Annotated in this window: 61 protein-coding genes (1 of these 61 cut by a window edge); 36 read left to right on the top strand and 25 right to left on the bottom strand. The window is 70.9% G+C overall.

Annotation, left to right across the window (positions count from 1 at the left end; translation table 11 throughout):
• Nucleotides 1-124 precede the first annotated feature (124 nt).
• Genes ACGF3A_RS02675 through ACGF3A_RS02665 form a run of 3 tightly spaced genes read left to right on the top strand, consistent with a single transcriptional unit; the run spans nt 125 to nt 2,186 of the window.
• Nucleotides 125-1,132 (top strand): ATP-binding cassette domain-containing protein, encoded by a 1,008-nt coding sequence (locus ACGF3A_RS02675; RefSeq protein ID WP_393725019.1) that lies wholly within the window; start codon nt 125-127, stop codon nt 1,130-1,132.
• Entirely contained in the window at nt 1,129-1,329 is a 201-nt protein-coding gene (locus ACGF3A_RS02670) for a hypothetical protein (RefSeq protein WP_393725017.1), read from the top strand. The genes ACGF3A_RS02675 and ACGF3A_RS02670 overlap by 4 nt, the downstream gene beginning before the upstream one ends.
• Nucleotides 1,326-2,186, top strand: coding sequence for an ABC transporter permease (locus ACGF3A_RS02665; RefSeq protein ID WP_393725015.1), 861 nt, complete (start codon nt 1,326-1,328; stop codon nt 2,184-2,186). Before ACGF3A_RS02670 ends, ACGF3A_RS02665 begins: the two co-directional genes overlap by 4 nt.
• A 60-nt stretch (nt 2,187-2,246) precedes the next feature.
• On the opposite strand, the gene ACGF3A_RS02660 is transcribed toward ACGF3A_RS02665, so the two are convergent.
• Together ACGF3A_RS02660 and ACGF3A_RS02655 are read right to left on the bottom strand one after the other, a co-directional pair.
• Nucleotides 2,247-2,471, bottom strand: a complete 225-nt coding sequence (locus ACGF3A_RS02660; RefSeq protein ID WP_393725013.1) for a DUF397 domain-containing protein — start codon at nt 2,469-2,471, stop codon at nt 2,247-2,249.
• Complete coding sequence (locus ACGF3A_RS02655; RefSeq protein ID WP_393725011.1) at nt 2,461-3,279, bottom strand: Scr1 family TA system antitoxin-like transcriptional regulator; 819 nt, start codon at nt 3,277-3,279, stop codon at nt 2,461-2,463. Before ACGF3A_RS02655 ends, ACGF3A_RS02660 begins: the two co-directional genes overlap by 11 nt.
• 322 nt (nt 3,280-3,601) lie before the next feature.
• Between ACGF3A_RS02655 and ACGF3A_RS02650 the strand changes: the two genes are divergently transcribed.
• From ACGF3A_RS02650 to ACGF3A_RS02625, 6 genes are all read left to right on the top strand, one after another.
• A complete protein-coding gene (locus tag ACGF3A_RS02650; protein ID WP_393725009.1) occupies nt 3,602-3,901 on the top strand; it encodes a hypothetical protein in 300 nt (99 codons plus the stop codon).
• A 315-nt stretch (nt 3,902-4,216) separates the two neighbouring features.
• Nucleotides 4,217-4,804, top strand: a complete 588-nt coding sequence (locus ACGF3A_RS02645; RefSeq protein ID WP_393725007.1) for a hypothetical protein — start codon at nt 4,217-4,219, stop codon at nt 4,802-4,804.
• 270 nt (nt 4,805-5,074) lie between these two features.
• The gene (locus ACGF3A_RS02640) at nt 5,075-5,479 is read left to right on the top strand and encodes a hypothetical protein (RefSeq protein WP_393725005.1); all 405 of its coding nucleotides are present in this window, start codon (nt 5,075-5,077) and stop codon (nt 5,477-5,479) included.
• 576 nt (nt 5,480-6,055) lie between these two features.
• Nucleotides 6,056-6,421 carry an SH3 domain-containing protein gene (locus ACGF3A_RS02635; protein ID WP_393725003.1) on the top strand — a complete coding sequence of 122 codons (366 nt, stop codon included), beginning with the start codon at nt 6,056-6,058 and terminating at the stop codon, nt 6,419-6,421.
• Between the two features lie 66 nt (nt 6,422-6,487).
• Entirely contained in the window at nt 6,488-6,913 is a 426-nt protein-coding gene (locus tag ACGF3A_RS02630) for an SH3 domain-containing protein (protein ID WP_393725001.1), read from the top strand.
• A 556-nt stretch (nt 6,914-7,469) separates the two neighbouring features.
• On the top strand, nt 7,470-7,652 hold the full coding sequence (locus tag ACGF3A_RS02625; RefSeq protein WP_393724999.1) for a hypothetical protein: 183 nt from the start codon (nt 7,470-7,472) through the stop codon (nt 7,650-7,652).
• Between the two features lie 73 nt (nt 7,653-7,725).
• On the opposite strand, the gene ACGF3A_RS02620 is transcribed toward ACGF3A_RS02625, so the two are convergent.
• The gene (locus tag ACGF3A_RS02620) at nt 7,726-7,980 is read right to left on the bottom strand and encodes a hypothetical protein (protein ID WP_393724997.1); all 255 of its coding nucleotides are present in this window, start codon (nt 7,978-7,980) and stop codon (nt 7,726-7,728) included.
• A 665-nt stretch (nt 7,981-8,645) separates the two neighbouring features.
• Nucleotides 8,646-9,434: a GntR family transcriptional regulator gene (locus ACGF3A_RS02615; RefSeq protein ID WP_393724995.1), complete on the bottom strand. Its 789-nt coding sequence runs from the start codon at nt 9,432-9,434 to the stop codon at nt 8,646-8,648.
• Between the two features lie 203 nt (nt 9,435-9,637).
• Here ACGF3A_RS02615 and ACGF3A_RS02610 point away from each other — a divergent pair, with 203 nt between their 5' ends.
• The 7 genes from ACGF3A_RS02610 to ACGF3A_RS02580 all read left to right on the top strand — a co-directional run bounded on the left by ACGF3A_RS02610 (nt 9,638) and on the right by ACGF3A_RS02580 (nt 16,640).
• Complete coding sequence (locus ACGF3A_RS02610) at nt 9,638-10,021, top strand: hypothetical protein (RefSeq protein ID WP_393724993.1); 384 nt, start codon at nt 9,638-9,640, stop codon at nt 10,019-10,021.
• Nucleotides 10,021-10,524: a hypothetical protein gene (locus tag ACGF3A_RS02605; RefSeq protein WP_393724991.1), complete on the top strand. Its 504-nt coding sequence runs from the start codon at nt 10,021-10,023 to the stop codon at nt 10,522-10,524. The genes ACGF3A_RS02610 and ACGF3A_RS02605 overlap by 1 nt, the downstream gene beginning before the upstream one ends.
• Nucleotides 10,524-11,864 carry an FtsK/SpoIIIE domain-containing protein gene (locus ACGF3A_RS02600; protein ID WP_393724989.1) on the top strand — a complete coding sequence of 447 codons (1,341 nt, stop codon included), beginning with the start codon at nt 10,524-10,526 and terminating at the stop codon, nt 11,862-11,864. Before ACGF3A_RS02605 ends, ACGF3A_RS02600 begins: the two co-directional genes overlap by 1 nt.
• The gene (locus ACGF3A_RS02595; RefSeq protein WP_393724987.1) at nt 11,861-12,052 is read left to right on the top strand and encodes a hypothetical protein; all 192 of its coding nucleotides are present in this window, start codon (nt 11,861-11,863) and stop codon (nt 12,050-12,052) included. Before ACGF3A_RS02600 ends, ACGF3A_RS02595 begins: the two co-directional genes overlap by 4 nt.
• 166 nt (nt 12,053-12,218) lie before the next feature.
• Nucleotides 12,219-13,655: a replication initiator gene (locus tag ACGF3A_RS02590; RefSeq protein ID WP_393724985.1), complete on the top strand. Its 1,437-nt coding sequence runs from the start codon at nt 12,219-12,221 to the stop codon at nt 13,653-13,655.
• Nucleotides 13,656-13,920: 265 nt separating this feature from the next.
• Nucleotides 13,921-15,939: a recombinase family protein gene (locus ACGF3A_RS02585; RefSeq protein WP_393724983.1), complete on the top strand. Its 2,019-nt coding sequence runs from the start codon at nt 13,921-13,923 to the stop codon at nt 15,937-15,939.
• Nucleotides 15,936-16,640 (top strand): ABC transporter permease, encoded by a 705-nt coding sequence (locus tag ACGF3A_RS02580; RefSeq protein WP_393724981.1) that lies wholly within the window; start codon nt 15,936-15,938, stop codon nt 16,638-16,640. The genes ACGF3A_RS02585 and ACGF3A_RS02580 overlap by 4 nt, the downstream gene beginning before the upstream one ends.
• A 58-nt stretch (nt 16,641-16,698) precedes the next feature.
• Here the strand turns inward: ACGF3A_RS02580 and ACGF3A_RS02575 are convergent, their stop codons facing one another.
• From ACGF3A_RS02575 to ACGF3A_RS02555, 5 genes are all read right to left on the bottom strand, one after another.
• On the bottom strand, nt 16,699-18,084 hold the full coding sequence (locus ACGF3A_RS02575; RefSeq protein ID WP_393724979.1) for an alkaline phosphatase: 1,386 nt from the start codon (nt 18,082-18,084) through the stop codon (nt 16,699-16,701).
• 181 nt (nt 18,085-18,265) lie between these two features.
• Nucleotides 18,266-18,763: a transcription elongation factor GreA gene (greA, locus tag ACGF3A_RS02570; protein WP_393724977.1), complete on the bottom strand. Its 498-nt coding sequence runs from the start codon at nt 18,761-18,763 to the stop codon at nt 18,266-18,268.
• Between the two features lie 166 nt (nt 18,764-18,929).
• On the bottom strand, nt 18,930-19,862 hold the full coding sequence (locus ACGF3A_RS02565) for a D-isomer specific 2-hydroxyacid dehydrogenase family protein (RefSeq protein WP_393724975.1): 933 nt from the start codon (nt 19,860-19,862) through the stop codon (nt 18,930-18,932).
• Nucleotides 19,863-19,935: 73 nt separating this feature from the next.
• Nucleotides 19,936-20,583, bottom strand: a complete 648-nt coding sequence (locus ACGF3A_RS02560; RefSeq protein WP_393724974.1) for a bifunctional 4-hydroxy-2-oxoglutarate aldolase/2-dehydro-3-deoxy-phosphogluconate aldolase — start codon at nt 20,581-20,583, stop codon at nt 19,936-19,938.
• Nucleotides 20,584-20,760: 177 nt separating this feature from the next.
• Entirely contained in the window at nt 20,761-21,192 is a 432-nt protein-coding gene (locus ACGF3A_RS02555) for a DUF4307 domain-containing protein (protein ID WP_393724972.1), read from the bottom strand.
• 147 nt (nt 21,193-21,339) lie between these two features.
• Between ACGF3A_RS02555 and mca the strand changes: the two genes are divergently transcribed.
• Genes mca through ACGF3A_RS02535 form a run of 4 tightly spaced genes read left to right on the top strand, consistent with a single transcriptional unit; the run spans nt 21,340 to nt 23,550 of the window.
• Entirely contained in the window at nt 21,340-22,218 is an 879-nt protein-coding gene (gene mca / locus ACGF3A_RS02550) for a mycothiol conjugate amidase Mca (RefSeq protein ID WP_393724970.1), read from the top strand.
• 4 nt (nt 22,219-22,222) lie between these two features.
• The gene (locus tag ACGF3A_RS02545) at nt 22,223-22,468 is read left to right on the top strand and encodes a hypothetical protein (RefSeq protein WP_393724968.1); all 246 of its coding nucleotides are present in this window, start codon (nt 22,223-22,225) and stop codon (nt 22,466-22,468) included.
• A 57-nt stretch (nt 22,469-22,525) separates the two neighbouring features.
• Nucleotides 22,526-23,191 carry a peptide-methionine (S)-S-oxide reductase MsrA gene (gene msrA / locus ACGF3A_RS02540; RefSeq protein WP_393724966.1) on the top strand — a complete coding sequence of 222 codons (666 nt, stop codon included), beginning with the start codon at nt 22,526-22,528 and terminating at the stop codon, nt 23,189-23,191.
• Nucleotides 23,192-23,202: 11 nt separating this feature from the next.
• On the top strand, nt 23,203-23,550 hold the full coding sequence (locus ACGF3A_RS02535) for a hypothetical protein (protein ID WP_393724964.1): 348 nt from the start codon (nt 23,203-23,205) through the stop codon (nt 23,548-23,550).
• 8 nt (nt 23,551-23,558) lie between these two features.
• On the opposite strand, the gene ACGF3A_RS02530 is transcribed toward ACGF3A_RS02535, so the two are convergent.
• Both ACGF3A_RS02530 and ACGF3A_RS02525 read right to left on the bottom strand, forming a co-directional pair.
• Complete coding sequence (locus ACGF3A_RS02530) at nt 23,559-24,032, bottom strand: hypothetical protein (protein WP_393724963.1); 474 nt, start codon at nt 24,030-24,032, stop codon at nt 23,559-23,561.
• Nucleotides 24,033-24,228: 196 nt separating this feature from the next.
• Entirely contained in the window at nt 24,229-25,536 is a 1,308-nt protein-coding gene (locus tag ACGF3A_RS02525; RefSeq protein ID WP_393724961.1) for an SGNH/GDSL hydrolase family protein, read from the bottom strand.
• A gap of 151 nt (nt 25,537-25,687) precedes the next feature.
• Here ACGF3A_RS02525 and ACGF3A_RS02520 point away from each other — a divergent pair, with 151 nt between their 5' ends.
• Entirely contained in the window at nt 25,688-26,635 is a 948-nt protein-coding gene (locus ACGF3A_RS02520) for a DUF5829 family protein (RefSeq protein WP_393724959.1), read from the top strand.
• A gap of 30 nt (nt 26,636-26,665) precedes the next feature.
• Nucleotides 26,666-27,301: a hypothetical protein gene (locus tag ACGF3A_RS02515; protein WP_393724957.1), complete on the top strand. Its 636-nt coding sequence runs from the start codon at nt 26,666-26,668 to the stop codon at nt 27,299-27,301.
• Here the strand turns inward: ACGF3A_RS02515 and ACGF3A_RS02510 are convergent.
• Together ACGF3A_RS02510 and ACGF3A_RS02505 are read right to left on the bottom strand one after the other, a co-directional pair.
• On the bottom strand, nt 27,274-28,065 hold the full coding sequence (locus ACGF3A_RS02510; RefSeq protein WP_393724956.1) for a VOC family protein: 792 nt from the start codon (nt 28,063-28,065) through the stop codon (nt 27,274-27,276). The two genes, ACGF3A_RS02515 and ACGF3A_RS02510, sit on opposite strands and share 28 nt — an antisense overlap.
• Nucleotides 28,066-28,101: 36 nt before the next feature.
• Nucleotides 28,102-29,298 carry a trans-sulfuration enzyme family protein gene (locus tag ACGF3A_RS02505; protein ID WP_393724954.1) on the bottom strand — a complete coding sequence of 399 codons (1,197 nt, stop codon included), beginning with the start codon at nt 29,296-29,298 and terminating at the stop codon, nt 28,102-28,104.
• 63 nt (nt 29,299-29,361) lie between these two features.
• On the opposite strand from ACGF3A_RS02505, the gene ACGF3A_RS02500 reads away from it, so the two are divergent.
• From ACGF3A_RS02500 to ACGF3A_RS02485, 4 genes are read left to right on the top strand one after another with little or no spacing between them, the layout of a single operon-like run.
• Nucleotides 29,362-30,879, top strand: a complete 1,518-nt coding sequence (locus tag ACGF3A_RS02500; RefSeq protein WP_393724952.1) for a PLP-dependent aminotransferase family protein — start codon at nt 29,362-29,364, stop codon at nt 30,877-30,879.
• On the top strand, nt 30,827-31,744 hold the full coding sequence (locus ACGF3A_RS02495; RefSeq protein WP_393724950.1) for a phosphorothioated DNA-binding restriction endonuclease: 918 nt from the start codon (nt 30,827-30,829) through the stop codon (nt 31,742-31,744). The genes ACGF3A_RS02500 and ACGF3A_RS02495 overlap by 53 nt, the downstream gene beginning before the upstream one ends.
• Nucleotides 31,745-31,767: 23 nt before the next feature.
• The gene (locus ACGF3A_RS02490; protein ID WP_393724948.1) at nt 31,768-32,289 is read left to right on the top strand and encodes a VOC family protein; all 522 of its coding nucleotides are present in this window, start codon (nt 31,768-31,770) and stop codon (nt 32,287-32,289) included.
• A gap of 10 nt (nt 32,290-32,299) precedes the next feature.
• Entirely contained in the window at nt 32,300-33,136 is an 837-nt protein-coding gene (locus tag ACGF3A_RS02485) for a MerR family transcriptional regulator (protein WP_393724946.1), read from the top strand.
• A 165-nt stretch (nt 33,137-33,301) separates the two neighbouring features.
• Here the strand turns inward: ACGF3A_RS02485 and ACGF3A_RS02480 are convergent, their stop codons facing one another.
• Nucleotides 33,302-34,378, bottom strand: coding sequence for a hypothetical protein (locus ACGF3A_RS02480; protein WP_393724944.1), 1,077 nt, complete (start codon nt 34,376-34,378; stop codon nt 33,302-33,304).
• Nucleotides 34,379-34,380: 2 nt separating this feature from the next.
• On the bottom strand, nt 34,381-34,815 hold the full coding sequence (locus tag ACGF3A_RS02475; RefSeq protein ID WP_393724942.1) for a hypothetical protein: 435 nt from the start codon (nt 34,813-34,815) through the stop codon (nt 34,381-34,383).
• A gap of 191 nt (nt 34,816-35,006) precedes the next feature.
• Here ACGF3A_RS02475 and ACGF3A_RS02470 point away from each other — a divergent pair, with 191 nt between their 5' ends.
• Both ACGF3A_RS02470 and ACGF3A_RS02465 read left to right on the top strand, forming a co-directional pair.
• Nucleotides 35,007-35,501, top strand: a complete 495-nt coding sequence (locus ACGF3A_RS02470; RefSeq protein ID WP_393724940.1) for an FBP domain-containing protein — start codon at nt 35,007-35,009, stop codon at nt 35,499-35,501.
• 11 nt (nt 35,502-35,512) lie between these two features.
• Nucleotides 35,513-35,962, top strand: coding sequence for an acyl-CoA thioesterase (locus ACGF3A_RS02465; protein WP_393724938.1), 450 nt, complete (start codon nt 35,513-35,515; stop codon nt 35,960-35,962).
• An 80-nt stretch (nt 35,963-36,042) separates the two neighbouring features.
• On the opposite strand, the gene ACGF3A_RS02460 is transcribed toward ACGF3A_RS02465, so the two are convergent.
• Nucleotides 36,043-37,284: an Ig-like domain-containing protein gene (locus tag ACGF3A_RS02460; RefSeq protein WP_393724936.1), complete on the bottom strand. Its 1,242-nt coding sequence runs from the start codon at nt 37,282-37,284 to the stop codon at nt 36,043-36,045.
• 294 nt (nt 37,285-37,578) lie between these two features.
• Here ACGF3A_RS02460 and ACGF3A_RS02455 point away from each other — a divergent pair, with 294 nt between their 5' ends.
• Nucleotides 37,579-37,752, top strand: coding sequence for a hypothetical protein (locus tag ACGF3A_RS02455; RefSeq protein WP_393724934.1), 174 nt, complete (start codon nt 37,579-37,581; stop codon nt 37,750-37,752).
• Nucleotides 37,753-37,770: 18 nt separating this feature from the next.
• Here the strand turns inward: ACGF3A_RS02455 and hutH are convergent, their stop codons facing one another.
• The gene (hutH, locus tag ACGF3A_RS02450) at nt 37,771-39,342 is read right to left on the bottom strand and encodes a histidine ammonia-lyase (RefSeq protein WP_393724932.1); all 1,572 of its coding nucleotides are present in this window, start codon (nt 39,340-39,342) and stop codon (nt 37,771-37,773) included.
• A gap of 114 nt (nt 39,343-39,456) precedes the next feature.
• Between hutH and ACGF3A_RS02445 the strand changes: the two genes are divergently transcribed.
• Nucleotides 39,457-40,029: a TetR/AcrR family transcriptional regulator gene (locus tag ACGF3A_RS02445; protein WP_393724930.1), complete on the top strand. Its 573-nt coding sequence runs from the start codon at nt 39,457-39,459 to the stop codon at nt 40,027-40,029.
• 157 nt (nt 40,030-40,186) lie between these two features.
• On the opposite strand, the gene ACGF3A_RS02440 is transcribed toward ACGF3A_RS02445, so the two are convergent.
• The 5 genes from ACGF3A_RS02440 to ACGF3A_RS02420 form a co-directional block, all read right to left on the bottom strand.
• Nucleotides 40,187-40,312, bottom strand: coding sequence for a hypothetical protein (locus tag ACGF3A_RS02440; protein ID WP_393724928.1), 126 nt, complete (start codon nt 40,310-40,312; stop codon nt 40,187-40,189).
• Nucleotides 40,313-40,356: 44 nt separating this feature from the next.
• On the bottom strand, nt 40,357-41,541 hold the full coding sequence (locus tag ACGF3A_RS02435) for a diguanylate cyclase domain-containing protein (RefSeq protein WP_393727112.1): 1,185 nt from the start codon (nt 41,539-41,541) through the stop codon (nt 40,357-40,359).
• A gap of 78 nt (nt 41,542-41,619) precedes the next feature.
• Nucleotides 41,620-42,429: an enoyl-CoA hydratase/isomerase family protein gene (locus ACGF3A_RS02430; protein ID WP_393724926.1), complete on the bottom strand. Its 810-nt coding sequence runs from the start codon at nt 42,427-42,429 to the stop codon at nt 41,620-41,622.
• A 368-nt stretch (nt 42,430-42,797) separates the two neighbouring features.
• Nucleotides 42,798-43,979, bottom strand: a complete 1,182-nt coding sequence (locus tag ACGF3A_RS02425) for an adenylate/guanylate cyclase domain-containing protein (RefSeq protein WP_393724924.1) — start codon at nt 43,977-43,979, stop codon at nt 42,798-42,800.
• A 125-nt stretch (nt 43,980-44,104) separates the two neighbouring features.
• Nucleotides 44,105-44,977 (bottom strand): biotin--[acetyl-CoA-carboxylase] ligase, encoded by an 873-nt coding sequence (locus ACGF3A_RS02420; protein WP_393724922.1) that lies wholly within the window; start codon nt 44,975-44,977, stop codon nt 44,105-44,107.
• 531 nt (nt 44,978-45,508) lie between these two features.
• Between ACGF3A_RS02420 and ACGF3A_RS02415 the strand changes: the two genes are divergently transcribed.
• The 5 genes from ACGF3A_RS02415 to ACGF3A_RS02395 all read left to right on the top strand — a co-directional run bounded on the left by ACGF3A_RS02415 (nt 45,509) and on the right by ACGF3A_RS02395 (nt 49,217).
• Nucleotides 45,509-47,110 carry an acyl-CoA carboxylase subunit beta gene (locus ACGF3A_RS02415; RefSeq protein WP_393724920.1) on the top strand — a complete coding sequence of 534 codons (1,602 nt, stop codon included), beginning with the start codon at nt 45,509-45,511 and terminating at the stop codon, nt 47,108-47,110.
• A gap of 34 nt (nt 47,111-47,144) precedes the next feature.
• Complete coding sequence (locus ACGF3A_RS02410; protein WP_393724918.1) at nt 47,145-47,348, top strand: acyl-CoA carboxylase subunit epsilon; 204 nt, start codon at nt 47,145-47,147, stop codon at nt 47,346-47,348.
• Between the two features lie 61 nt (nt 47,349-47,409).
• Nucleotides 47,410-47,544, top strand: coding sequence for a morphogenic membrane protein MmpB (gene mmpB, locus ACGF3A_RS02405; RefSeq protein ID WP_393724916.1), 135 nt, complete (start codon nt 47,410-47,412; stop codon nt 47,542-47,544).
• A 43-nt stretch (nt 47,545-47,587) separates the two neighbouring features.
• The gene (locus ACGF3A_RS02400; protein WP_393724914.1) at nt 47,588-48,217 is read left to right on the top strand and encodes a Maf family protein; all 630 of its coding nucleotides are present in this window, start codon (nt 47,588-47,590) and stop codon (nt 48,215-48,217) included.
• 22 nt (nt 48,218-48,239) lie between these two features.
• Nucleotides 48,240-49,217 (top strand): hypothetical protein, encoded by a 978-nt coding sequence (locus tag ACGF3A_RS02395; protein WP_393724912.1) that lies wholly within the window; start codon nt 48,240-48,242, stop codon nt 49,215-49,217.
• Here the strand turns inward: ACGF3A_RS02395 and ACGF3A_RS02390 are convergent.
• Nucleotides 49,211-49,633, bottom strand: coding sequence for a hypothetical protein (locus ACGF3A_RS02390; RefSeq protein WP_393724910.1), 423 nt, complete (start codon nt 49,631-49,633; stop codon nt 49,211-49,213). The two genes, ACGF3A_RS02395 and ACGF3A_RS02390, sit on opposite strands and share 7 nt — an antisense overlap.
• 308 nt (nt 49,634-49,941) lie before the next feature.
• Between ACGF3A_RS02390 and ACGF3A_RS02385 the strand changes: the two genes are divergently transcribed.
• Nucleotides 49,942-51,729, top strand: coding sequence for an acetyl/propionyl/methylcrotonyl-CoA carboxylase subunit alpha (locus ACGF3A_RS02385; RefSeq protein ID WP_393724909.1), 1,788 nt, complete (start codon nt 49,942-49,944; stop codon nt 51,727-51,729).
• A gap of 109 nt (nt 51,730-51,838) precedes the next feature.
• Here ACGF3A_RS02385 and ACGF3A_RS02380 read toward each other — a convergent pair whose 3' ends face one another.
• Complete coding sequence (locus tag ACGF3A_RS02380; protein ID WP_393724907.1) at nt 51,839-52,795, bottom strand: DeoR/GlpR family DNA-binding transcription regulator; 957 nt, start codon at nt 52,793-52,795, stop codon at nt 51,839-51,841.
• Nucleotides 52,796-52,926: 131 nt separating this feature from the next.
• Nucleotides 52,927-53,171, bottom strand: the 3' end of a protein-coding gene (locus ACGF3A_RS02375) for an NAD(P)H-quinone dehydrogenase (protein WP_393724905.1). It continues 1,198 nt past the right edge of the window; the window shows 245 of its 1,443 coding nt (coding positions 1,199-1,443); its start codon lies off the right edge, out of view; its stop codon occupies nt 52,927-52,929.

Here is a 53,171-nt window from a genome sequence, read left to right as displayed (position 1 = left end):
ACATCGCGTCACCCCATACTGCTGAGCGCCGGGCCGCACGCCCGTCGCATTCCGTACATGCCGGAACTGTCCGGCGGATCTAGCATTTCCGTAGCACCACTCCACATCTTTCAGGAGTCCACCCATGCCAGGTGCCATTTATGCCGAGGGGCTGGTGAAGACCTTCGGCGAGGTGAGGGCTCTGGACGGCGTCGATCTCGACGTGCCGGAAGGCACCGTCCTCGGCCTGCTCGGGCCGAACGGGGCGGGGAAGACCACCGCCGTGCGCGTCCTCACGACCCTCCTCCAGCCCGACAGCGGCAAGGCGGTGGTCGCCGGGATCGACGTCCTCAAGCACCCGACAGCCGTGCGGCGTTCGATCGGCCTCTCCGGTCAGTTCGCCGCCGTCGACGAGTATCTGACCGGCCGCGAGAACCTGCAGATGGTCGGGCAGCTCTACCAGATGTCCGGGCGCGACGCGAAGAAACGCGCTGTCGAGCTGCTCGACCGGTTCAACCTCGCGGACGCCGCCGACCGTACGGCGAAGACGTACTCGGGCGGCATGCGCCGCAGGCTCGACCTGGCCGCCGCGCTGGTGGTCAGCCCGCCCGTGATGTTCATGGACGAGCCGACGACCGGCCTCGACCCCCGCAACAGGCAGGCCCTGTGGGAGGTCATCGAGGAACTCGTCTCCGGCGGCACGACGTTGCTGCTCACCACGCAGTACCTGGAGGAGGCCGACCGCCTCGCGCACGACATCGCCGTCGTCGACCACGGCAAGGTCATCGCGCGCGGCACCTCCGACCAGCTGAAGGCCCAGACGGGCGGCGAGCGCATCGAGGTCGTCGTCCACGAGCGCGATCACATCCCCACGGCCCGCGGGATCCTGGAGCGGCACGCGCTGCCCGGCGCCGCGGCGGACAGCGTCGCCGTGGAGGACCACACCCGGAAGCTGACCGTCCCCGTCACCGGCGGCGCCAAGCTCCTCGCGGAGGTCATCCGCGAACTGGACACGCAGGGCATCGAGATCGACGACATCGGCCTGCGCAGGCCGACCCTCGACGACGTCTTCATCTCCCTCACGGGCCACGCGGCCGAGGACGAGACGGCGAAGGGCGCCGAGAAGGACGAGACCGAGGAGGCCGCGAAGTGAGTGCCACCACGCAGGCGGCGCCCGCCACGGCGGCGCCCAAGGGCCGAGGGGGCGTCATGCAGTCGGTCCGCGACTCCCTGGTCGTCGCCCGGCGCAATCTGATCCGCATGACCCGGATTCCGGATCGTGTTCGCCCGTATCGGCTAGGTTCCATCTCGGCCTCACGGCTGAGCGGCCGGAAGGAGCTTGCGCTGTGAGTGCCACCACGCAGACGGCGCCCGCCACGACTGCACCTGCTGGCCGAGGCGGCGCCGTCCAATCGGTCCGTGACTCCCTGGTGATGGCCCGACGGAACTTGATTCGCATGGTTCGGATTCCCGAAGTGGTTATTTTCGGGCTTATCCAGCCAATTATGTTCGTAGTGCTGTTCAGCTACGTATTCGGCGGGTCCATCAAGGTCCCTGGCTCCGGAACGGACGCCTCGCAGTACCGAGAGTTCCTGATGGCGGGCATCTTCGCCCAGACCGTCACGTTCGCTACGGCGGGCGCGGGCGCGGGCATCGCCGAGGACATGCACAAGGGCCTCGTAGACCGCTTCCGGTCGCTGCCCATGGCGCGCGGCGCGGTCCTCACCGGGCGTACGCTCGCGGACCTGGTGCAGACCGCGCTCACGCTGGTCGTGCTCGCCGTCGTCGCGCTACTCGTCGGCTGGCGCGCGCATGACGGCCTCCCCAAGGTCCTCGCGGGCTTCGGCCTGCTGCTCCTGCTCGGCTACGCCTTCACCTGGATCGGGGCTCTCATCGGACTCTCGGTCCGCACCCCGGAGGCGGCTACCTCGGGCGGGCTGATCTGGCTGTTCCCGCTGACGTTCATCTCAGTGGCGTTCGTCCCCTCGCAGAACATGCCGACGTTCCTTCAGCACATTGCCGAGTGGAACCCGTTCAGCGCCACAGTCGTAGCCTGCCGGGACCTGTTCGGGAACCTTCCCCCGAACTACCCGGTGCCCGACGCCTGGCCGATGCAGCATCCGGCGCTTGCCTCGGTGCTCTGGTCAGTCGCGATCATCGCGCTGTTCCGCACCCTCGCCGTCCGCAAGTACCGCCAGGCTGCTTGACCCCAGCACGACACGAGAGCGCCCCCTCCCCAAGCGGTGGAGGGGGCGCTCTCGGCTTGACTACCGGTTGGCAGTCTCATCCCGGACGGCGTTCAGGAATGAGGTCCAAGCTGATGCGCCGAAGAGGAGAGCAGGACCCTCCGGGGTCTTCGAGTCGCGTACCGGGACTCCGGACGGGTAGGCGTCGCAGACCTCTATGCAATCGCCGTTGCCGCCCCCGCTGTAGCTGCTCTTGCGCCACGCCGTGAGAGCGGACGCATCGGGGATAACGTGCTCATTTTCCATGTGAGTGGTCCTCTGCAACTGCCCTCATGAGGGCTAGTGAATCTTGCTGCGACAGCGCGTCGCTCATCGCAAGATCGTAGGATGCGCGGCACTCTGTCACTAGCGCCGGATCGTCCATGAGGTTCCCCGTGACGACGCCTTCAACGTAGGCGACGGGTGCAGAGTCGCTGAACGACATCAACGACACCATGCCTTCCATGAGCGAGTGAGCCCCGGCACTGAACGGAAGCACGTGCAGCCTGATTCGGCCGCTCTCTCCCATGTCGGCAATCTTGGTGAGCTGTTCAGGCATCACCAGCCTCCCCCCGACTGGTCGTCGGATGACGGCTTCGTCCAACAGGGTCCAGACTACGGGCGACGTGGGCTCTTCAAGCACCAGTGATCGTTCAGTTCGATTGACTACCTGCTTGTCAACCTCTGACGCGGTGTGGTTGGGCGAGTACGCGCGAAAGACCGTGCGAGCGTATTCCGGCGTCTGCAGCAGTCCAGGGATGAGCATTGCGCCGTACTGCCTCAACTCAGTTGCTTGCCTCTCAAGCTCTGCGGCTTCGTTGAAGTGATCCGCGTACCGGGGTTCGAGGTCCTCCAACCACCGAGAGAACCAGTCGTCCGCCTTAAGCGCCTTGTCTAGTCGCTTCGCATCATCGGGAGTAGGCAGACGGCGCCCGGCCTCGATGTGGCTAATCAAGGTGTGCGAACAGACCACATCGACGCTCAGTTCTGTCTGTGTCAGGCCAGCGGCCACACGCCGACGACGTAGCTCCTCGCCGTACTTCTCGCGTGCGCTCTTGTGTTCGCGCTCTGCCATGCGCCCAACTCCGGTTCTTGATTGCGGCGTTGTCAAGTCCTCCCCCCTAGCAGCGTAGCCAGTGCGTACGCACGCTGTAAGCGGCTCAACACGTACGGAAAGGAATCTGTGTCATGTCATCCCCCGGCCCGTCCGCCAGCAAGCCCCATGAGGTGAGGGAGGCTCGTGAGGAGTTGGCCGCCGCCTTCAAGCTCGCGGGACTGAACTTCCCGGCGATGGATGTTCCTCAGGATCCCCAGAGTGGGTTCGTCGTGCTCGGGGAGATCTCCGCATCCGTCGCCCGAAAGATGGCGGAGGTAGTTCGAGACGGGGCACGGCGGCGATGAAGACACAGGCTCTTGAGGAGCACATCGGTGCCCTCGTCCGCGACGAAGCGACGGGCTTCGTTGGCCACCTGGCAAGCGTGCTCAAAGATCTCATTGACCCCTACGCACCGCGCACTAGCAAGCCGCGCGATGTGGCATTCATCCGCCCGTTCGGGGGTGGTCGGGAACACGAGGCAATGCCTTACTCCGTGTGGCTGGTGGACACCACGCAAGGGACTGGGTGCCCTCACCCGAAGACGGAAGAGAAGGACGGCAAGACCATCTGTTCGGTCTGTCGTGAACAGATCTACCTCTGACCCTCTGACTCCTGCCCTGGGCCAGATCTCCCCGCACATGCCCGGGGCGGGCTAGTACCTCCGCCCGTGCCGATCCGATGGCTCACCGGATCCCCCCAGGCACGCGCGGGGAAGGTGGTCCGGCTCCCCCTGCCGGGGTTCGCAAGGGGTGGGGGAGTCGGGCCACGGACTACCGAGGCTCCCGCCTTGATCAGTGGGTCGGCGTCATGGACAGGTCGGGCGCTGATCGGGGCGGGTTGCCCGCACGGCCGTGTTCGTGACGGTCTGCGGCCGTGCGGGTCTGCAAGGCACACAACCGTGAAGGAGAGTGCAGCAGTGAACGCAACGCTGGAGCGTCCCGCCCCTGAGAGGGTGGCGGAGCGCGCACAGGAAATGCTGACGACGCTGGAAGCGGACCCGGAGTTCGGGCGGCTGGCGGAGTCCTGCAAGTCCTACGACGAAGCATGGACCGACTTCACCGGGTACGCGCTGCTCGACGGGTACGACGTCCGCAAGGACACGGACCCGCTGTTCCCCGAGGCCATCCGCGTTATGGCCATCAAGTCAGCCGTCTACGAGATGACGGACGGCAACGAGGACGCGGCCGAGGTCGCCGTCCCGGTTCCGGTGGACGTGATGATCCACGCGCTCGCCGCGCAGTTCACCGTTCTCAGCCGGATTCAGGAACGCACCGGAATCAAGTTCGTCCATGCCACGGACCGTGAGGCCATCGGGGCATGGGAGCCAGGCGACTACACCCACCAGGTGTACCGCGCGGCCTGGGGCCCGGTGAACGAACGCTACTGGCTCGACAAGACCGAGACGGAGCGCCGGACGGCCATCGTGACCCGTAAGTACGAGGGGATCGGGGTCTTCGAGGCCGGTAGGCGCATCGCTCCGGGCTTCGCCACGACTGCCGCGTAGACAGGAGGATCGATCATGCGCGTGTCGATGCGCCGGACTAAGGCAACGGCGCGGGCGGTACCCCTTGACCCCGGGCCGTTTCTAGCCGTCTCGATCGTGGCAAGTTGCATCGCCCTGGTGATGTACGCCGTGTACGTCGGCTAGGCCCCGTGCTCCCGCCGGTTCACCCCCCATGGCTCCCCCGCTATGAGATCCGGCGGGACTCACCCGCCCGTGTGCCCTCAGCTCGTAGGGCGCACGGGCGGGTGCTTGTCCCCCTAGCCTTTCGCCATGGATGACGCGTTCGTCAGGAACGATGATCATTGGGCGTGCGGCATCTGCCCGTCGCGCCGTCTCCCCGTGGGTGAGTTCGACGTGGCGGAGCGCCCGAGCCGGGATTTCCCGTTCAGCTCGCAGGACGGGCACCGGTACACCGCTGACGGTGTGCCCGTCTGCGTCCATCCGCACAAGGTGGGGCTACCCGCTGCCCGCTACAAGTCGGATGGGGTCCCGCTCGTTGATGAATTGCGACTCCCTGACGACGTAGCGCAGTTGGAGGACCGTCTTCGGGAGTTGGTCCACACGTGCGCACCCGGCGTCCTTGAACCTCTCATCGAGCAAGCTGTCCGGGAGATCGGACAACGCTTCCCCGAAGTGGATACCACCGCGATGCTCCGCCGGGCATTCGTGACCTGACTGGAGAGGCTGCTCACTCACTCTCGTCGGGCACGTCCTGGTGCTCGTCCTCGTTCGAGTGTCGATTCCTGCTCTGGAGATCGGATGTTCCCTCACGGGGCAGGCTGATGCAGCGGGGGCGGCTCGGTGGTCTGCTCCGACCCTCGGCCCGGGTCGCTCCCCTCGCGTTCGTTGGCTGGTTTTACAGGCTTGCCGGGGCGGACGGGAGGGAATCCGAGTAGTCGCTCGGGACGCTGGCGGCGCCCTAGACCCCGGCTCCGTCAGTCGTCTCGTGCGGTGGCTGGTGCGCCTGATGGGCACGTCCTGGTGCTCGTCGCCGGTTGGCGACAGGTAGCCGCCTCGCCCGTGATGTCCGAATTCGCGAGTCTCGCCGGCCTGACCTTCCTCCCTTTATGTCCGTTTCGCAGGCCCGTTGCCGACGTGGCCGCATGCTGGAGTCGTCTCTTCGTCCCGCCACTCATCCGGATAAGTGGTTGACCGGCTACATGGGTGAGTTGGAAGCTGTGCGGGTCCAGGCGGACGGCTCTCCTCGCGGGGGTGCTGTCGGCCTTCCTTCGAACTGATGAGGTGTCAGTTTTGAACGCACGTACAGGAATTCGGGCTGCGGTCGTCGCGGGTGTCGCGGTGCTGGGTCTGGGGATGGCGGGGGCGGCTACGGCCTCGGCGGCGTCGGCCTCGGCTCCGGCGAACGACGGCTATTCGTGGTCCTCGTCGGATCTGGCGGACGTGACGGTGGACGGCCTCCGGGTGAGGACCGGTCCGGGCACCGCGAACGGTGCAACGGGGCTCGTGTACCAGGGGGACCAGGTTCAGGTTCTCGACTGGACGAACGACCGCACGGGCCAGCGGTGGAATCAGGTGATGCTCACCCGGGACTCACGGGGCGGCCTGCCGGGCGGCTACGTGGGCTGGGTGACCGACTCCTACCTGTACCGGTCGTGACGGCCGGGAGTGATCCGAGAGGGCGCCGGGTCGGCTGGCGCCTGTGTCTGAATCTGAGGAGAAGCAATGAAGGTCAATGGTGCTGGACGGACGCGGGCGCGTCGGCTCGGCGGTGTGGCGGTGTGTGCGTCGGCGGCTGCGGTCGGCATGGTCGCGATCCCGTCGCAGGCGTCCGCGATGGAGGCCCCTTTGCCTCCGGGCATCCCTGGGGTGCTGCTTCCGGCTCCCTACACATCGACGGTGCTGGATGACGGCCTGCGGGTCCGCAACGGGCCCGGTCGCGATCACGACGCCCGGGGTCAGCTTTACGAGATGGATCGGGTCAAGATCTCCCACTGTCGGGGTGACTGGGCCCGGGTGAAGCTGTTGGGTACGAGCGCTGGCGGGCTGCACGACGGCACGCGGGGATGGGTGGCGGCCAAGTACGTGCTGCCGGGCCCGGTTCCCGAGGTGACGCTGACGCTGCCTCCGGGCTGCTCGGACGCCCGCTGATCTCCCGCCCCTTGGGAGACCGTTGAAAGATCCTTGCGCCCCCTCCCGTTCTGCGGGAGGGGGTTGCTTGATTCCTTGACTGCTACTGAGCAGTCAGGTGTAGTTGTGCGCGTGAAGTAGCACTGCGTGAACGTTTGGTGACCGATTTTGCGGTGCATGCGGGGGATTACTGCGTTCGCTGGCCTGGCACGACGACGGGGGTCGGCACGCCTGTGCCCACAACTCGGTCCGAGCAATGGGAGGTTGGATATCTGATGTCGTCGCGCGGGCTGTCCGGGGGCCCCGATCCGGAAGACGCGATGTGGGTGCGGGATCTCGACTACGTGGGCGCCTGGGAGATCGCCAGGGAGGCAGCAGACCAGCTCAACGGCGTCTCCGGCGGCGCCGTGGCAACTCCCCACGCGGGGCCGCGCGGTGAGGCCGTGGTGTGGCTACGGCCCGAGGCTGCGCGCCGGATCGCGTCCACTCTGGAGAGCATGGCGGCTCTGAGGGACTGCCCGATTCTGCGAGCTGGCGCCGCTCCGGCTGCGCGTGAGGACGGGGCGGGGGAGGCAGCGTGAGGCGGCCGTTCCGGGGCGGCGAATCGTGGACGACGCGCAAGGGCTCGGCGGTGTGGGTCGAGAGCGACCAGCGCGGAGAGGTGATCATGTGCGAGGGGTGCCCCCGCCCCATCCCGATCACCGGAGCGGGCCCGCCCCGGTTCGCTGCTGAAGATCACGCCCGGCGCTGCCCCGACTGACCACCGGCGGCTCCTCGACGCGAAGCGCCCCGCCCTCCCCCTGCGGAGAGCGGGGCGCTTCGCCGTTCTCGACTCACCCGCCGCTGCCCGGCGAGCCGTTGTCGTCCGGCGGCGCGAACACGCCCCCGCCGGGTCCGCCGCCGTTCTCGTCGCCCGATGGCGCGAGCGAGCCGCTGCCGGGTCCGCTGCCGTTCTCGTCGTTGACGGTGACGGTGGACTCCGGGGAGCCGTCCCCGTCGCTGGCTGCGGCTGTGCTGGCGGTGAGTCCGATGCCTCCGCCTGCGATGACGGCCACGGCAACGGCCGCTGCTAGTCGTCTGGTGCGCATGCATTCCCCCTTGCCGTCCGGGTTCAAGGGGCCATGGTCGCTCGCATGGGGGCGTGTGCGGGAGGACCTTCGGGCACGCCCGAAACACCTTGCTCGTCTCCTTCCGGGGCCTTCTAGTTCGCCGCCCTAGATCACGCCTGACGCCTTCGACGCCAGCCGACCACGGCGCTTGCCATGTCCGGATCGGGAGTGTGTGGCGGACGCGGCGACGTGCCGCATCTTGAGATACGGGCGTGGTGTCCTCACGCGCGCACGGTGATCAGCCGAGACGATGCCCGCATTCGCGCGTGAGGTCGCCTCGCTGGGCGGGGTCCAGGGGCGCGCTATAGCGCCCCTGGTACCACCGGCCCGAACTGGAGTCCCTGACCGGCGGGAGAGCGCGCGGCATGGGTGCTGACGGCGTCTCAGGCCCGTTCCGGGAGCGGGCACGGGATGCCGGGCGCGGTGCTGGAGCGGCACGGCTGGCGGGCGAATCCGCGGGACGGGTGCGCGCACGGGAAAGCCCCCGCTTGAGCGGGGGCTTCAAGCTGCTCAAGGGCGGGGAGCTGGCTTCGCGGGCGGCCTGCCGACCGGGCAGGACCGGCCGTCAGGCCGCAGCCTGCCCGGGGCGGCAAAGGCCGCCCCGGCGGCGCCGCAGGCGCCGCCCTAGAGCAAGTGAAGAAGAGTTACACCGATTGGCGCGGGCGGCTGGCACGGGTCGGCCAGACCGGGAACACGAGCCGGTGCGCGACCGCCGGGGCGCGCAGTTCCTCGCACAGCAGCGGCCTCTCGTCGGTGCCGTGCGTGACCCGGTAGGCGAGCATGAGAGGGGAGCCGTCCGGCAGCGAGAGGGCCGCGCGCTCGTCCGGATACGGCAAGCGGGCGGTCACGTGATCGGTCCAGGAAAGGGACTCGCCAGCGTCGCTCAGCCGCCCGTAGATCACCTCGACGGGGGCGTCCGGCTCCGTGCCGAGGTCGGGCGCGAGGGCGGCGGTCGACAGCGGGATGAGCATCCGGTGCGCGGCGCGGGCGCCGGTCTCCGGGGCGTAGAGCTGGCGGTCAACGCTGAACGCGTCCTGGTCCTGCATGTCCATGAGATGGGCGGGGAGGCCGTCGAACGTCGTTCGGGTCACGCAGGGCTCTCCGGCCTCGCTCATGCCCTCATGGAGCTTCCACTTCTTGCCGCTGCGGCTGATCGCCCGATTGATCTCGTGCGCCGGTCCTGGCTCGCCGCGCACGATGCTGCCTTTGCCCTGGCGCACGTCGATAAGCCCCATGCCGCGCAGTTCGGCGATGGCGGCGCGGACCGTGTGCTTGCCGACGCCGTACCGCTTGCTCATCTCCGCCTCGGACGGCAGCAGATCCCCCGGCGCGTACTTGCCTGCCTTGATCTCGTCGGCCACGCGTCGCGCCAACTGCATGTAGCGCGGCGTAGGGGTCTCAAGCGGCTCGGTGTGGGTGGGGGTCTCGGGCACGTCTCCTCCTCGGCAGAGATCACTCGGGGCGGTGCGGTGGTCAACCACTCATCAGGATGAGTGGATCTGGACCATATCCGGTCCATCCCCAGCGTCCCACCCGACCAGTCATCCGGATAACCGGTTGACCGGTTCCTGTCGCCCTGGACTAGTCTCCTTGTCACTCATCCGGATAAGTGGATGACCGAGAAGAGAGGCGAGATATGCAGAACAAACCGATCGACGCTGCCCGGCTCGGCGTCATCCGGTGCACCGTGGCGCCGGAACCGCGCACGACCCCGGATGGCCAGATCCGTACGGACCGCGAGGGCAACACTCAGTTCGTCACGGGGCTCGTGATCCGCGAGGAAGGGCGGCGGCGCACGCACGGCATCGACGTAGTGACGATCGTCGAGCCGCGCGGCATCGCAGAGGGCGCCGAGGTCACCGTGACGGGTCTGACGGCTATCGACTGGTCGCAAGAGGGGCGGTCGGGCACGGCCTGGCGGGCGGAGACGATCGCCCCGGCCGGTCCGGCTCCGTCGCCCGCTGCGGGCTCGGCCCCGGCATCGGCTCCGGCTCCGGGGCGCAAGGGGGGTGAGTCCTGATGGAGGAGACCCCCGGGCTCTGGCGGCTCTCGGACGCTCAGGCTGACGGCTGCGCCTGCGTGGTGTGCGGCGTCGATTTCCTGCGGGTGGAGATCCTGCACAAGGAGGTCGGCGTCACGGAGCGCGGCCCCGTGTATGCCTGCCGGGGCACATGCAAGGACTACGTGGACGAAGCGCTCAAGCAGCTTGCGGAGGGCGGCACGACCCCGGCCCCTGACGGCCAGCGGGAGGACGGGGACGACGGCGACGCGATCGGCGCCCGCGCCGTGATCCTCGGCGGAGACAACGAGTTCTGGAAGCTGCTCCGTGATCTTCGCGCGATGGCCGGAACCGAGGCGCTGCTGACCGTCACGGAGGACGTGCCGACCATCAAATACCTCCTTCGGCTGACGGCCCGTCACGCCAGCGATGCCGCCGACCGCGCGCGTCAGGTGCTGGCCGTGACCGGCGACGCGGACGGGGAAGGCGGGGAGGACCGGGACGTGGGCGGGGGTGAGGAGTGATGCCCGCCTCCCTCGTGGTCTGGATCCTTACGGCGCTGATCATCGTCGCCGTGCTGACTCAGCGCTGGTGGGAACCGAAGCTGGCCGCGCGCGGGGTCAACGTCCATGCCTACCCCTGGCGTTGGTGGCTGACCGGGTACCCCCGGGTCGCGCTGCGCATGTGGTGGACGTGGCGGCGGGTGTGCCATCTCAACGGGCTGTCCGTGTCCTTCTCGCCGACTCAGCGCGTGGTGGGGCGGAACCTCGTGGTCCAGGGCACGGCGCTGCGGCCCAAGACCCCGGTCATGGGCGTGCCGGTGCCGACGCGTACGGGGCTGCGGGTCCGCGTCCGGCTCCACCCGGGCCAGACCCCGGCGCCCTACCTGGCGGCGGCGCACGCGATGGAACACGCCTGGGAGGTGCACACCGTCCGGGTCTCCTCGCCGGTGCGCGGAGAGGTCCTGATCTCCGTCATCCCTATGGATCCCCTCGGCCGTGACGGGCTGCCCCCGGCCGAGGGGCCCGGGACGCTGGCCGTGCTCGTCGGCCGCGTCGAAGATGACGCGCCGTGGGTCCTCGACCTGCGGCACACCCCGCACTGGCTGGTGACCGGGGCCACGCAGTCCGGGAAGAGCACGCTCCTCTCAGCGCTGGTGCACGGGCTGGCTCGGCGGCGGGTGGCCCTGGTCGGCATCGACTGCAAAGGCGGGGTCGAGCTCGGGCTGTACGCGCCGCGCCTGTCGGCCCTGGCCACCGACCGTGCCGAAGCGATCCGCGTGCTGGGCTCCCTGGTCGAGCTGGTGCGCGACCGCATGCGGCTGTGCCGCGCGGCCAGCGTGCGCACGGTGTGGGATCTGCGGGTGGAAGACCAGCCCGTGCCCGTGGTCGTCCTGGTGGACGAACTTGCAGAGCTGTACCTCACGGACGGCACCAAACAGGACCGGGAGGACGCGGAGCTGTGCGGCACGCTGCTGCTCCGCCTCGCCCAGCTCGGCGCCGCGCTCGGAGTGCATCTCGTGCTCGCCGGTCAGCGGGTCGGCTCGGACCTCGGGCCCAAAGTCACCGCGCTCCGCTCCCAGTTGGGCGGAAGGGTCGCGCACCGGTCCCACGATTCCGCCTCGGCGGAAATGACGCTCGGGGACGTGAGCCCTGACGCGGTGGTCGTCGCGCAGTCCATCTCCGAACACGAAAAGGGGGTGGCGGTGGTCACGACTACCGGCGGCCAGTGGATGCGCGCCCGGTCCAATCCGATTCCCGCAAAAGATGCGGCGCAGGAAGCCGAACGTAATTCGAGCCTCACGCCGCCGCTCCCGGGAATCGAACGCAAAACCTACGTGATGACAGGAGGTGAAAACGAATGAATCAATCGAGCGTCTGGGTCGTGGACACGTTCCTATGGCTCTTCGCATTCATGGTCGCGCGCAGCCGTGAAGTCAAGACATGGCAAGTGATCCTCATTGCCCTAGCCGGATTCCTGCTCGGCATGACGCCGTTCGGCTACCCCGTCATGGCGTTCGTGAAAACAGCTTTCGTCGCATTCGGACTCTGAAAATCCCCGGCATCAGCCGGCCTGTACCTCAAATTTTGAATTCCCAATTCGTGCCCGCGGGGCCATCCCAAAAGCATTCTCGTCGCATTCTCGCACTCGAATCCACTGGAGACATTCCATGAACGAAACCAACCGGACCGTAATCCCCAGAGAAAGGGGGCCACCAGTGAACGAGAAGGCGGCGCGGCGCTCGGCCCTTGAAACGGCTGAGCGCCTGCGCTCCCTCTCCCTCACGGAAAGGGACATCCTCCGGGTCATACAGGACCCCTCATTCCCGCGCTGGCGGGAACAGATCACAGCAATAGGAGGATGCGAACACCCCGTCTACCTCGCGGGCCACACCACCGTCCGCGACTCCGCTACCGGCGCCATCCTCCGGCACTACGACACCTTCGACGAACCCGGCGGGCGCCTCCCGGTGCGGTGCAAGAACCGCAGGGCCTCCCGCTGCGCCCCCTGCTCCCGCCTCCACTCCGGCGACACGTACCAGCTCATCCGCTCCGGCCTGACCGGCGGCAAGGGCGTACGGCCGGAAGTCGAGCGGCACCCCCGGCTCTTCGTCACCCTCACCGCGCCGTCCTTCGGCGCCGTTCACCGCAGCATCCCCGATACCCCGTGCCGACCCCGGCGTGACGGCGGGCGGTGCGAGCACGGGCGTCCGGTCGGCTGCGGCCAGCGTCACGCCCTCACTGACCCGTTCGTGGGCACCCCTCTCTGCTCCGCCTGCTACGACTACACCGCACACGTGTTGTGGCACGCGAATGCCGGGCGGCTGTGGAACCGCTTCTGTGACGCGGTACGGCGGGCGCTGGCCACGCAAGCGGGCATCGCTCAGTCACACCTGCGCCGTCATGCGCGCCTCTCCTTCGCCAAGGTTGCGGAGTACCAGCGGCGGGGCGCCGTCCACTTCCATGCCGTCGTCCGCCTGGACGGCCCTGACGGGCCCCAGACGCCCCCGCCCGGCTGGGGCACGCCCGAGCTGCTGACGGCCGCCGTACGGGCCGCTGCGGCCTCCGTGAGCGTCACCGCCACCTACTCACCCGCCACCGGCGAACACGTCATCCGCTGGGGCAAGGAACTCGACGTCCACCCCATCCGGCCGGATTCGCTCACCGGCGAGACGATTACAGATGACGCCGTTGCCGCGTACGTCGCCAAATACATATCCAAGTCCATAGCCGATTCAGCGGGCGGAATCGACTACCGAATAACCTCATACGCCAGCATCCAACTCGCCCCGGTCAACCGCCACATACGAACCCTCATGGCCTCCTGCTGGCGCCTCGGCGGACTCCCCGAACTCGCCCCCCTCCACCTGCGGGCATGGACTCACACCCTCGGGTACCGAGGACACGCACTCACCAAATCCCGCTGCTACTCCACCACATACGGCGCACTCCGCGCCGCACGCGCGGAACACTCCGGGGGCACTCCTGCCGACAAGGCATTCCCTGTCGCGACGATTGAATCAGCCTGGCGCTACGTCGGATCCGGGTACACCCTCGGGGAGGCAGAAATATCCGCCGCGATTCTCGCAGACACAGAACTCTCTCGCGAGGCGCGCCGGGACGCGATTGCCATGGAACTTGGGCGGGATTCATGAAGAACGCGCCCAGAAATTCCCTAAGGCCGGGATGCGTCGCTTCTCGATGGCAGGCGACAGAGTGGGATGAATACCAGATTCAGAAACTAGCAGAAATACTCTTCGGTCGATTCGCCAAGGAAAGTGAAGGCGATTCAGCAGATCGCCTGACAGGCGACGGGGATCCCAATACCCTGTGACCAGTACATGTAGGTCCCCGGGGGCGGGCACCCCCGGGGACCGGGCCGATCACAAGGATTGACCCGCCAGTCGTAGGAGGACTGACATGGGCAAGAGTACCGTCATGCGCGGGCGCAAGGCAGCACGCGGCGTGGTTCGGGTAGCGATCTACCTTCGGGTCTCGACAGCGAGGCAGGTGGACGGCTACGGACTGGACACGCAGGAGCAACAGTGCCGGGCGTGGCTGGACTTCAAAATCGGACGCGGGCGATACAAAATCTTCAAGGTATTCGTTGACGGCGGCGAATCAGGAAAGAAGGACTCACGCCCCGATCTCGACTCAATGACGAAGGCGATAGAAGACGGCCTAATCGACCTTGTGGTTTTCGGTAAGCTCGACCGCATCGGTCGCACCATGGAGGATATTCACCTCTGGGTGTTCAACGCGACCAAGCATCACAAAATCCGTGTTGCGACGGCAGATGGCCGACTCGACAGCGACGATGAACTTTTCGGAATCATGCTCAGCCTGCTTTCATACATGGCAGAGCTGGAGCACACGCTCATTCTTGAGCGAACCAGCGGCGGACGCTATCAGAAAATCACCGCTGGCGGCTGGCCCTTGGGGCAACCGCCGTTCGGCGTCACCCTCAGCGGGAAGGGCAGAAATGCTGTACCGGTTCTCTGCGAAGATGAAATTCGCGTCTTCGAGGTCGCGACTAACCTGCTCGTGGACCTCGGGTATTCACGGGATGAATCCGCAGAATATTTGAACAATCTGGGGTTCCGCACACGCAATGGCCTCCCCTGGACTGGCGCTAACCTCGCGAAGCGTCTCGACTCGACCGCTCTCGACGGGTATGTAGAATTCCGCATTGAGCGGACCAGCGGCGACGACGAAGATCAGGTATTCGAGGTATTCCGGATCGATGTTCCTCGCCCGATCAGCGATCCACAGCGTGTGGAAGCTCTCCGCAGGGCACTCAAGCGGAAGTCTTTCCAGAAGCAGAATCGCGCCTACTACCTACTGTCGGGGCGGTTCCACTCCGTGTGCGGCGGCTATTACACCGGCGGCAAATCCTCAAGTTCGCCTATTGCTTACTACCGATGCATGGGTAAGCGCCTAGGGCTCGATTGCTCATGTTCTGAACTCCCGGCACCGGACGTCGAAAAGGCCGTCTGGGCAGAAATTCAGAAACTCCTCTCCGACGTCGAAAAATTCCGCGCCTTGGCCGCAAAGTGGCTAGGCGCCATTCCGACACGCGCCGAGACGTACAGGCGGCGCCTGGCAGAGCTTGACGCGGAGATTGAGAAAAAGAGGGCCAGCCGTAAGGGTCAACTCCTCGAAAAGCTCTCCAGCCTCCTAGAGGACGAGATGGGCGAAGGTGCCGGGGATGCCATCGACACGGAAACAGTGCAGGAGGTGAAGAAAGCTCTACAAGCCAAGGAGGACGAACTCACAGTTGAACGTGAGCGGGTAGCGCGCTGGCTACGGGAGGCCGAGGAACAGCAGCAGCGGGCAGACGAGATCATCGCCCAAGTGGAAGCGCAGGCGACGAAGATTGAGTCCTTCTCCATCGTGCAACGTCGTGACCTGCTCGAACTGTTGGACGTTCGCGTCCACGTGACGGGCAAGGGGAGCCCTCGACGTAAGGGCATCGCTGACCCGCTGGCGGAGTGGCACAGGGAGACGAACACCCCGGTCCCTCTGCCCGTGACAGATGAGCAATGGGAAGCGATCGACGCACTTCTACCGACCTCACGCCAGCAAGGAGCCTCCAACCGAGACATGTTCGATGCCATCACGTGGAAGCTCCGCACCGCCGCACGGTGGACAGAGGTGGAGGTCTCAGGGAACTCGTGGCACGCGGTTAGGCGGCGGGCGGAAGCCTGGCGCACCTCTGGAGCCTGGCAAGCGGCCATAGAGGCCCTGGCGGTCTCTGACGGGGCCCCTGTGCCGCCCCTCATGATCCTGCCGCCTATGGAAGTCACAGGGAGCGTGGACCCGCAGTTCGCGGCGCTGGAGCTGGAGGACGCGGAGGCGCAGGGCGACGGGCGAAACCAAAACCATACTCACGCACAGGCTTCCCCGAAATCGTCCTTTTCGGGCTCATCCAGCCCGTGATGTTCGTGATCCTCTTCACCTACGTCTTCGGCGGCTCCATCCAGGTCGGCGGCTCGCTCTCCTCGCAGGACTACCGCGAGTTCCTGATGGCGGGCATCTTCGCCCAGACCGTCACCTTCGCGACCGCCGGTGCGGGCGCGGGCATCGCCGAGGACATGCACAAGGGCCTCGTGGACCGCTTCCGGTCGCTGCCCATGGCGCGCGGCGCGGTCCTCACGGGGCGTACGCTCGCGGACCTGGTGCAGACCGCGCTCACCCTCGTGGTGCTGGCGGGCGTGGCCCTGCTCATCGGCTGGCGCACCAGTGAGAACGCGGGCAAGATCCTCGCGGGCTTCGGCCTGCTGCTCCTCCTCGGGTACGCGTTCTCGTGGATCGGCGCCCTCATCGGGCTCTCCGTCCGCACCCCGGAGGCGGCCACCTCGGGCGGGCTGATCTGGCTGTTCCCGCTGACGTTCATCTCGAACGCCTTCGTCGACTCCAACAACCTGCCGACGTTCTTCCGGCACATCGCCGAGTGGAACCCGTTCAGCACCACCGTCCAGGCCTGCCGCGAGCTGTTCGGCAATCTGCCGCCCGGCTTCGAGGCCCCGGACGCCTGGCCCATGCAGCACCCGGTCCTGGCCTCGGTGATCTGGTCGGTCGTGATCCTGCTGGGCTTCCGTACGCTCGCGGTCCGCAAGTACCGCCGGGCGGCGGGCTGACCGTTACGACGTGAGAGGGGGCGGGCCCGCGGGCCCGCCCCCTCTTCCCATGCCGTCCTCAGCGCAGGTTCAGCGCCCCGGTGACGGTGCCGAACAGGTCGGTCTGGTTGGTGACGCCGAGCACGCGGTCGGAGTTCGGACCCTGGGCCGCGATGCGGACCTGGGTGCCGGTGTGCTCCTGGGCCTTGGCCGGGTCGTTGTTGGAGTAGCTGACCTTCAGCTGCTGGCCCTCGTCGGTGACGAGCGTCGAGGAGAGGCCCGCGGGCTTCGCGTCGACGGGCACGATCTGGCTGGCGTGGCCGTGGTCGGCGGTGGTCACCACGAGGGTGTCCGGGTGCTTCTTGGCGTAGTCCCGGGCGACCTTCACCGCGCGGTCGAAGGCGGCCGTCTCGCCGATCTGGCCGCAGGGGTCGGCCGCGTGGTCCTGCTTGTCGATCGAGGCGCCCTCGACCTGGAGGAAGAAGCCCTTGCCGTGCTTCTTCCCGTGCTTCTTCGTCTTCTGCTCGGCCTTCTGCTTGGCCTCCAGCAGCTCGATGGCCTTGCTGGTCTGGTTCTCCAGCGAGGGCGTGCCCTTCGGGCGCTCGGGGTTGGAGGTGGTGCAGCGCTGCGGGTCGGTGCCGCCCTTCGCGGCCTTCTTGCCGGTCCACTCGACGGGCACGTTCTCCGGCGCGAACAGGCCGAGCAGCGGCGTGCCCGGCTTCGCCTTCGCGAGCCCCTTCTCGTCGGTCACCAGCCCGTACCCGGCCTTCTTCGCCTGGTCGAGGACGGTGCCGCCCTTGTGCGGGCCCTCGCCGATCTTCTGGTCGAAGCGGCCCTTGCCGCCGCCCATCAGCACGTCGGCGCCCGTGGTGACGGTCTGCTCGGCGATCGAGCCCTTGCCGCCCTTGCCCAGCGTGTCGTCCGGGCAGGTCTTCATGTCCTCGGGGCCCTGGCAGTCGCGGTCCGTCACATGCGCGTCCTGCACGGCGGGGGTGGCGTCGGTCAGCTCGGCCGTGGTGACGTTCCCGGTGGCCAGGCCCTTCTTCTTGGCCAGCTCCAGCATCGTCGGCACCGGCTTGTCGGTGTGGGTCTTGGAGATCCGGCCGTTCACCGTCTTGTGCCCGGTGGCCCAGCCGGTGCCGCTGGCCGCGGAGTCCGTGACGTAGTCGGGCTTGCCCTTCTCGTCCACGGAGTACGTGGTGTAGGCGCCGGTCTTCGGGAAGCGGTCCATGTTCAGACGGCCGTTCGCGCCGACCGTGTAGTCACGGGCGAGGGTGATCTCGGAGTCGCCCATGCCGTCGCCGATGAGCAGGATCACGTTCTTCGCCTTGGTCCCGTGGGCCGCGGCCGGTGCCGCGGGGCTCTCGGGGGTCGCGTAGGCGAAGCTCGGGACGGCGATGCCGACGGCCAGCACGGCGGCGGTGCCCCAGGCCAGACGGCTTCTCGTGAGACGACGAACGGGCATGTGTCTTCCTCCGGTGACGGGGTGGCGTAACGGAGGCAAGACCAACAGGCTGCCCTATACAACCAATGCCCTATGCATGGACATAGGGTGAACGGGCTCCCATGCCTCCCCATGCGAAACGACCGGCCCCCCGAAGGGGAACCGGTCGTTCCGGATGAAAAGGGGAGGCTTCTCAGCCCTCTCAGTCCTGGTACGGCTTGGCCTTCAGGATCTTGACCGAGGCCATCTTGCCGTTGGGCAGCTCGTACTCGGCGTTCTGGCCGACCTTCTTGCCGTTCACACCGGTGCCCAGCGGTGACTGCGGCGAGTACGTCTCGATGTCCGTGCTGGCGTACTCACGGGAGGCGAGGAGGAACGTGATGGTGTCGTCCTCGTCGCCGTCGAAGGCGATCGTGACCACCATGCCCGGTTCCACCACCCCGTCGTCCGCCGGAGCCTCGCCCACCTTGGCGTTCTCCAGGAGCTGCTGGAGCTGGCGGATCCGCAGCTCCTGCTTGCCCTGCTCCTCCTTGGCCGCGTGGTACCCGCCGTTCTCGCGGAGGTCGCCCTCTTCGCGAGCCGCCTCGATCTTCTTAGAGATCTCGCTGCGTGCAGGACCCGACAGGTGCTCCAGCTCGGCCTTGAGCTGGGTATACGCCTCCTGGGTCAGCCAGGTGACGTTGTCGCTGGTCTGGGTCACAGGTGCTCCTCGTCGGTACTGGGGATATAAAGCAACGCCCTACCAGGAGGCTGCGCCTTCTCAGGTGGGCGAAACCACGAGCTTAACAATTCCGGCGGAAAAGGGAAGAAGGCCAGGGCTCCGTTCCTGGTCAGAAGCCTGGTCAGAAGCCTGGTCAGAAGCCCGGTCAGAAGCCCCTCGCCGGAGAGACCACGCCCAGCGGAGCCTGCCCCTCCGCCACCCGGCGCACGTTCTCCTCGACCCGCGCGGCGAGACCCCGCCAGTAGGAGGGGCGCGGATTGGCGGAGTGCGGCGTGATCAGCACCCGGTCCAGCTCCCACAGCGGATGCTCCGCGGGCAGCGGCTCGGGGTCGGTCACGTCGAGCGCCGCCCCGCCGATCACGCCGTTCTTCACGGCCTCGGCCAGGTCGTCCGTGACGACGAGGCTGCCGCGCGCGACGTTCACCAGCCAGGCGTCCTCCCGCATCAGCGCGAACTCGTCCGCGCCGAACATCCCGCGCGTCTGAGGCGTCGCGGGCGCCGCGACGACCACGTGGTCCGCCTCCGCCAGCACCTCGCGGTACGCGGCGCGCGGCACCGTCCGTTCGGCGCCCGCGACCGGGCCGCTGTCCGAGACCGCCAGCACCCGGCAGCCGAACGGCTCCAGCAGCCGTATCAGCGCCCGCCCGATGCCGCCGCAGCCGACGACGGCGACCGTCGAGCCCGCGAACTCCCGCGTCGCGGGCGGCCCCCAGCTCCTCGCCCGCGCCGCCTGGGGCAGGCCGCGCGCCGCGGCGAGCATCAGCGCGAGCGCGTGCTCGGCGACGGGGGTGCCGTAGGCGCCGACGGCCGTGGTGAAGACGGGGTCGTCGGTGATCACCCCGGCCTCCATCCACGCCTCCACGCCCGCCGCCGGGAGCTGCACCCAGCGGATCCGGCCGTGCAGGCCGTGCAGGCCGTGCAGCATCCCGCGCAACTCCGCCGGTCCGCCGCTGCCGCAGTAGACGAGCGCCTCGGCCTCCTCCAGCGGCACGAGACGCCCGCCCGCACGGAGCACGGCCGCCGTCAGCGCCTCGACGGGATCGGGTCCTACGTGCACGGCAAGGGGCGTGGGCGTCATGGTGCGGGTACCTCCGGAGGAGCGGGCGGGACGGGACGGGGCGTACGTACGTACACGGTGCGAGGGCGATCCGTCAGCGGCCCTCACCGGCACCGGCACCGGCGCGGGCGTGGGCGAGCGCGTCGAGCAGGGCCGCGACCCGCTCCCCCGCGGCGGCCGGGCCGCCCGAGGTGAGGGCCGCGCCCATGCCGCAGGCGACGGCCCCGGCGGCGATCCAGTCGGGCGCCGTCGCGGCGGTCACGCCCCCGGTGGGGATCAGCGGCGCCTGGGGCAGCGCGGCCCGTACGTCGCGGATCCAGGACGGGGAGACGGCGGAGGCCGGGAAGAGCTTCAGCGCGTCCGCGCCCTCCTCCAGCGCGCGGACGATCTCGGTGGGGGTCGCGACACCGGGGAAGACGGGCACGCCGTAGCGGTGCCCGGCACGGATGACCTCCGGGCGCAGGCCCGGCGAGACGAGGAAGCGGGCACCGGCGTCGACGGCGGTCCGCGCGGCCGTCGCGTCCAGCACGGTCCCGGCGCCGACCAGCGCGTCCGGGCGGGCCGCGGCCAGCTCCGCGACGGCGCGTGTGGCGTCCGGCGTCGTCAGCGCGACCTCCACCGCGCGCAGGCCCGCGCCGAGCACGGCCTCGGCGGCCTCGCGGGCCTCGTGCGCGGAGTCGGCGCGCACGATGCCGAAGGCGCCCTGCGCGGTGATGGCCCGGGTGAGTTCCCATCGGTACATGTGGTGCGGCTGCTCCTCGTGCGGCGGCGTGTGGCGGGTGTACCCCCGCGCACACCTGCCCGCTCGCGCCGGGCTCAGACCTGCGACCTGCGACGCGCGCCCTGCGTCGTCCGGCGGCCCTCGTCAGGTGGCTCGTCCGGCGGCCCTCGTCAGGCGGTCCTCGTCAGGCGGTCCTCGTCAGGCGGTCTCGCAGCCGACCAGCTCGGCGCTGGTCGCGCGCCCCACCGTACGGAGCGAGAACACCGCGTCGACGCGGGACTTGTCCTTCTCGACGGTTACGTCCTTGCGGCCGACCTCGGCGCCGCTCTCCGCGCGGGCCCGCAGCGTGCACACGCCCGCGACGCCCGCGTCCTTGCGCACCTCCAGGTGCACCTCGACCGCGCTGTCCGAGACGACCTTGAACTTGATCATCTCGCCGCTGACGTCCTCACCCGAGACGTAGGAGAAACCGGCCCAGGCGACGAACGCGAGCAGCAGGGCGCCCAGCGCGGAGCCGACGATCTTCAACCGCCGGTCCGTACGGGCCTCGCCGTCCGCCGCGGTGCCGGAACCGGAGCCGCTCTTCCGCCCGTACCGCCCCTCGGGAACCCCCTGGCGCACATCGACCATGGCTGGTTCCTCTCACAGGCTCGTCCCGAGTCACGACAGAATCCGGGAATACATCACGGTGCCGGTTCGGTCACTATAGAAGCCGCCCGCGACGCTCCACAGACCAGGGCCGAGGCGGGGCCGCTTTGACCTTACGAGGAATGAGTCTTGACTGAGCAGCTGCGACTGATGGCCGTGCACGCGCACCCCGACGACGAGTCGAGCAAGGGCGCGGCGACCATGGCGAAGTATGTCGATGAGGGGGTGGACGTGCTGGTCGCGACGTGCACAGGCGGAGAGCGAGGCTCCATCCTCAACCCCAAGCTCCAGGGCGACACCTATGTCGAGGAGCACATCCACGAGGTCCGCAAGAAGGAGATGGACGAGGCCAGGGAGATCCTGGGCGTCCAGCAGTCCTGGCTCGGCTTCGTGGACTCGGGCCTGCCGGAGGGCGACCCCCTCCCGCCCCTCCCGGAGGGCTGCTTCGCGCTCCAGGACGTCGACGAGGCGGCGGGCGCGCTGGTCAGGCTGATCCGCGAGTTCCGCCCGCAGGTCATCACGACCTACGACGAGAACGGGGGCTATCCGCACCCGGACCACATCATGACCCACAAGATCTCGATGGTCGCCTTCGAGCACGCGGCGGACACCGAGAAGTACCCCGAGGCCGAGTTCGGGCCCGCCTGGGAGCCCCAGAAGCTCTACTACAACCAGGGCTTCAACCGCTCCCGCACCGAGGCGCTGCACAAGGCGATGCTCGACCGCGGCCTCGACTCGCCGTACGGGGAGTGGCTGGAGCGCTGGGAGAAGATGGGCATCCCGGAGCGTTCGCTCACCACCCACGTGCCCTGCTCCGAGTACTTCGAGATCCGGGACAAGGCCCTGATCGCGCACGCGACGCAGATCGACCCCGACGGGGGCTGGTTCCGGGTGCCGATGGAGGTCCAGAAGGCCGCCTGGCCCACCGAGGAGTACGAGCTGTCGAAGTCCCGTGTGGAGACCTCCCTCCCCGAGGACGACCTCTTCGCAGGCATCCGCGACAATTAACGGTATGAGCGCGACGCAGACGGCACACTCGGCGGCGGTCCAGCTCCTTCCCCTGGCGAAGGAGCTGGACGAGAACAAGGTCACACCAGGCGTCCTCGGCTTCATCGTCTTCGCGGTGATCGGCCTGGCCGTGTGGTTCCTGATGAAGTCGATGAACAAGCACATGAACCGCGTCGACTTCGAGGAGAAGCCGGCGGAGAAGGATCCGTCGCCCGGAGCCCAGACGAAGGACGCGGCGCCCTCCACGTAGGGCGCGCGGGCGCGTAGGGCGCACAGGGCACGTAGGGAGCCCGGAAAGGAAGCACCCATGCTGTTCGGCAGGTCCAAGAACCATCTCCCCACCCCCGAGGAGGCCCTGAAGGGCCGCCCGGAGCCCGCGTACACGGTCCCCGAGCGCCACACGGTCCTCGGCACCCCGTTGCAGGGCCCCTACCCCGAGGGCCTGGAGACCGCCGATTTCGGCATGGGCTGCTTCTGGGGCGCGGAGCGGGTCTTCTGGCAGACGGAGGGTGTCTGGACGACCCTCGTCGGTTACCAGGGCGGACACACCCTGAACCCGTCCTACGAGGAGGTCTGCTCCGGCCTCACGGGCCACACGGAGGCGGTCCGCGTGATCTTCGACCCGTCGAAGATCACGTACGCCGAGCTCCTGAAGCGGTTCTGGGAGAACCACGACCCCACCCAGGGCTTCCGCCAGGGCAACGACGTGGGCACCCAGTACCGCTCCGCGGTCTACACCCACACCCCGGAGCAGGCCGCCACCGCCGAGGCCTCCCGCGACGCCTACCAGCGCGTCCTGAAGTCCTCGGGCCACGGCGACATCACCACCGAGATCCTCCCGTCCGAAGGCCGCCCCTTCTACGCCGCCGAGGCTTACCACCAGCAGTACCTCGACAAAAACCCCGCAGGCTACTGCGGCATCGGCGGCACGGGCGTCTCCTGCCCGGTCGGCATCGCCCCCGCGGCGGACTGACGGCGAGCGGGATGCGTCTCCCGCCCGACGCGGCAGCGATCATCACGGCGCTCCTCCCACCCGGCACCCCGGGCCGGGAGGAGCTCCTCCGCCAGCTCCCGCACACCCACGTCGTCCGCCGCTGCGGCTGCGGCTGCGCGACGCTGGACCTCACCGTGGACCGCACGGCCGCCTCCCCGGCGCCCGTGGAAGACGGAGACGCGGCCTCCGCCTCGTTCCGGCCCCCGGCCCAACTCACGGCGGCAACCATCGTCCTGCTCACCTCCGACGGCTACCTCTCCTGCCTGGAGGTCTACTCGGTCTCGGACACTCCGATCACCGCATGGCCCGCACCGGACGCCCTCGTACTGGAGCAATAACCGCTCGCCTACGCCCCCTCGCTCACCCCGAGGTCCTTACGCATCACGCGGCGTAGCTCCGCGATCGCGGCGTCGTAGGCGTCCTCCAGTCCCACATACGCCGCGCTCTCAGCGTCGGCGCCCTCCACGAGCCGGTCACGGGTGTCGCGGAGCAGCTTGAACGCCGTGCTGGACGCGGCGATCACTTCCTGCGGCGCCAGGATCGCGAGCTGGTGCCGCAGCTCGTACGCGCCGGGCGCGAGGAACAGCTCGCGCACCCGCGCCCCGCGCTCCTCCCCGGACAGCCCGGGATCGTTCGCGGCCTCGTTGAGCGCGGTCCTGATCCGCGAGAGGGCCGCGGAGTACTCCGCGTACAGCTGCTGCCGCGTCTCCAGCGCCCGGTCCTCCCGCTCCCTCCGCCACCGCAACCGGTCGGCCAGCAGAGTCGCGCCGACGCCGATCCCCGCCCCAAGTGCCGTACTGACAGGCGAAATCCACTCCACGGCGCAGGAGCATAGGCCGCGCCTGCCGCGTCTGCCGCCGGTGTGCGGCGTACGGCGTCGCCGGCCACGGGCGAACCCGCGGCGGCGAGGGGTGCGGCCCCGGGGTTCCTCGGGGCCGTGCACACGGCTGTGCTCGCCGCCGCGGGGGCCGGTCACGCGCGCCACGGTCCGGGGCAGGGCGCGTGGCGGTGGGGGGTCAGTCGGCTGCTGAGACGGCCGTGTCGAACTGTTCGGCCATCGCGTGGTAGCCCGTGTCGTTGGGGTGGAGGTGGTCGCCGCTGTCGTAGGTGGGGGCGAGGAGGTCCTTGTCGTCGGGGGCGGCCATGGTGCGGTCCAGGTCGACTACCTCGTCGTAGGTGCCGGAGGTGCGGATCCAGTCGTTGAGGGCGTCGCGCTTGGCCTCGCCGCGTGCGGTGAAGTACTGGGCGTCCTTGAAGGGGAGGAGCGTCGCGCCTATCACCTTGAGGCCCGCCGCCCTGGCCTGAGCGGCGAGGTCGCGGTGGGCCGCGATGAGTTGGGCGACGGAGACGTCGGGGATGTCGCCGCCGGGGCGGCCCAGGCCGATGTCGTTGATGCCTTCCAGGACGATGACCGTGCCCACGCCGGGTTCGGCCAGGACGTCCTTGCGGAAGCGGTCCACGCCGCTCTCGCCCGTGCCGGAGGTGCCGGTGGTGATCATGTTGCCGCTGATGCCGTGGTTGAGGACGCCGCGCGGGCGGCCCTCGCGGACGTAGCGCTCGGCCAGTTCGTCGGGGTAGCGGTTGTCGGCGTCGACCGTGGCCCCGTAGCCGTCGGTGATTGAGTCGCCGAATGCGACCACGCCGTCACGGCCTCCGGCGCCGCGTTCGCCGCGGACCTCGGCGCCCGCGAGGTAGTACCAGGACTCGGAGGTCTCGGTGAAGGCCGTGCCGCTCTCGTCGGAGCGGTGGTCGCCCGAGGCGCGGTAGCTCGTGGCGACGGACGTCATGTGGTACGTCGCCGGGCCGGTCGGCTCGGCCAGGTAGAGGGTGACGGTCAGCGACTCCAGGGGGCTGACCCGCATCCGTACGGCGTCGCTGAACGTCTTCCCGCCCGCCGGGATCGTCACGGAACCGCGCTTCTTGAACGTCAGCGGCCGTACCGTTCCCTTGCGTACGGACGCGCCCTCGCCGGTCCGTGCGACGGTGGCACCGGCGATCTTCAGGGCCGAGGCGCCGTAGCGGTTGGAGAGCGCGAAACGGGCACTCGTTCCGCCCTCGCTGACGCGGATCACCTGGCGTACGGTCTGCCGGTCGAATCCCTTCTCCGACCAGTTCGGGAAGAAGCCGGGGCCCGGGGGCTGGACGGAAGTCGACCAGCTGCCCTGCCACGGGGGTACGTTCGCGGGCGATGCGGCCGACGCGGGCCACAGGGGCACGGCCAGCAGCGCCGCCGCCGCGCTCAGCGCCATCCAGCGGCGGGCCCCGCGGGGCCCGCGGGCCCCGCGGGCCCCGGTCCGTGACCGTAATCGGGATCTCTCACGCATGAGTTCGCTCCTTCGTTCGCTCTGCCCGGTCGTCGCGCATCAGTTTCCCCACCTGTCCCGCTTTACTCTGCCTTGTAGCTTCAGTCGGCTTCAGTCGGCCAATTCCGTCGATGTTCTCGGCGAGAGGCACGGGGCGCTCTACCATCCCCGCATGCTGGTTCGACGAGCGTTACAGGTGGTATTGGCTGTCTCCGTGGCCCTCGCCGGAGCGGCCGGAGCGGTCGGGACGGTCGGGAGCGGAGTGGCGACGGCGCAGGACGTACGGCACGTACGGCCGCAGACGCTGTACTACAACCACGCATACGGCGTCCTCGACCGCGAGACGGCGGACGCGATCGAACACTCGGAGTACCTCCGGGAGTTCGCCAACTTCCAGGTCCGCACGATGACCGGTTCCGACGGCCGGACGTGGACGGGCCGCTATCTGCTCGGGCGCGAGACGTATCTGGAGCTCTTCGGGGCCGGGGACCTGCCCGGCCAGGACGGCGAGATCGGCGCCGGAGGGATGGGCGTCTCCGTCGAGCGCGAGGGGCAGCTCGCGCGGGTCGTCGACCGGCTGCGCGAGCTGGGGGTCACCGACCCCGTCGAGTTCCGGCAGACGCGGGACTTCGGCGACAGCGTGCCGGTGCCGTGGTTCGACGCCGTGTTCACCACCGACCGGTACGACGCCTTCGGCGCCTGGGGCATGGAGTACCGCCCGGAGTACTTCGCCGACCCGCGCAGCGGCACCGAACCGCCCGGCCACCCCGGCGACGTGGGCCGCGAGCGCTACCTCAACGACGACTACCGCGACCGCCTCCTGCGCGACATCACCTCGGTCCGGCTCGCCGTGACCGCCCGCGACCTCGCCAACACCGTGCCGCTGCTGCGGGCCGGAGGGTTCAGGATCCGTTCCACGGAGGGCGGGGGCGTCGTCGCGCGCGGCGGCGGCACGACGCTCCGCTTCGACGCGGTGCCGCGCGCGAAGGCGGGCCTGAAGCAGGTCGGGATGTCCCTCAACCGGCCGGTGAAGGCCCCGCGCGAGAAGCGGATCGGCAACTCCACGCTCACCGTCGGCCCCGGCGCCCGCGCGGTGTGGACGTTCGACGGGCCCGCGTAACGCAGAGGGGGCGGCTGCGAGACTCCTCCCGTGGGATTCGGGACGTACGCACGGAAGGTGCGGGACGAGGCGCTCGCCCCGCACGTGCGCCACGGGGCGCTGCGGTGCGCCGTGGAGCGGTACTGCCCGCTCGGGTTCCACGCCACCTGGGCCTACGTGACGGCCGAGTCCCGCCCCTCGCCCGCGTCCTCCTCCGGCCTGCGGCGGGACATGGCGGCGCTCGTACGGGCGCTCGACGTGCTGGAGGAGAGCCGGGCCGTCTGGCTCCGGGACGTCGCCGCGTACGCCGCCGTACGGCGGGCCGAGAAGACGGCGGGGCACCGTGTGCCCCGCCGGACCGGCGCTCCCCTGCTCGCGCCCGGTGGGCGGGCGCGGCCCTGCTGGCCCGGTGCGGACGGGCGCGGGCCCTCGCGGCTGGGGATGGTGGCCGCCGTCGCGGACCGGTACGCCGCGTTCCGCGCCGCGCCGGGGGCGCTCGCCGCCTGTGCCGCGCTCGACGCCTGTGCCGCCGAGTACATCGCCACGCTGGGACGGCCGGGCGAAGACACCCGTGACGAACTGGGGCGCGTGCTCCGGGAGTTGGAGGCGCGGCCCCCCGTCGACACGCTCTCGTGGGTGCAGTTCGCGCGGCTGCTGGACTACGCGGCCCGAGTCGAGGCCCGGTAGCCGAGGCCCAGGAGGCTCGCCTCCGGGACGGGCGCCCCGTCGGGGCCCGGCGTCAGCAGGACCGTGGTGACGCGGGCGCGCTCGCCGGGGAAGAGCCTCAACTCCCCCTCCGGGAGCGCCACGCGCCACTCCTCCCCCTTCCGCACGGGTTCGGGCAGCGCGAGGGCCCCGGCCGTCCAGCGCGCGTCCTCCTCCGGGGTCGGGGTCTCGACGAGGAGGGCCTCGACGGTCGCGTGGGCCCGTTCCGGCTTACGGGCGTCGAGCAGCGCCGCGCGCTCCTCCCGCGTGCCCGGGTAGGTGAGGACGAACGGGCGCCAGGCCGGGCCGTCGACGGGCCAGCCGATGTCGTACGAGATCGTGCCCTCGCCGCGCGGGAAGGTGGGGACGACGTGCTCGACGCGGGTGCCCATGGCGCGCATCCGGGCCACGGCCTCGGCCGTGTCCGGCACGATCACGCCGACGCCGACCGCGGCCCCGCCCTCCGCCGCCGCGGCCCGCAGGTCGGGGGCGAAGTGGCGGGCCTGTCCGGCGTAGGTCGAGGTGGTGTACGCCGACTCGTCGTTGAGGCGAAGGAGTTCGACGTAGCGGGTGCCGTCCGTGCGCCAACTGCCGTTGCTGAAGCCCAGGTCCGGGGCCGCCGGGGCCGCGGCGCGGGACGCGGGGAGGCCCGCCTCCCGGTACGCGGCGACGGCCGCGTCGAGGTCCGGCACGACATGGACCAGGTGGTCGAACGCGGGGCCGTGGAAGGTGAGATCTTCGCGCACGGGCGCTTCCCTTCGATCAAGAGACTTAGGGAAGCCTCACCTTAGTGCACCCTCCAGATCCTCCCACAGGTCGTCCACGTGCTCGATGCCGACCGAGAGCCGGATGGTGCCCTCGCCGATGCCCGCCGCCGCCAGTGCCTCGGGCGTGAGCTGGCGGTGCGAGGTGGTGGCGGGGTGCATGACGAACGTACGGACGTCGCCCAGCGAGGCGTTGCGCGAGGCCAGCCGGAGCGCGTCCATGACCTTCCGGCCCGCGTCCCGGCCGCCCGGCACGTCGAAGGAGAGCAGCCCGCCGTGCGCGGCGAGCAGCCGCCGGGCGACCTCGTGGTCGGGGTGCGAGGGCAGGCCCGGGTAGTGCACGGCCGGGACGGCGGGGTGGGCGGCGAGGCGCTCGGCGAGGGCCTGCGCGTTGGCGCTGTGCCGTTCGACGCGCAGGCCGAGCGTCTGCGAGCCGCGCAGGGCCAGCCACGCCGCGAACGGGTCGAGGACCGCGCCGTGTTCGAGCGAGTGCCGCCACACCCGGCGGTGGACCCCGGCGTCCTTGAAGACGGCCACGCCGCCCACCAGGTCCGCGTGCCCGCTCAGGTACTTGGTCGCCGAGTGCAGGACGACGTCGGCGCCGTGCTCCAGCGGACGGCACAGCAGCGGCGAGGCGAAGGTGTTGTCGACGACGGTCAGGACGTCACCGCCCGTCGGCGCCCCGTCCAACGCCCCGCTCAGCGCCGGGATGTCGGCGACGCGGGTCATCGGGTTGGAGATGGTCTCCAGGTAGAGGACGCGGGTACGGGCGCGCAGCGCGCCGCGCACCTCGTCGGCGTCCCGCCCCGACACGTACGTCACCTCCACGCCCCACCGCTCCGCGAGGTCGGTGAGCAGGGCGTACGTACCGCCGTACAGGCTCTCCTGGGCGATCACATGGTCGCCCGGGGAGAGCAGCGCGTGCAGCGCCGTGCTGATGGAGCCCATCCCGGACGCGGCGGCCAGCGCGGCCGCGCCGCCCTCCAGTCCGGCGACGGCGTCCTCGAAGGCGCGCACGGTGGGGTTGCCGTAACGGCCGTACAGGAAGGCGCCGTCCGGGGAGTCGAAGGCCGCGACCAGCTCGTCCGCCGAGTCGAACGAGAAGAGGTGGCCCTGGTAGAGCGGGGTGGTCAGCGGCGCGCTGCCCTCGGGCTGGACGACGGGCGCGTGGACGGCGCGGGTGTAGGGGTGCGAGTGCTCTGCGTACTGCGTCATGTCCGTCAGTCTTCGGGAAATTGGGTTGCCCTGACAGAGCCAATCGCGCAGATTGGTCCTCCTATGACTTCCACCACGGCTCCCCGCGAACGCGTCGCCGCGCTCGTGGCCCGGCTCGGCCGCTGGTCCACCGGGCGCGGTCCGCTCTATCTGCTGCTGGCCGCGCGCTTCCGGCAGCTCATCGACGAGGGCGTGCTGCGCCCCGGCACCGCGCTCCCGCCCGACCGCGCGCTGGCCTCGGCGCTGGCGGTGGGGCGTACGACGGTCGTCGCGGCGTACGAGGCGCTGCGCCAGGAGGGCCGGATCGTCCGGCGGCAGGGCAGCGGCACCCGCGTCGCGGACGTCGCGCTGGCGCCGCCCGACGAGCGGCTGGCGGCGGGCGACGCGACGTCCAACCCGCTCTTCCTGCACCTGCTCGAACCGCCCGACGGCGTCATCCTGCTCAGCTGCGCCTCCCCCGAGGGCGCGCCGCCGGAGGTCGCCCGCGCGTACGCGGGGATCACGTTCCCCGCCGCCGACCTCGGCTACCACCCGGCGGGGCACCCCGCGCTGCGCGCCGCGCTGGCGGACCGCTTCACGGCCCGGGGCCTGCCGACGGGGCCGGAGCGGATCCTCGTCACGACCGGCGCGCAACAGGCCCTCTCGCTGCTCACCCGGCACCTCGTCGCGCCCGGCGACCCGGTGCTGGTGGAGGCGCCGACGTACCCGGGCGCGCTGGACCTCTTCCGCGAGGCGGCGGGCGTGCCGCTGCCGGTGCCGACGGGCCCCGAGGGGGTGGACGTGGCCGTGGCGGTCCGGATGATGGCCGCGCACCGGCCCGCGTTCGCGTACGTCATCTCCCGCTTCCAGAACCCGACGGGCGGCGTGCTGCCCCCGCTGCCCGCGCGGCGCCTCGCGGCGGCGGCGCGCGAGCACGGGGTGCCGCTGGTGGACGACGAGGTGCTTGCCGAACTCCCCCTCCACCACGAGGAGTTCACCGGCCCCCCGCCGCTCGCCGCGCAGGACGGCGCGGGGGACGTGCTCACCATCGGCTCGCTCAGCAAGGTCGTCTGGGGCGGGCTGCGCATCGGCTGGCTGCGCGGGCCCGCGCCGCTCGTCGCCCGGCTCGCGCGGCTCAAGGCCGTCCACGACCTGGGGACGGACGTCCCCGCGCAGCTCGCGGCCGTGGAGCTGATCGCCGGGCTCGACGCGCTGCGCGCCCGGCGCGTGCGCGAACTGCGCGCCCGGCACGACCATCTGCGCGCCGAGCTGACCCGGAACCTGCCGTCCTGGCACTGCCCGCCGGTCCGGGGCGGCCAGACGCTGTGGGCGCGGCTGCCGCAGGGCGACGCCGTCGCCTTCGCGCAGGTCGCGCTCCGGCACGGGGTGGCGGTCCTGCCCGGCGCGGTCGTCGACCCGACGGGCGCGAGCACCCGCTGCCTGCGCCTGCACTTCCTCTCCTCCCCCGCCGAACTCACCGAGGCGGTACGGCGCCTGGCGACGGCCTGGCGGTCGTACTCCGCGGAGCCGTACTCCGTAGAGTCCCCGCATGGACTGGATCGAGCGGGCCGGACGCCTGAAGCGGTGGACGCGCGACGATGAACGGGCGCCGCACAAGCCACTGTTGATGCTCTACGCGCTGGGCCGCTTCCAGCAGGACCCGGACGGCGCGCTGCGCTACTCGGACGTGGAACGGGACCTGCACGGCCTGCTGCGCGAGTACGGGCCGCCGCGCGCCACGACCCCCGCGTACCCCTTCCACCACCTGGCCAACGACGGCGTGTGGGAGGTGCGGACCGACGACGGCGGGGGCAGTCCAGGCCCGAAGGTGGGCGCGCTGCGCGAGAGCGGCGCCGCCGGGCGGCTCGTGCCGGAGCTGCGGGACGCGCTCACGCGCGAGCCCGATCTGCTGGGGCAGCTCGCGCACACCCTGCTCGGGCTGCACTTCCCGCCGTCCCTGCACGCGGACCTCGCGCTGGACGCCGGGCTCGACCTGGAGACCGCGGACGCGCCGCGCGGCGTCCCGAGAGAGGTACGGGACCGGCGGCGGGCGGCGGAGACGCGGAGGCGGGTGCTGGCGGCGTACGCGTACCGGTGCGCGTTCTGCGGCTTCGACGGGAAGCTGGGGAAGCGGCCGGTGGGGCTGGAGGCCGCGCATGTGAAGTGGTGGGCGTTCCGCGGGCCCGACGCGGTCGCGAACGGGCTGTGCCTGTGCGCCCTGCACCACAGGCTGTTCGACAACGGGGCGCTGGGGCTGGGGCCGGGGCCGGGGCCCGAGCGGCGGATCCTCGTCTCGGACGCGTTCGGCGGCACGGGCGCGGCGGCCCGTACGCAGGTGCGGGAGCTGCACGGCCGCGAGGTGGCGGCGCCGGAGGACGGGAGCGAGCCGGTGGCCGAACCGTACGCGGACTGGCACCGGCGGGAGGTGTTCAAGGGCGGCGGACGAAAGAGCTTGACCCTGACCTAACAGGAGGCTCGACGATCCTCGGCATGAGCACCTACACCAGCCCCGTCCCCATGCCCGCCGACGACGCGGAGGCCCCCGAGGTCTGCCGCGAGGTCTACGGCATGCCGACCTACCTCCATGTGCCCACGCCCGATCTCGCGGCCTCGGCGGACTTCTGGGTCCGCGGGCTCGGCTTCGTCGACTTCTACACGCTCCCCGGCCAGGTCACGCACCTGCGGCGGTGGGCCTTCCAGGACGTGCTGCTCGTGCCTGGCGAGCCCGCGGCCGGGACCGGGACCGGGACCGGGACTCCGGCGACTGGCATCGCGTTCTCCTGCGTCCTCGGCCAGATCGAGGAGATCGCGGAGGCCTGCGAGAAGCTCGTGCCGGGCTGCGTCAGCGGCCCGGAGGAGATGCTGTGGAACTCGGTCGAGCTCACGGTCGTCACGCCGGAGAACACCCGCGTCGTGATGACCGCGGCGCGCCCCATCGAGCCGGGCGGCCCCGCGGAGACCCGGCTCCGCGAGGCGGGGTTCGACTTCGACCTCCCGGACCGGAGTGCGTGACACTGGCCGTATGACGTACGCCCGTGAGGAGCTCCCGTCCGACGGGGCCGGGCGGCTGCTGACCGTCGGCCGCGCCGCCGCGCTCGTCGGGGTCAGCGTGAAGACGCTGCACCACTGGGACGCGATCGGCCTCGTCCGCCCCAGCGGGCGGACGAGGGCGGGCTACCGGGTGTACGCGGACGAGGACATCGCCCGCGTGCACCAGGTCCTCGTCCACCGGGAGACCGGGCTCTCCCTCGCCGAGATCGGCCGCATCCTCGACTCGCCGGACGCCGACACGCACGGCCGGCTGCGCCGCCAGCGGACCCAGCTCATGGAGCGCATCTCCCGCCTGGAGAAGATGGTCGGCGCCGTCGACCGCATGCTGGAGGCGTCCCGCAGGGGGATGCGGCTGACCCCGCGCCAGCAGGTCGAGATCTTCGGCGACGACTGGCAGCCCTCCTGGGTCGAGGAGGCCGAGGAGCGCTGGGGCGAGACCGCGCAGTGGGCGCAGTACGCGGAGCGGGCCGAGGGGATGACGCCGGACGACTGGCGGAAGGTCACGGCCCGTACGGAGGAGCTGAACGCCGACTTCGCCGCGGCGCTCCGCGACGGCGTCGCGCCCGGCTCCGGGGCGGCGAACGTCCTCGCCGAGCGCCACCGCGCGCTCATGTCCACGTACTTCGACTGCACGCACGCCATGCAGGTCTGCATGGCGCGGCAGTTCACCGGCGACGGCCGGTACGCCGCGTACTACGACACGATGGCGCCGGGCCTGAACGACTGGCTGCGCGCCGCGATCGACGCGAACGCGCGGGCCCACGGCGTCGATCCGGAGACCGCGAGCTGGCCGTCCCCGGAGGCGTGAGGCACGACCGGGCCGCCGCCAGCGTCGCCGCCAGCGCGAGCAGCCCCGCCGCGAGGGGAAGCGGGGCCCGCAGCGGGACGGTGACCAGCGCGCGCACGGCGTACGCGAAGGACATCACGGCGACCGTGCCGCTCAGCACCAGCACGCGGTGCCCGCACGGAAACCTCACCGGTACGGGACGCGGCCGGGGGGACCGGGGGCGACGACGCGGCTGTGCTTCTTCTTCTCCTCGGGGTCGCTCGCGGGCTCGTTGGCGTAGTCGATGCCGGTGGCGACGAGCGAGACGGGGAGGCCGAAGACCTTGGTGCCGAGCTTGCCGAGGCCGCTGAGCGTGTTGCCCGCGGTGGTCAGCGGGCCCGGCGCGCGGTGGGCGCCGCTGCCGCCGCCGTGCTTCTCCAGGCCCTTGCTGCCCTCCCCGGTGAGAAAGGCGGGCAGTCCGCCGAGGAAATAGCCGGGCACCTTGTTGAGCTGGCTCTTGTCGCCGCCGGGAATTCCCGCGTATCCCGCGCCGCCCTCGACGAGAGAGGCCCCGCCATTGATCCATGACCGGTAACTCAGAAAGGAGACGGCGTCCTTGGCGGGCCCCGGCAGCGGAATGGTGTCGGGCCGGGTGTATTCCGCGACGGCGTCCTCGGTCTCGCCGATCGCACGGACCGCGTCCATCGACGCGTAGCGCGTACGCCCGAATGCGTGCGGGTCTCCGCCGTGGCTCTTCCGCAGCGCGGTGGTGATCGAGGTGTCGAGTTCGGCCGCCTCGCGCAGCAGCGCATTCACCCGGCCCTCGATCCGGTCCTTCTCCCTCTCGGCCTTCTCGTCCTTCTCATCCTTCTCGTCCCTTCCTCCGTCCTCCCCGGCCACGCAGGGGAAGGAGCAGGTGACGGTCCCGTCCCGGTTGTCGAGGATGAGGACGCCCGCCTTCCGCGCGTCGGCGTCGCGCAGCGTCTCCAGCTCGCCCCGGATCCAGCCGAGGTCGGTGCACGCGGTGTCGAGAACGAGCTGCACGCTGCTCGCCTCGCGCAGCGCCGCCGCGAACCCGTCCGTCGTCACCCGGACGAACTCCCTGGTCACATCGGCGTTCACACCGTCCCAGCGGGCGCGTTCCGAGCGCTTGCGCAGGCCGTCGCGGGCCTCGCCGACGAGCGGGCGCAGGGCGCGGACGACGGCCTTCCAGTCGGCGACGGCCTGGGTGAGCGCGGTCAGGTCGAGCTGGAGGATGTCGTCGTAGGTGGGTCGCGCGGCCATGGTCAGGCGCCGCCGAGGTAGTCGTAGATCTTCGACGTGGGCGGCGTGCGCCGTCCGGCGCGGCGCATCGCGTCACCGATGTCCGCCTCGTCCCGCGCGTGCGCCTTCCGGGAGAAGTCGAGGTGGTCGGATATCCGGGCGCACGCCTGGAGCAGGGTGCGCACCTGGGAGTCCCAGAGCCGCAGCGTGGTCCGCAGCTCGTCCCCCATGCCGAGATTTCCCCGTACGAGCGCGGAGGCGGCCCTTTCGCAGGAATTCCCGCTGTCGGCGCCCTTTCTCAGTCTGCTGTGGAGCGTGAAGGCCGCGTTGCCGACCTTTCCCAGGTCGTCCCTGTGGACCACGAGGCCGGGCCGGTATCCCGCGCCGAGCCCTTTTCCCGTGGATCCGGCGGACCCCGCGGATTCCTTGACGCGCGCCCATTCCTCGTCGAACGACATGTCCCGCACGCTATCCACGCGCCGGACACCGGAATACGGATCACGGGGAACCTTGATCCCCCGCTGACGCCTCCCTAGCGCTCCGAGCACCCGGACGACCCGAGCACCCGAACGACCCGAACGACCCTCGCCAGTGCCCTACAGCAAATAAGCGGTTGCCTAGGCTTCCTAGGCACGGTTAGCGTCCCCGCATGAGAGCCGCACGTGAACCGGAGATCCGCGCCTCGTTCGTGAACTGCTCGCGGGGCGAGGCCAAGCGCCTCACCGTCCCGCGCGACCTGGACGCACGCCCCTGGGACGACCTCGACTTCCTGGGCTGGCGCGACCCCGGCGCGCCGGACCGCCGCTATCTCGTGGCCGAGCGCGAGGACCGGCTGATCGGCGTCGTCATGCGCGTCCCCTCCCAGCCCCGCGAGGCCCGGCACCACACGATGTGCTCGGTCTGCCTGACCACGCACCCGGGCGACGGCGTGACGCTGATGGCGGCGCCCCGGGCGGGCAAGGCGGGCCGCGAGGGCAACACCGTGGGGGCCTATCTGTGCAACGACCTCGCGTGCTCGCTCTACGTACGGGGCAAGAAGACCCCGCCGACCGGCGGGCGCCTGAAGGAGTCCCTGTCCCTGGACGACCAGATCGCCCGCACCCGCACCCACCTGTTCACGTTCCTGGACAAGCTGAACGCCTGAAAGGACCCCCCATGCCCCAGCCCGAGCCCGAGCCCCCGTCCTTCTCCGTCCCGGTCACCGTGCGGGGCTACGAGACGGACGTCCAGGGGCATCTGAACCAGGCCGTCTACCTCCAGTACGCCGAGCACGCGCGCTGGTCCCTGCTGCGCGCGGCCGGGATCGAGCAGACGGACCTGGTGGCGGCCGGGGTCGGGCCCGTCGTGCTGGAGACCACGGTCAAGTACCTGCGGGAGCTGCGCGCGGGCGACGACGTGGAGATCAGCTGCGCCTTCGAGTGGACGGAGGGCCGGAAGGTGCACGCCGTACGGCAGACCCTCCGCAAGGCCGACGGGACCCTCGCCGCCACGGTCGACGCGGTCGGCGGCATCCTCGACCTCACCACGCGCCGCCTGGTCGAGGACCCCCGCAAGCCCCTGACGGAGCTGGCCTCCGACCCCGCGGTGCTGGGTCTCGTGGGCTGACGAAAAGGGCGGGGCCCGGACCCCCGTAGGGATCCGGGCCCCGCCCTCATGACGAGCATGCCGAGATCAGGCGTGGTGGCTCAGACGGCCGAGCCGGCCTTCCACTTGGCCCAGTCCATGTTCCAGCCGTTGAGGCCGTTGTCGGGCTGGATGGTCTTGTCCGGGGAGCCCTTCATGACGACGACGTCGCCGATGAGCGAGTTGTCGTAGAACCAGGCGCCGTCGGTGCCCGAGTCGCCCGCACCCTTCGCGTCCTTCATGCCGACGCAGCCGTGGCTGGTGTTGCCCGAGCCGAAGGGGGCACCCCAGTAGTTGCCGTGGATGAAGGTGCCGGAGGTGGACAGGCGCATGGCGTGGGGCACGTCCTTGATGTCGTACCCCTCGGCGCCCTTACGGCCGAATCCGACCGTATTGCCGTCCATCCGGGTCTCCTTGTGCTTCTCGGAGATCACCATCTTGCCGTTGTACGTCGGGTTCTTGGCGCTGCCCGCGGAGATGGGGACGGTCTTGATGGTCTTGCCGTCGCGGACGACCTTCATCTTGTAGGTCTTCGCGTCCACCGTGGTGATCTGCGACCGGCCGACGTTGAAGGTGACGGTCTTGTCCTGGACACCGGTGATGCCGTTGCCGCCCTTGACGCCGTCGAGGTTGAGGTCGACGGTGATCTTGGTGTTCGGCTTCCAGTAGTCCTCGGGGCGGAAGTCCAGCCGGTCGGTGCCGAACCAGTGGCCCACGATCTCCTGGCCGCTGGTCGACTTGACCTTGATCGCGGACTGGACGGCCTTCTTGTTGGTGATCTGCTTGTCGAAGGTGATCGACACCGGCATCCCGACGCCCACCTTGGCGCCGTCCTCGCCCGCGTAGGTCCCGATGAAGCTGTTGTCCGGCGAGACGGTGGAGAACGTCGAGTTCTCGACGGCCTTGCGGCCCTCGCCGTCCTTCGCCTTCGCGGTGACCTCGTACTTCGTGGCCCGCTCCAGCGCCTGCTTGGGCTTCCAGGACTTGCCGTTCGCCGCCAGCTCACCCTCGACCTGGGTGCCGCTCTGGGCGGCCTTCATGGTCACGCTCGTGAGCTTGCCGCCACTGACGGTGATGTTGCCGCCGGTGTTGATGCTGGCGCTGTCCGAGCCGTCCTTGCCGGTGATCTTTATTCGCGCGTCCGACGCGCTGTCCTTCTTGCCCGATATCTCGGACTTCGCCGCGGAGCCGTCGTCGCCGCCGTCGTCATCGCCGCCGAACATGCCGCAGCCGCTCAGCGTCAGAACGCCGCCGAGCAGTACGGCCGTCGCCGCAATGCCTTTCCGACGCTTCCCCACCGTCATCACTGGCCTCTCCATTTACCCTCGGAACCCCATGTCTCCCCGATTTGACGCGGACGGCTGTGTACGCCCGCACACCATCCGAAACCGGACATGCGCACCCCAGCACTACACAAGGGAACGCAAACGTGACTATGACCGGTTCCACTTTCGGTGAAACTGTGGGGTAGGACACTCATTCGGGCCATACGCCGCGCTCCCGCAGGTGAGCGGAATGACGGCTTCCTTTCGGAGCCTCCCTGTCAGTAACATCGGTGCCCGTACGGTCAGTTCACGCACCCCCGAGGGAGCCTCCCCGTGTCCGGATCCGGACTCTCCCGCCTCTCCGCGCATCGCCGCCCCCTTGTCACCGCCGCGGTGGCGGGCGGACTGCTCGCCGCTCTCTGGTTCGTCCCCTCCGCGAACGCGACGCAGGACGCGCCGAAGGAGCACCATCCGGTGAGCGATCAGCAGCCCGCCCACGGCCGCTGAGCTGCAAGAACCCAGCTGTCAGATCAGCTCGCCCGTCACGGACTCCACGGCACGCACCAGCGACCCCGTACGGACGAACTCCTCCGTGGTGCCCAGATCCGGCGCGAGGAAACGGTCCTCGCCCGGCCCCTCGGCGCCCGCCTCGCGCAGCGCCCTGACGACCGCGCGGCCCGCCTCGCCACCCGGCAGCGCGCCCGCGCCCTCGCGGATCTCCAGGGCCCGCGCCGCGGCGTAGAGCTCGACGGCGATCACCCGCGTCAGGTTCTCCACGGCGGTACGCAGCTTGCGCGCCGCGGACCAGCCCATCGAGACGTGGTCCTCCTGCATCGCCGAGGACGGGATCGAGTCGGCCGACGCCGGGACGGCGAGCCGCTTGAGTTCGCTGACCAGCGCCGCCTGCGTGTACTGCGCGATCATCAGCCCCGAGTCCACGCCCGGGTCGTGGGCGAGGAACGGCGGCAGGCCGTGCGAGCGGTTCTTGTCGAGCAGCCGGTCCGTACGCCGCTCCGCGATCGACGCGAGGTCGGCGACGGCGACGGCGAGGAAGTCCAGCACGTACGCCACGGGCGCGCCGTGGAAGTTGCCGTTCGACTCCACGCGCCCGTCCGGCAGCACCACCGGGTTGTCGACGGCGGCGGCGAGCTCGCGCTCGGCGACCGCGCACGCGTGGGAGAGGGTGTCCCGGCCCGCGCCCGCGACCTGCGGCGCGCACCGCACCGAGTACGCGTCCTGGACGCGCGGCGCCGCCTGCTGCCCGTCGGCGCCGGACTGGTGGTGCCCGGTCATGCCGGAGCCCTCCAGCACCTTGAGCATGTTCGCCGCGCTCGCGGCCTGCCCCGGGTGCGGGCGGATGGCGTGCAGCTCGGGCGCGAGCACGCGGTCGGTGCCGAGCAGCGCCTCCAGGGTGAGCGCGGCGGAGACGTCGGCGGAGGTGAAGAGCCGGGAGAGGTCGTCGCAGGCCATGAGCAGCATGCCGAGCATGCCGTCGGTGCCGTTGAGCAGCGCCAGCCCCTCCTTCTCGCGCAGCTCGACGGGCTCGATGCCGTGCGCGGCCAGCAGCTCGGCGGCGGGCGCGAGGACGCCGTCGGGCCCCTCCGCCTCGCCCTCGCCCATGAGCGTCAGGGCGCAGTGCGAGAGCGGCGCGAGGTCTCCGGAGCAGCCGAGCGAGCCGTACTCGTGGACGACGGGCGTGATGCCCGCGTTGAGCACGGCGGCCATGGTCTGCGCGACCTCCGGACGTACGCCCGTACGCCCCGAGGCCACGGTCTTGAGGCGCAGGAACATCAGCGCGCGCACGACCTCGCGCTCCACGCGCGGGCCCATCCCGGCGGCGTGCGAGCGCACGATGTTGCGCTGCAGCTGGGTGCGCAGGTCGTGGCCGATGTGGCGGACGGCGAGCGCGCCGAAGCCGGTGGATACGCCGTAGACGGGGTCCGGCTTGGCGGCGAGGTCCTCGATGAACCGGCGGGCGGTGCGCAGCGCCTCCAGCGCCTCGTCGGTCAGCTCTACGCGCGCCCCGTGCCGGGCGACGGCGACGACGTCCCCGGGGGTGACCCCGGAGGCCCCCATCCTCACTGTGTGCATATCCATATTCACGAACCCTAGTGAGTGAATGCCGTTCTGTCACGAGCGGGCGATCACCGCCCGCCTAGGTAGATTAGGCTCTGGCCTGGTCGACCTAGGTTCTGGACTCTGGAGGTGCCCATGCCGCGTGCCGGACTGTCGGCCGAGCGGATCACCTCCGCCGCCGCCGACCTCGCGGACACGGCCGGACTGGACGGCGTCACGCTCTCCGCGCTCGCCCGCGGCTTCGGCGTCAAGGACGCGAGCCTCTACTCCCACATCGGCGGCGTGCGCGACCTGCGCACCCGGATCGCGCTGCTGGCGACGCGCGAGATGACCGACCGCATCGCCGCCGCCGTCGCGGGCCGCGCGGGCCGCGACGCGCTCCGCGCCTTCGCCGACGCGTACCGGGCATACGCCCTGGAGCACCCGGGGCGCTACGCCGCCACCCAGCTCCCCCTCGACCCCGCCGCGTACGCGGACGACCCCGGCTTCCGCCGCAGCGTCGAGCTGACGTACGGGATGCTGCGCGGGTACGGGCTGGAGGAACCCGACGCGACCGACGCGGGCCGTCTGCTCCGCGCCACCTTCCACGGCTACGTGAACCTGGAGGCGTCCGGCGGCTTCGGCGCCCCCCGCCCCGTCCACGCCTCCTGGCAACAGGGCATCGAGGCCCTGCACCGTGTTCTGGCGAACTGGCCCACGTCCCCGTAAGCGGCACGGCGCCGTGCCGCCATGCGGCGGCTGCTGCACAGGGGCTGCCCCTGCCGGTGCGTCGCAGACTGCGAGCCGGGGCGGGTTGCTCGCGCAGTTCCCCGCGCCCCTGAAGCAGCCCCTTCGGGGCGCTTCGGGGCGCCACGGGTGCGCCCCGTCAGGGGCGCGGGACCGTGCCGATGTGCGGCTCCGCCGCGTGGGCGCGACCGCGCAGCGGAGCGCCCTTCAGGGGCGCGGGGAACTGCGCGCCCAGCCACCGGCGCAGCCGCAGACTGCACGGCACGGCCAGGGGCAGCCCCTGCTCAGGCCTGATCCGCCGGACACGCCTCACGAATTGCGGCCACGGAAGCGCCGACGGTCTCCCCCGGCGGACGCCGCAGGGGCGTCCGCGAGGTGGACGACCGGGTCGTCGGCGCCGCCCTCGCGGCCCGCGACCACGGGCTTGGCGGCGCGGGCCGCCTTCGCGCGGTACTGGGCGGCGTCCGCGAGCCGGAAGAGGCGGCGGGCGCTGCGGACCTCGCCTATCGGATCGCCCGTGGAGGCCACCCCGCAGGCCACGCCCTCGCCCAGCTCCAGATCGGCCGCCCTGCGGCAGAGCTCGTCGGCCGCGCGTACGACCTCGTCGGCGGTGGGCCCGGCGGCCAGCAGGCAGAACTCGTCGCCGCCCAGCCGCCCCGCGAGCGCGCCGGGGAGCATCGCGCCGCACAGCGACAGGACCGAGCCGAAACGTTCCAGCAGTCTGTCGCCCGCCTCGTGCCCCTGCGCGTCGTTGACCCGCTTGAGGCCGTTGATGTCGCAGACCACGAGGCTCACGACGGTGCCGTGCGCGCGGTGCGACTCCACCGCCTCGTCCAGCCGCGCGTCCACGGCCCGCCGGTTGGCCAGGCCCGTCAGCGGGTCGGAGAACGCGAGGCGGCGGATCTCCTCCAGGTGCTCGTCCTGCGCGAGCCCCGAGGCGATGATCGCCGCCAGCACCGTCGCAAACGCGGCGTCGCCCCGGTCGAAGGCGGGCTCCCCCGCGCGGCGGGCGACGTGCAGCTCGCCCCACGCCCGCCCGTGCAGCACCAGCGGCGCGACGACGCACGAGCCGCGCCCGCGGCGGCGCAGCGCGTTGGACCGCCCCGAGAACGCGTCGTCCCGGGTGCCGACCCAGGCGTGCGGCTCGCCGCCGCCGCCCGCCCACTCCTCGTGCAGGAACTCGGTGATCTCGGGGAAGTCGTGCACCGGGTACGACTCGTCGGCCGGGAACTCCTCCTCGCCCTCGGCCAGCTCCCCCACGTTCACCAGCACCCGCAGCCGTCCGCGGTCCCGCTCCCAGCAGGAGATCGCCGCGAACGAGCCGCCCAGCGCCTCCCGCGCCCCGCGCGCCGCGGCGTGCGCCAGCGCACGGTGCGGCAGGTGCGGCAGGCCGAACGCGGCGCCGCGCGGCACGGGCGAGGCGGTGTGCGCCGCCGCCATCGCCTGTGCCAGCCCCACCACGGCACAGAGCCGCGCGTCCGCGTCGTCTCCCATTCGGCCCATACGACCAAGATTAGGAGGCTTCGCCCCGTTCCGCCGTATGGACCCGTGCACGGAGGGTCACCGCGTCGCTCAGCGGCCCGGCCACTCCGGCTTCCGCTTCTCGTTGAACGCCGCGACGCCCTCGGCCCGGTCCCCCGAGAAGGCGACCGTGCGCCAGGCCGCGTCCTCGACCTCAAGACCGGCCCGCAGGTCCATGCCCCAGCCCGTACGCAGCGCGCGCTTGGCGGCGCGCAGCCCGACGGGCGAGTGCGCGGCGATACGGGCGGCGAGGCCCAGCGCCTCCTCGCGGTCCTGCCCCGCCTCGTCCGTGAGCTGGTCGACGAGCCCCAGCTCACGGGCCTCGGCGGCCTCCACCCGGCGCGCGGAGAAGATCAGCTCGGCGGCGCGCGCGGCGCCCACGCGGCGCGGCAGCAGCTGCGTGCCGCCCCCGCCCGGGATCACGCCGACCGACACCTCGGGCAGCCCGACCACGGCCGTCGGGTCGGCGACGATCAGGTCGCAGGAGAGCGCCAGCTCGAAGCCGCCGCCCAGCGCGTACCCGTGGACGGCCGCGACCGTCGGCACGGGCAGCTCCAGCACGCTGGTGTACGCGGCGCGCGTGTACGGCCGCTGCTGGCCCAGCTCGGCGTCGCTGAGCGAGTTGCGCTCCTTGAGGTCGGCGCCGACGCAGAACGCGCGCTCATGGGTGGAGGTCAGGACGACGGCGCGGACGTCGCTGTCCGCGGAGAGATCCGCGCAGGCCCTGGTGAGGGCGCGGGCGAGGTCGGTCGAGATCGCGTTCATGGCCTTCGGCCGGTCCAGCACCAGCTCCGCGACATGCGCCTCCGGGTTCCTCCGGACGCCGACCCACTCTCCGTAACGCTCTTCGGTCTGAGTCATGGCCGCACCCTACGTTTCGCCACGCCCCTGGAGCAGCCCCGGAGGGGCGCTTCAGGGGCGCGGGCCTGTGTCCCCTATGCGGCTCCGCCGCGGGGCGCGACCGGTCCAAGACTTTTGGGCTTGCCCACTCAGGGGCGCGGGGAACTGCGCGACAAGCCACGACGCGGCGACAGCCCGCAAACCACAGCCCGGGGCACCCCGAACCCGGCCCAGTTGCGCGGGACACCCGGCGCAGGGGGCTGCGCTTGCCAACCCTGCGCCTTGCGCAGACTTCCCAAGCACAGCCGAGGGAGAAGCGCAGAACTCCCAAGCACAGCGGGGCGGAGGGAGAAGCGCAGACGTGCTCCGTCAGGGGCGCAGCCCCAAGGTCAGCGGCGGCGGAGGAGCCAGGGTTCTACTACGCCTAGGCCACGGACAGGTCGCTGATAGAGCGGCTGGAGGGCGAACCGGAAGCCCGAGAGGTCCTCGCTCTCCTTCTCGGACTCCGGGGCATCCCCGGAGGCGGTCAGCTCTGCCCGTACGGCACCGTCGACCAGGACCGTGTCCTTGGGCGCTATCGAGGTCAGACGGCTGGCGAGGTTGACCGTGTTGCCGAAGACGTCGCCCATACGGGTCGTCATCGTGCCGAAGGCGAGGCCGACGCGCAGCTCGGGCATCGTCTCGTCGTTCGCCATGGTCTCGATCAGCCGCAGCCCGATCTCCGCTGCGGTGCCCGCGTCGTCCGCGACGTAGAGGATCTCGTCGCCGAGGGCCTTGATGAGACGGCCGCCGTGCGCGGCGACCAGGTCGGCCGAGGTCGTCTCGAACGCCTCCACCAGCTCGCCCAGTTCGTCGTCCTCCAGCCGCCGCGTCAGCCGCGTGAAGCCCACGAGGTCGGCGAAGCCGATGGCCTGGCGCCGGTCGACCATCTCCTCGTCGTCCTGCGCCTGGACGACGCGGCCCGTCGCGGCGGCGAGCTGGCGCCGCCAGACGTAGACGAGGAACTCCTCCAGCTCCGGCAGCAGCAGCTGCACCAGCGGATACGTGACCTCGTTGCGCGTCATGCCCGGCTCGGGCGGCTCGGTGAGGCCCTCCAGGAACGAGTCGATCTGCCAGTCCGCGAGCCGCGCCGTGGTCTGCCCCGTCGAACGCGCGACCTGCACGGCCATCGACTCGCTCAGCAGCCCGGCCTCGACCAGGCCCGCGAGGCGCCGCAGCGCCAGCACGTCCGCCTCGGTCAGGGCACGGGCCTGGCCGACGTCGGCGAAGCCCATGGCCCGCCAGAAGCGGGAGGCCAGCTCCATCGAGACGCCCGCGGCCCGCGCGGCCTGGAACGGGGTGTACTGGCGCTCCGAGCCGAGGATCAGCTCCTCGATGCGGAGCGCGCTGGGGTCCTCCTCGCCGTCGGGGTCGACGGGCCCGGGCCCGGGATCGGGCGGCTCGGCGGTCTCGGCGGGACCGGCACCGTTCGTACCGGCGTCGGCCCGAGCCCCGTCCCCATCTCCGTCCCCGTCCTCTGCGGACGCGGAAGCGTACGTACGCGCGGGCGTGCCCGGATCATCCACGGTCACTGCCCGCCCCTTGCACCCCTCGCGGCGTACCGTCGTCCCTGCGCACGACCCTTCCGTTCCTCTTGCTCAGCCTCATCCGGCCACTTCTCAGCGCCGAGCCCACCATACGGCAGTTGTGCGATAGCTCACTCTCCGGCCGTGGGGCGCAGGTGCACGATGTCACCCGCCGCGACCGGGCGCTGCACGCCCTGCGCCGAGGCGATCACCAGCCGTCCGTCCCCGTCCACGGCGACCGCCTCGCCGGTCAGCTCCTCACCGCCGGGCAGCTCCGCCCGTACCGTACGGCCGAGTGTCACGCATCCGGCGGCATATGCCTCCAGCAGCACGCTCGACGCCGGATCGCCGTCGGCCGCGGTCCAGCGGCCGTACCAGTCCTCGACGGCGCGCAGGACGGCGCGCAGCAGCGGATCGCGGTCCGTGCCCTGCGCGCCCGCCAGCGCGAGGGAGCCCGCGGTCGGCACGGGCAGCTCGTCGGCGCTCAGCGTGACGTTCAGGCCGATGCCGAGGACGACCGCGTCGCCGCCGGGGGTGTCGACGCGCTCGGCGAGGATGCCGCCGATCTTGCGCTCCTCGCCCTCGACGCGGGCGAGTACGTCGTTGGGCCACTTGAGCCCCGTGTCGACCCCCGCGGTGCGGGCGAGGGCGCCCGCCACGGCCACGCCCGCGAGCAGCGGGATCCAGCCCCAGCGCTCGGCCGGGGGCTCGGGGCGCAGCAGCGTCGAGAAGAAGAGACCGGAGCGCGGCGGGGCGCTCCACCCCCGGTCCAGCCGCCCGCGGCCCGCGGTCTGCTCCTCCGCGACCAGGACGGTGCCGGGGTCGGCCTCGCCCTTACGCGCACGGGCCGCCAGCTCTGTGTTGGTGGACCCGATGCTCTCCACGACGTCGAGTGCCGTGACCAGTGAGTCCTCCCGTACGAGCGCTCTGCGCAGCGCGCTCGCGTTCAACGGTGGCCGTTCCAGATCGGACCAGCGATTCCGGGGCACCTCAGAGTCAGCCATCCCCCCAGGCTAGGCGCCCCCCACCCCTCAGGGCTCACCCCCTCAGACCTCGCCCTCAGAGGCGCGCCGGGCCCAAGACGTCGGAGCTTGCCCCTTCTCCCCAGGGGCGCGGGGCTGTGTCCGTTTTGCGGCTCCGCCGCGTGGGCGCGCCGGGTCCAAGACTTCGGGGCTTGCCCCTCCAGGGGCGCGGGGAACTGCGCGCCCAGCCACGACGCGGCGGCAGCCCGCGAAGCACAGCCCGGGGCAACCCGGGCGCGGCCCTTGCACGCGGGGCACCCGGCGCAGGGGGCTGCGCTTGCCAACCCTGCGCCTTGCGCAGACTTCCCAAGCTTCGCGGAGGGAGAAGCGCAGACTTCCCAAGCACAGCGGAGGGAGAAGCGCAGGCCTGCCAAGCGCAGTGGGGCGGAGGGAGAAGTCGGCTGGGCCTCTCGTGGCGAGCGGAATGTGGTCAACGCCGCACCGTCAGAGCGCACGCGCGCCGATAACCTACGAACCGGTAGCCACCCGATGACGAGTAGGAGCGCCCCGCTGATGTCAGAGCAGGCGAGCCCCCTGAGCAGCCCGGACATCCACACCACCGCGGGCAAGATCGCGGATTTCGAGCGGCGTACCGCGGAGGCGGTGCACGCGGGCTCGGAGCGCGCGGTGGAGAAGCAGCACGCCAAGGGCAAGCTGACGGCCCGCGAGCGGGTGGAACTGCTGCTCGACGAGGGCTCGTTCACCGAGCTGGACGAGTTCGCCCGGCACCGGTCGACCAACTTCGGGCTGGAGAAGAACCGCCCGTACGGGGACGGGGTCGTCACCGGATACGGAACCGTGGACGGCCGCCCCGTCTGCGTGTTCTCGCAGGACTTCACCATTTTCGGCGGCGCCCTCGGCGAGGTCTACGGCGAGAAGATCGTCAAGGTCATGGACTTCGCGCTGAAGACCGGCTGTCCGGTCATCGGCATCAACGACGGCGGCGGCGCCCGTATCCAGGAGGGCGTCGCGGCGCTCGGCCTGTTCGCGGAGATCTTCCGCCGTAACGTGCACGCCTCCGGCGTGATCCCGCAGATCAGCCTGGTTCTCGGGCCCTGCGCGGGCGGCGCGGTCTACTCCCCGGCGATCACGGACTTCACGGTGATGGTCGACCAGACCTCGCACATGTTCATCACGGGCCCGGACGTCATCAAGACGGTCACCGGTGAGGACGTCGGCTTCGAGGAGCTGGGCGGCGCCCGTACGCACAACACGACGTCCGGCGTCGCGCACCACATGGCGGGCGACGAGAAGGACGCGATCGAGTACGTCAAGGCGCTGCTGTCCTATCTGCCGTCCAACAACCTGTCCGAGCCGCCGGTCTTCCCCGAGGAGGCGGACCTGGAGACCTCGGACGAGGACCGCGAGCTGGACACGCTGATCCCGGACTCGGCGAACCAGCCGTACGACATGCACGGCGTGATCGAGCACGTGGTGGACGACGGGGAGTTCCTGGAGACCCAGGCCCTGTTCGCGCCGAACATCGTCACCGGCTTCGGCCGGATCGAGGGCCAGGCGGTGGGCATCGTCGCCAACCAGCCGCTCCAGTTCGCCGGGTGCCTCAACATCGACGCGAGCGAGAAGGCAGCGCGCTTCGTGCGCACCTGCGACGCGTTCAACGTGCCGGTGATCACCTTCGTCGACGTCCCGGGCTTCCTGCCGGGCACCGACCAGGAGTACGACGGCATCATCCGCCGCGGCGCCAAGCTGATCTACGCCTACGCGGAGGCGACCGTCCCGCTGGTCACGGTCATCACCCGCAAGGCGTTCGGCGGCGCGTACGACGTCATGGGCTCCAAGCACCTCGGCGCCGATCTCAACTTCGCCTGGCCGACCGCGCAGATCGCCGTCATGGGCGCCCAGGGCGCGGTCAACATCCTGCACCGCAGGACGCTCGCCGCCGCGCCGGACGAGGGCCGCGAGGAGCTGCGCGAGAACCTCACCCAGGAGTACGAGGACACGCTGCTGAACCCGTACGTCGCGGCCGAGAGGGGTTACGTGGACGCCGTGATCCGGCCGTCCGAGACCCGCCGCCACATCACCCGCGGCCTGCGCACGCTGCGCTCCAAGCGGGAGCAGCTCCCGCCCAAGAAGCACGGCAACATCCCGCTCTGACACCCCACAGCGAGCGCGTCGAGGAGGCAGCGCCATGATCAAGGTCGTACGAGGCAATCCGACACCGGAGGAGCTGGCCGCCACCCTGGCGGTGGTCAGAGTGCGGGCCGCCGCCGCGGCCACGACGGAGCCCGTGGGCGCCGTGCGCGACGCGTGGTCCGACCCGGCCCGCACCGTGCCGGGACGCGTCCCCGCGCCGGGCCCCGCCGCCTGGCGCCGCTCCTTCTGGCCCGGCTGACGGCCCGATCTGAGTACGCGTACTCAGGCGCCGGCGGGGTGTTCCGTTCCATCATCGATCGATGCTGTGGTCGGACCCCCGTGACGAGCCGTCCAAGGAAACCCGCGCGGCCCAGACGAAACTACAGCGCCTGTACTGGGTGCTGCCGGTCGTGGTCGCCGTCGTGATGCTGCTGCTTCACGCGAGTAACGTGTGAGCGCCGCACGGGCACGTACGAGCGTGCCGGAGCCGCTCGTACGATGGCGGCCATGACCGACTCAGCACCCCGCCCGCGCCCCCGCCTCGTGCTCGCCTCCGCCTCGCCCGCCCGCCTCGGCCTGCTCCGGCAGGCGGGGCTCGCGCCCGACGTGATCGTGAGCGGGGTGGACGAGGAGGCGCTGACGGCGCCGGACCCGGCCTCGCTGGCGCGGGTGCTCGCCGAGGCGAAGGCGGCGGCGGTCGCGGCGCGGCCCGAGGCCGCGGGCGCGCTCGTCGTCGGCTGCGACTCGGTGCTGGAGCTGGACGGCGAGGCGCTGGGCAAGCCCGCGGACGCCGAGGAGGCCACGGCCCGCTGGAAGGCCATGCGGGGCCGCGCGGGGATCCTCAGGACCGGCCACTGCGTCATCGACACCCGCGAGGGCGGCGGCCGTACGTCGGCGACCGCGTCCACCGTGGTCCGCTTCGGGGAGCCGACGGACGCGGAGATCGCGGCCTACGTGGCCAGCGGCGAACCCCTCCATGTGGCGGGCGCGTTCACCCTGGACGGCCGCTCGGCGCCGTTCGTCGACGGCATCGAGGGCGATCACGGCAACGTCCTCGGCCTCTCGATGCCGAAGCTGCGCGCGCTCCTGGCCGAACTGGACATCGCGATCACCGACTTGTGGGCGTGAGCGGATGCGGACGCTGCCCACGGTGGAGTTGACGTTCCGGGGAGAGCTGGCACCGCCCGAGGAGGGCGACGCGCTGGCCTGTCTCTCGCTCTCCCCGCACGGCGAGCCCGTCGCGCTGTGGACGGCGCCCGCGGACCACGGGGAACAGACCGCCAAGGACACCCTGCCGAACGGGGTGCGGGTGCCGAGGACGCGGCTGGGCCGCGGCGTTCCGATGCGGTTCGTGACGTACCGGCCCGAGCCGGTGGTGACCGCGCTGGAGACCGCGCTGGCCGTCCCGCACGCCCAGCCGCTCTCCGGCGGCCGGGTCCTGGTGGTGGGCGCGCGCTGCGCGTACAGCCCCGAGGAGGGCCCGGAGCGCAACGCCGAGATCCACGGCGCGGACGGACGCCTGCTGGCGCGGGGCACGTTGGGCGACGGGATCGCCTCCGTCCGCACCGACACGGACGACGGCATCTGGGTCGGCTACTTCGACGAGGGCATCTTCGGGAACAACGGCTGGGGCAGCCCGGACGGCCCCGCCCCGATCGGCTCCGACGGCCTGGTCAGGTTCACCGACGACCTCACCCGGGACGGCCGCCCCCTCCCCGGCAACGGCCCCTGGGGGCTGCCCGCCGAAAGCCCCCGCGTGGCCCTGGAGTCCACCACCCTGTGGACGTCCTTCCACAACATGCGCGAACGCGTCCTGGTCCGCTTCGACCCGTCCGAGGACGGGGAGACCCGCCGGGGCTGGAGCCTGGAGGGGACGGGCGGGGGCTGGGCCGTCCCCCTGGGGCAGGACCGTACGGTCGCCCAGGTGGGCGGGGAGGACGGGCACGACGTGCTGACGTACACCACCCTGGAGGACGACGGCCGGGCCGTCCCCGGTGCCCGCTTCCGCCTGACCCTGCCCGGCGGCGAGCCGTTGGGGAGGGTCAGGGGCCACGGCCACGCGGGCGTCCTGCACATGTTCAGCGGGACCACGTGGTGGAGCGCCGACCTGGAGCGTCGGCCTCAGTGAGCCTGAGCCTGCGCCGGGGCGCCGTACCAGGTCAGGGACCAGACGATGAGGCCCAGGACGGCCATCATGAACAGGAACGCGGTCCAGCCGACGAGCCCGATCGAGAAGGCGCCCAGCAGCCCGTGGACGACCGCGCAACTGATCAGGGCGATACGGAAGAAGCCCAGCGGCGACTTGTCCCGCACGGCGCTGCGCGCCAGTATCAGCGCGCATCCGGCGAGATAGCCTCCGATGAGCGCGGCGCCGATCCAGGCGGACGCCGTCATCGCTCTCGGGTCGATGCCCGCGAGGGACATGTCCTGCTCGTCAACGACCTTGCCCAGGAAGAGGTTGACCAGTACGAGGACGACCGCCTCCAGGGTCAGCGCGAGCGCCGCCGCCGCGGCGACCGTTCTCCTGTGCCCCAGTCTCTTCACGGCGCGCACGCTACTCACGGGTACGGGGCGGGGCAAGGGGTGGGACGCAGCGCAAAGTTTCTTCCAGCGTTTCATAGGGATCCCACAAAGAAGCCGCCCCGGACCCTGGGTGGGGGCACAGAGAGCAAGACCACATCCCGGGGTCGGCGGGCGAACGCGAAAACCCGGCGTACCTTGGAACGACGGGGGACAAGGCTCCCGTGGTACCGACGGGTGACACTCTGTGTGGGCAAGCTCACCCCCCTTGGCGGCTCGGCGTGGGGTGTCGCCAGTACCTAAACTCAGCTTGTTTCAAGGAGGGAGCCATCGTGCGCAAGGTGCTCATCGCCAATCGCGGCGAGATCGCGGTCCGCGTGGCCCGCGCGTGCCGGGACGCGGGAATCGCGAGCGTCGCTGTTTATGCCGAGCCGGACCGGGACGCGCTCCATGTCCGGGTGGCCGATGAGGCATACGCCCTGGGCGGTGACACCCCGGCGGCGAGCTACCTGGACGTCGCCAAGGTGCTCAGGGCCGCCGCCGACGCGGGAGCGGACGCCGTCCACCCCGGTTACGGGTTCCTGTCGGAGAACGCCGAGTTCGCGCAGGCCGTCCTGGACGCGGGCCTGACCTGGATCGGCCCGCCGCCGCAGGCCATCCGCGACCTGGGCGACAAGGTCGCCGCGCGGCACATCGCGCAGCGCGCGGGCGCCCCGCTGGTGGCGGGGACCAAGGACCCGGTCTCGGGCTCCGAGGAGGTCGTCGCCTTCGCCGAGGAGAACGGCCTGCCCATCGCCATCAAGGCCGCCTTCGGCGGCGGCGGTCGCGGCCTGAAGGTCGCCCGCACGCTGGAGGAGGTCCCCGAGCTGTACGACTCGGCGGTGCGCGAGGCCGTGGCCGCCTTCGGCCGCGGCGAGTGCTTCGTCGAGCGCTACCTGGACCGTCCCCGGCACGTGGAGACCCAGTGCCTGGCGGACAAGCACGGGAACGTCGTGGTCGTCTCGACCCGTGACTGCTCCCTGCAGCGCCGCCACCAGAAGCTCGTCGAGGAGGCCCCGGCGCCGTTCCTGACGGACGAGCAGAACGCCGAGCTGTACCGCGCGTCCAAGGCGATCCTGCGCGAGGCGGGCTACGAGGGCGCGGGCACCTGCGAGTTCCTCGTGGGCCAGGACGGCACGATCTCCTTCCTGGAGGTCAACACCCGGCTGCAGGTCGAGCACCCGGTGACCGAGGAGGTCGCGGGCATCGACCTGGTGCGCGAGATGTTCCGGATCGCCGACGGCGAGGAGCTGGGGTACGACGATCCGGCGCTGCGCGGTCACTCCTTCGAGTTCCGCATCAACGGCGAGGACCCGGGCCGCAACTTCCTCCCGGCTCCCGGCACCGTCACCACCTTCGACCCGCCGACCGGCCCCGGCGTGCGGCTCGACGCGGGCGTGGAGTCCGGCTCGGTCATCGGCCCGGCCTGGGACTCGCTGCTGGCCAAGCTCATCGTCACCGGCTCGACCCGCCGCCAGGCCCTGGAGCGGGCGGCGCGGGCGCTCGACGAGTTCGAGGTCACCGGGATGGCCACCGCGATCCCCTTCCACCGGACCGTGGTCCGCGACGCCGCGTTCGCGCCGGAGGTCAGCGGGCGCGAAGGCGAGCCGTTCGACGTCCACACCCGGTGGATCGAGACGGAGTTCGTCAACGAGATCCCGGCCTACGTGGCGCCCGGCGCCGGCGTGGAGGAGGAGACCGACGACGAGGGCTCCCGCGAGACCGTCGTCGTCGAGGTCGGCGGCAAGCGCCTGGAGGTCTCGCTGCCCTCCTCGCTGGGCATGCCGCTGGCCCGCGCCGCGATCGAGGGCGGGGCGCGCAAGCCGCGCCGCAAGGCCGCCAAGAAGTCCGGCTCCGCCGCCTCCGGTGACGCCCTCGCCTCTCCGATGCAGGGCACGATCGTCAAGGTCGCCGTCGAGGAGGGCCAGCACGTCGAGGAGGGCGAACTCGTCGTCGTACTGGAGGCGATGAAGATGGAGCAGCCGCTCAACGCCCACCGCGCGGGCACCGTCAAGGACCTCAGCGCCGAGATCGGCGCCTCGGTCTCCTCCGGCGCGGTCATCTGCGAGATCAAGGACTGACCTCGCGAGCCGAGGACTGACCTCGCGGGTCGAGGACCGGCCCCGTACGCCCGAATGCGCCCGCCCCGTCCGTACGAGGCGGGCGCACCCGGAATCGGGAGACCGCGGGTCAGCGGCGGCGGGGAGCCAGGTCGGCGACCCGGGGGGACTTCGCCGGAGCCGGTCCGTCCGGCAGCGACGTCGCACTCCGCAGCTGAGTCGGCGGCGGGGGTGTGGAACTCCCGCCTCCGCCCGGCGGATTCGGATTCCGCCGGGGTCCCGGCATCTGGACGTCCCGCATCTCGCGCCGTTCCTCACCCGCCGGGGGCGGTGCGGAGCGCACCGGTCCCGCGACGGCGATCTGCACGCCCCTGTCGGCCAGCGCCTGCAGCTCCGTCTCCGCACGGTCGTCGTGCGGCGGGGGCTCGTCGGTGACCAGCCGGGTGATGAGATCCGTCGGTACGGTCTGGAACATCGTGTCGGTACCGAGCTTCGTGTGGTCGGCCAGGACCACGACCTCCGCCGCCGCCTGCACCAGCGCACGGTCCACGCTCGCGGAGAGCATGTTGGACGTGGACAGGCCGCGCTCGGCCGTCAGCCCGCTCCCCGAGAGGAACGCGCGGGAGACACGCAGCCCGTGCAGGGACTGCTCGGCACCGCTGCCGACCAGCGCGTAGTTGGAACCGCGCAGGGTGCCTCCGGTCATGACGACCTCGACCCGGTTGGCGTGTGCCAGCGCCTGGGCGACCAGCAGCGAGTTGGTGACGACGGTCAGGCCGGGGACGCGTGCGAGACGCCGCGCCAGCTCCTGCGTCGTCGTCCCGGCACCGACGACGACGGCCTCGCCCTCTCCGACGAGGCCCGCGGCGAGATCGGCGATGGCCGTCTTCTCCGCGGTCGCTAGATGGGATTTCTGTGGGAAGCCGGACTCCCGGGAGAAGCCACCCGGGAGCACGGCACCGCCGTGTCGGCGGTCGAGCAGTCCTTCTGCCTCCAGCGCCCGTACGTCACGACGCACGGTCACTTCTGAGGTCTGGACGACGCGGGCGAGCTCACGGAGCGAGACAGCCCCGTTAGCTCGCACCATTTCAAGGATCAATTGACGACGTTCCGCAGCGAACACGAAACTGACAGTAACGCCAACGACCATCTGCTTTCAGCAGTTTGCGCCGATTAACCGAAGTTGTTCGTACACGGACCCTTGGTGTGGTAGAGGACCTACTCGGCAGTCTTCCGCGTGTGGAGCTGACGCGCGACCTCGGCGATCGAGCCGGTCAGGGACGGGTACACAGTGAAGGCGTTCGCGATCTGTTCCACTGTCAGATTGTTGTCGACCGCGATCGAGATGGGATGGATCAGCTCACTGGCCCGCGGCGCGACGACCACACCGCCGACCACGATGCCGGTGCCGGGGCGGCAGAAGAGCTTCACGAAGCCGTCGCGGATGCCCTGCATCTTGGCGC

The organism is Streptomyces sp. NPDC048172, from assembly GCF_043202595.1.
In the GTDB taxonomy this organism is placed as follows: Bacteria; Actinomycetota; Actinomycetes; order Streptomycetales; family Streptomycetaceae; genus Streptomyces.
This window is presented reverse-complemented; position numbering and strand designations above follow the sequence as displayed.

Coding starts and splice junctions, on each gene's coding strand:
- ACGF3A_RS02475 (WP_393724942.1), bottom strand. CDS start 34,815: ATGTCGTTCGACGAGGAATGGGCGCGCGTCAAGGAATCCGCGGGGTCC.
- ACGF3A_RS02470 (WP_393724940.1), top strand. CDS start 35,007: ATGAGAGCCGCACGTGAACCGGAGATCCGCGCCTCGTTCGTGAACTGC.
- ACGF3A_RS02585 (WP_393724983.1), top strand. CDS start 13,921: ATGGGCAAGAGTACCGTCATGCGCGGGCGCAAGGCAGCACGCGGCGTG.
- ACGF3A_RS02420 (WP_393724922.1), bottom strand. CDS start 44,977: ATGGCTGACTCTGAGGTGCCCCGGAATCGCTGGTCCGATCTGGAACGG.
- ACGF3A_RS02525 (WP_393724961.1), bottom strand. CDS start 25,536: ATGCGTGAGAGATCCCGATTACGGTCACGGACCGGGGCCCGCGGGGCC.
- mmpB (WP_393724916.1), top strand. CDS start 47,410: ATGCTGTGGTCGGACCCCCGTGACGAGCCGTCCAAGGAAACCCGCGCG.
- ACGF3A_RS02445 (WP_393724930.1), top strand. CDS start 39,457: ATGCCGCGTGCCGGACTGTCGGCCGAGCGGATCACCTCCGCCGCCGCC.
- ACGF3A_RS02565 (WP_393724975.1), bottom strand. CDS start 19,862: ATGACGCCCACGCCCCTTGCCGTGCACGTAGGACCCGATCCCGTCGAG.
- ACGF3A_RS02435 (WP_393727112.1), bottom strand. CDS start 41,541: ATGGGAGACGACGCGGACGCGCGGCTCTGTGCCGTGGTGGGGCTGGCA.
- ACGF3A_RS02560 (WP_393724974.1), bottom strand. CDS start 20,583: ATGTACCGATGGGAACTCACCCGGGCCATCACCGCGCAGGGCGCCTTC.
- ACGF3A_RS02480 (WP_393724944.1), bottom strand. CDS start 34,378: ATGGCCGCGCGACCCACCTACGACGACATCCTCCAGCTCGACCTGACC.
- ACGF3A_RS02655 (WP_393725011.1), bottom strand. CDS start 3,279: ATGGCAGAGCGCGAACACAAGAGCGCACGCGAGAAGTACGGCGAGGAG.
- ACGF3A_RS02500 (WP_393724952.1), top strand. CDS start 29,362: ATGACTTCCACCACGGCTCCCCGCGAACGCGTCGCCGCGCTCGTGGCC.
- ACGF3A_RS02495 (WP_393724950.1), top strand. CDS start 30,827: ATGGACTGGATCGAGCGGGCCGGACGCCTGAAGCGGTGGACGCGCGAC.
- ACGF3A_RS02400 (WP_393724914.1), top strand. CDS start 47,588: ATGGCGGCCATGACCGACTCAGCACCCCGCCCGCGCCCCCGCCTCGTG.
- ACGF3A_RS02640 (WP_393725005.1), top strand. CDS start 5,075: ATGGATGACGCGTTCGTCAGGAACGATGATCATTGGGCGTGCGGCATC.
- ACGF3A_RS02675 (WP_393725019.1), top strand. CDS start 125: ATGCCAGGTGCCATTTATGCCGAGGGGCTGGTGAAGACCTTCGGCGAG.
- msrA (WP_393724966.1), top strand. CDS start 22,526: ATGCTGTTCGGCAGGTCCAAGAACCATCTCCCCACCCCCGAGGAGGCC.
- hutH (WP_393724932.1), bottom strand. CDS start 39,342: ATGGATATGCACACAGTGAGGATGGGGGCCTCCGGGGTCACCCCCGGG.
- ACGF3A_RS02600 (WP_393724989.1), top strand. CDS start 10,524: ATGCCCGCCTCCCTCGTGGTCTGGATCCTTACGGCGCTGATCATCGTC.
- ACGF3A_RS02555 (WP_393724972.1), bottom strand. CDS start 21,192: ATGGTCGATGTGCGCCAGGGGGTTCCCGAGGGGCGGTACGGGCGGAAG.
- ACGF3A_RS02660 (WP_393725013.1), bottom strand. CDS start 2,471: ATGGAAAATGAGCACGTTATCCCCGATGCGTCCGCTCTCACGGCGTGG.
- ACGF3A_RS02505 (WP_393724954.1), bottom strand. CDS start 29,298: ATGACGCAGTACGCAGAGCACTCGCACCCCTACACCCGCGCCGTCCAC.
- ACGF3A_RS02485 (WP_393724946.1), top strand. CDS start 32,300: ATGACGTACGCCCGTGAGGAGCTCCCGTCCGACGGGGCCGGGCGGCTG.
- ACGF3A_RS02630 (WP_393725001.1), top strand. CDS start 6,488: ATGAAGGTCAATGGTGCTGGACGGACGCGGGCGCGTCGGCTCGGCGGT.
- ACGF3A_RS02610 (WP_393724993.1), top strand. CDS start 9,638: ATGCAGAACAAACCGATCGACGCTGCCCGGCTCGGCGTCATCCGGTGC.
- ACGF3A_RS02465 (WP_393724938.1), top strand. CDS start 35,513: ATGCCCCAGCCCGAGCCCGAGCCCCCGTCCTTCTCCGTCCCGGTCACC.
- ACGF3A_RS02380 (WP_393724907.1), bottom strand. CDS start 52,795: ATGGTGCGAGCTAACGGGGCTGTCTCGCTCCGTGAGCTCGCCCGCGTC.
- ACGF3A_RS02545 (WP_393724968.1), top strand. CDS start 22,223: ATGAGCGCGACGCAGACGGCACACTCGGCGGCGGTCCAGCTCCTTCCC.
- ACGF3A_RS02650 (WP_393725009.1), top strand. CDS start 3,602: ATGAAGACACAGGCTCTTGAGGAGCACATCGGTGCCCTCGTCCGCGAC.
- ACGF3A_RS02430 (WP_393724926.1), bottom strand. CDS start 42,429: ATGACTCAGACCGAAGAGCGTTACGGAGAGTGGGTCGGCGTCCGGAGG.
- ACGF3A_RS02575 (WP_393724979.1), bottom strand. CDS start 18,084: ATGCCCGTTCGTCGTCTCACGAGAAGCCGTCTGGCCTGGGGCACCGCC.
- ACGF3A_RS02490 (WP_393724948.1), top strand. CDS start 31,768: ATGAGCACCTACACCAGCCCCGTCCCCATGCCCGCCGACGACGCGGAG.
- ACGF3A_RS02620 (WP_393724997.1), bottom strand. CDS start 7,980: ATGCGCACCAGACGACTAGCAGCGGCCGTTGCCGTGGCCGTCATCGCA.
- ACGF3A_RS02460 (WP_393724936.1), bottom strand. CDS start 37,284: ATGACGGTGGGGAAGCGTCGGAAAGGCATTGCGGCGACGGCCGTACTG.
- ACGF3A_RS02595 (WP_393724987.1), top strand. CDS start 11,861: ATGAATCAATCGAGCGTCTGGGTCGTGGACACGTTCCTATGGCTCTTC.
- ACGF3A_RS02605 (WP_393724991.1), top strand. CDS start 10,021: ATGGAGGAGACCCCCGGGCTCTGGCGGCTCTCGGACGCTCAGGCTGAC.
- ACGF3A_RS02520 (WP_393724959.1), top strand. CDS start 25,688: ATGCTGGTTCGACGAGCGTTACAGGTGGTATTGGCTGTCTCCGTGGCC.
- ACGF3A_RS02410 (WP_393724918.1), top strand. CDS start 47,145: ATGATCAAGGTCGTACGAGGCAATCCGACACCGGAGGAGCTGGCCGCC.
- ACGF3A_RS02535 (WP_393724964.1), top strand. CDS start 23,203: ATGCGTCTCCCGCCCGACGCGGCAGCGATCATCACGGCGCTCCTCCCA.
- ACGF3A_RS02415 (WP_393724920.1), top strand. CDS start 45,509: ATGTCAGAGCAGGCGAGCCCCCTGAGCAGCCCGGACATCCACACCACC.